Origin of the sequence: Sphingopyxis selenitireducens, assembly GCF_051550705.1 — a bacterium.
In the GTDB taxonomy this organism is placed as follows: domain Bacteria; phylum Pseudomonadota; class Alphaproteobacteria; order Sphingomonadales; family Sphingomonadaceae; genus Sphingopyxis.
In genome coordinates, this window is the sequence record NZ_JBPULG010000006.1 from 294,579 (window position 1) to 350,115 (window position 55,537).

The window sequence follows — 55,537 nt, forward strand, 5'->3', positions numbered from 1 at the left end:
GATTTCTTCGGCGATGCGCGGCAAGGGGATGTCTTCGGCGTGGAGGACGCCGTCGCGATAGTCAAAATGATCCATTGTGAAGTCCTAAGCTCAGCCCGGAGGCGGCAAGTCAAAATCGTCGGGTTGGCGTTGTTCGGACCGTTTGAGAAGTTCGTCGCTGCGCACAGGTCGGGCCTGTGCGTCAGGCGTCGTAAGCTCCTCCGTCGTCGGGGCGCGTTTTGCACCCACGGGAATGGCGGGCGCGGGCTCGTCCGCCGGCGCCTTGAGATCAGCCTTGCTACCGCATGCGGCCAAGAGGGCCAGCAGGACAGCGCTTGCGGCGAGGTGACGTTTTGCCATCGACCTATTCCTTCGATGCGGCACGCGCCGCGGCGACGGCCTGCCTTACCCGTTCGGGCGCCGTCCCGCCATAGCTGAGGCGGCTGGCGACCGAAGCTTCGACGGTCAGCGCCGCGAGCACCTCTGGCGTGACCGCCGCGTGGATCGCGGCGGCATCGGCGGCGGGCAGCGCCGACAGCTCGACGCCTAGCTCCTCGGCGCGCTTGACGCACGAGCCGACGACATGATGCGCCTCGCGGAACGGCAGTCCCGCTTCGCGGACCAGCCAGTCGGCGAGGTCGGTCGCGGTCGAATATCCCGACGCGGCAAGAGCGCGCATGCGGTCGGTGCGGAAGGTCAGCGTTTCGACCATGCCGGTCATAGCCGCGAGCGACAGCGCGAGCGCGTCGAAGGCGCCGAAGACGGTTTCCTTGTCGTCCTGCAAATCCTTGGAATAAGTGAGCGGCAGTCCCTTCACGATCACGCTGAGGCGCTGGAAGGCGCCGAGCAGCAGACCGGCGCGCCCGCGCACCAGTTCGGCAGCATCGGGATTGCGCTTTTGCGGCATGATCGAGCTGCCGGTCGACCAGGCGTCGGGCAGGCTGATGAAGCCGAAGGGCTGGCTCGCCCAGATCACGATTTCCTCGGCGAAGCGCGAAAGATGGATCGCCGAGATCGACGCGGCGGCACAAAATTCGAGCGCGAAGTCGCGGTCGGACACGGCATCGATGCTGTTCGCCATCGGCCGCTCGAAGCCAAGCGCTGCGGCGGTCGCGTGGCGATCGACCGGAAAGCCGGTGCCCGCGAGTGCTGCCGCGCCGAGCGGCGATTCGTTGAGCCGCGCGCGTGCGTCGCGGAACCGGCCGCGGTCGCGCGCCAGCATCTCGACATAGGCGAGCAGATGATGGCCAAGCGTCACCGGCTGCGCGACCTGAAGATGGGTGAAGCCGGGCATGATGCTGTCGGCATGTTCCTCGGCGCGCGCCAGCAACGCCGCCTGCATGGCGGCGAGCCCCGCGTCGATGCGCTCGCACGCGGTGCGCGTCCACAGGCGGAAATCGGTCGCGACCTGATCGTTGCGCGAGCGCGCGGTGTGGAGCCGCCCGGCGGCTTCGCCGACCAGTTCCTTCAGCCGCGATTCGACCGTCATGTGAATATCTTCGAGCGCGAGGTCGACCGGAACGCCGTTCGCGGCAAACTCGTCTGCGATCTGCGCGAGCCCGCGATCGATCACCGCCGCATCATCGGCAGCGATAATTCCCGCGGCGCCGAGCATGGCGGCATGCGCGCGGCTCGCGGCGATATCCTCTTCCCACAGGCGTTTGTCGACGGGGATGGAGGCATTTATCTCTTGCATGATCGCCGCCGGCCCGCCACCGAAGCGGCCGCCCCACATGCTGTTGCTGTCCGGAGTGTTCGTCATCCGCCGCGTTCCAAATCTCTATGCTACGATCCTCGCCATGCTCTTGGCCGGATCAATCGCGGGCTGCGATAGGGAAAAGCAGGCGGGCGGGCAAGCGGCAGGGGGCGAAGCAAATATTTCGCCGGGCCAAGCGAAGGCGAAGGGCGATCTCGGCCAGTTCGAATATCAGCTCGACCGCAGCCAAAAGAGCAAGCCGACGCCCACTGCGGTCTTTCGCGGCCCCGACGACGCAGCGGTGACGCTGGCCGATTTTCGCGGAAAACCGCTTCTCGTCAATCTCTGGGCCACATGGTGCGCGCCATGCGTCGCCGAAATGCCGACGCTCGATGCACTCGCGGGCGCCAGCGGCGAGCGCATGACGGTGATCGCGGTCGCGCAGGATCTGCAGGGCGCCGAAATCGTTGATCCCTGGTTCCAGAAGGCGGGGCTCAAAAATCTTCAGCCTTGGCTCGATCCGCAGAACGGCCTGCTCGACGCCTATAACAGCGCGCTGCCGACGAGCATTTATTACGACGCCGAAGGCCGGGAGATCTGGCGCATCATTGGCGCGATCGACTGGCAGGGTAACGAAGCGAAGGCGCTGCTCGCCGAAGCAAAATAAACCGGGAGAGATATAAAGTGCAGGATTACACCGCGATCCGCGAAGAGGTCGCCAAGCTGTGCGCCGCCTTCCCCGGCCCCTATTGGCAGGCGAAGGACCGCGCTAAAGAATATCCTTCCGAATTCGTCGCTGCACTGGGCGAGGCGGGCTATCTCGCGGCGTTGATCCCCGAGGAATATGGCGGCGCGGGCCTGCCGCTGTCGGCCGCCGCCGCGATCCTCGAGGAAATCCAGCGTCAGGGCTGCAACGGCGGCGCAGTACACGCGCAAATGTATGTCATGGGCACGGTGCTGCGCCACGGGTCGGAAGAACAGAAAGCGCGCTATTTGCCGAAGGTCGCGACCGGCGAACTCCGCCTGCAGGCCTTCGGGGTAACCGAGCCGACCAGCGGCACCGACACGCTCAGCCTCAAGACCACCGCCAAAAAGGACGGCGACCATTATATCGTCAACGGCCAGAAGCTCTGGACCAGCCGCGCCGAGCATAGCGACCTGATGATCCTGCTCGCGCGCACCACGCCGCGCGAGGAAGCCGCGAGCCGCACCGAGGGGCTTTCGGTCTTCCTCGTCGACATGAAGGAAGCGCTCGCGGCGGGGGCGCTCACGATCCGGCCGATCGACACGATGATGAACCACGCGACGACCGAGGTTTTCTTCGACAATATGCGCATCCCCGCCGCGAACCTGATCGGCGAGGAAGGCAAGGGCTTTCGCTATATCCTGTCGGGCATGAACGCCGAACGGCTGCTGATCGCCGCCGAATGCATCGGCGACGCCAAATGGTTCATCGAAAAGGCGTCAAGCTACGCCAAGGAGCGCGTGCTGTTCGGTCGCCCGATCGGACAGAATCAGGGTGTCCAGTTCCCGATTGCGCGCGCCTATGCCCAGATGCGCGCTGCCGAACTGCTCGTCCACGACGGTATCGCCAAATATGAGGCCGGTGAAAATGCCGGCGCCGAGGCCAATATGGCCAAGATGCTCGCCGCCGAAGCCAGCTGGGCCGCGGGCGAGGCGTGCATCCAGACCCACGGCGGCTTCGGCTTCGCCGCCGAATATGACATCGAACGCAAATTCCGCGAAACGCGCCTCTATCAGGTCGCGCCGATCAGCACGAACATGATCCTGTCCTATGTGGCTGAACATGTGCTGGGGATGCCGCGGAGCTACTGACGCGGCGACATGTGGGTGTGGCGAATTGGGGTGGAGAGGGATACGCAGGCTTGGTTGCGTAGCAACCTAGTCGAAGTTGGGTGAGGGGATCGCCGGCAGATTACGGAAACTGCCGGTTACGAACCTCACACACCCTCACCCAACCCTCTCCCAAAGGGAGAGGGCTTTAGCCGTGTCCCGACATACGCCTCATCCACACGCAGAAAGGGCGGGCGCCCATGACACCCGCCCTTCCCTTGCGACCCGGAGCAAGGTCCGGGCAAGCGCAAACAAGCCTATCCCCCGACGGTCACACGGCCGCTACGATAGCCTTTTTTGCGCATCTCCTTGGTGTAATCCTTGTCGGCATCGGTCACTTCGACCGTCCATTCATCCCACGCATCCCAACGATCTTCGCGGTCGGTGGCGTGACGCAAATCGCTCGTCAGCTCCTTTTCGGCCTCGAGAATATCGGCGCGATAATTATACCAGGCCTTGTTGACGACGCCCGCGATCGGGGCGGTGCGAATGTTCGGCGCGTCGAAGCCCGGCGGCATAGAGCCATAGGGAACTGCGGCGGTAACGCTGGCGGGGAGAGCCATTAAAATTGCGAGGGTGGCCCATTTTTTCATCGTCCATCTCCTGATTGAACACCCGTTGCGGGGCGTCGGAGAAGAAACGAAGCAAAGCGCCGATATATTCGCGGTTCATCGGTGAAAAAGCACGGACGATGGCGGAAATTCGGTCAGCATCTGCCAATACCGTCGTTGCGCGGAGTGAAAGCGACGCCGCAATGCCCATCCATCGCCCTTACGCGGAGCCGATGGCTGGAGAGTGTTTCGCTCCGTTCGCAATGACGATGAAAAATGGACTACCCCGGATGCGCCTCGTCCCCCACGGCCGAGCGCAGCAATCCCCGAAACACCTCCTGCGCGGTGCGTATGCCTTGGGTTACATCGAACACATCCTGCGCGATCGGCATCACGAGGCCATGTTTTTCGGCGAGCGCGATCACCGTCGGTGCGCTCTTCACCCCTTCGGCGACCATATTCATCCCCGCGATGATCTCGTCGATCTTGCGCCCCTTGCCGAGTTCGACCCCGACATGGCGGTTGCGCGACAAGGGGCTGGTGCAGGTCGCGATCAGATCGCCCATGCCCGTCAGCCCGGCAAAGGTTTCGGGCCGGCCGCCCATCGCGACCCCCAGCCGGGTGATTTCGGCGAGTCCCCGCGTCATCAGCGCCGACCTTGTATTGTCGCCCGCCCCCTGCCCGTCGCCCATACCGACCGCGATCGCGATGATATTTTTGAGCACCCCGCCCAGCTCGCAGCCCAGCCGGTCGGTGTTCGTGTAGACCCGGAACAGTCCCGAATGAAACACCGGCTGAAGCGCGCGGACGACAATCTCGTCCTCCATCGACAACACGCTCGCCGCCGCTTGGCCCGTCATGATCTCGCGCGCCAGATTGGGGCCGGTGAGGACGCCCACAGGATGGCCGGGCAGCACCTCTTCGATCAATTCGGTCATCCGCTTGCCCGACGACAGCTCGAGCCCCTTGGTCAGGCTGATCACCGGCACCCACGGCCGAAGATGTGCCCGCGCCTCCTCCAGCACGCCGCGAAAGCTGTGCGAGGGCACGCCCATGACCAGCACGTCGGCGCCCGCCACCACCTCCGCCATATCGTTCGTCGCCCGCAGCGCGGCGGGAAGCGTGATGCCGGGCAGATATTTGCGATTCTCGCGGTGCGTGTTGATATCCGAAACCGTCCCGGCATCGCGCGCCCACAATGTGATCGGCGCGTTGCGCGACACCACCGAGGCCACCGTCGTCCCCCAACTGCCCCCACCCAGCAGCCCGACCTTCAACCGCATCGCTTTCTCCCTGCCTTTTTTGGGAGACTGACGCCCGAATCGACGCTTGGCAAGAAGCCCCTTCCCTCTCTTCGTCATGCCGGACCTAATCCGGCATCCATTGCGGCGGAGGCAGGAATAAATGCGCGCAGAGGCGCAGAGGACGCAGAGATTTTGGTTCACGCGGAGCCGCGGAGACGCCAGGCAAGAGTGAAGAGATTATCGGCGGCTTCGCCGTTCTTCCCCTTCTCTGCGCCTCTGCGCGAATCTCATCCTTCTCCGCGCCTCCGCGTGAAGCTGTAATCTCTCGTCATGCCGGGCTTGACCCCACACCCGCCTTTTCCTTCAGGAAGGCAGGCCCCGGATCAAGTCCGGGGTGACGACGGACTTTGCGTCCCCAAAAAGCTCTTCATCACCGCCGCTGTCGCTTTCGGATCCTCGATCATCGGAACATGGCCGACATGTTCGAAGATATGCGATGTGCTGCCCGCAATCCCGGCTTCGAGTACCGGCACGCAGCTCACGTCGATCAGCCGGTCGTGGCGACCCCAGATGATCTGCGTCGGCGCTTTCACCTCGCCCAGCCGGCCGTTGAGCGGATGGTCGCGTCCCTCGGTCGCGATGACCCAGAAAATATGGTCTAGCTGGTCGCGATATTTGAGCGCGTCGGCATAGAAAACCGGCTTCAGCCGCGCCGGGATATGCGGCGGCTTATGGACGACCATCGCCACCAGCCGGTCGGCGTCGGCCAGATTGGCAATGACCAGCGGATTATAATCCTCATTCGCCGCCTGTTTCTGCAGGTCGCTTTCGTTGGCGCCGTTGACCCCGGCATTGTTGAGCAGGATCAGGCTGGAAAGCGCGTCCGGATAATCCATCGCATAGCGTAGCGCGATCCAGCCACCCATGCTGTTGCCGCCCAGATGCGGACGGTCGAGTCCCAGTGCATCGGCAAAGGCTTTCAGCCGCTGCGTCTGCGCCGCGATGTCATAGGCGAGCTCGGGGTTGCGCTCATTCTGGCCAAAGCCCGGCAGATCGGGGGCGATGACATGATAGTCGCGCGTCAAATAGGGCGCGATCATCGACCAATTGTCCTTATCGCCCGCAAAACCATGGACGAGCAGCAGCAATGGCTTCGCCGGATCGCCGCCTTCCAGATAGGGCCATACGCGTCCATCGACGGTGACGCTCTTCTGCACCATCCCGCCGCGCCGGCGCAGCAAGGCACGGCCCATGGCGACGAGCCGACCGGGGAAGAGGAAATAGAACAGGACCAGCGCGATCAGCGGCGCAAAGATCAGGACGAGCAGGATTTTCATATCGAACCAACTCCCATCACCTCACCCCAGCGACCCGAAATGATCGACAGAGGCATTTCTTCCACCAGTGTCCAATAGAAGAAGGTGCTTCGCCAAACTCAGCACGAACAGCATCGGAATTAAAGAGGCCGTCGACAATAATGTCTGGTGCTTGTCCGAAGGCGGACTCCAGTGGGCGAGACAAAAGGCGCTTTAGCCCGGAAGCAACAGACTGGCGTCGCCATAGCTGTAAAAGCGATACTCGCTTGCAATCGCATGGGCATAGGCCGCCTGCATCACGTCGAGCCCCATCAGCGCGCTGACCAGCATGAACAAGGTCGATTTGGGCAGGTGGAAATTGGTCATCAACCCGTCGATCGCGCGAAAACGATAGCCCGGCGTGATGAAGATCGCGGTGTCGCCCGCGAAGGGCGCGATCACGCCATCCTCGCCCGTCGCGCTCTCAAGCACACGCAGGCTGGTGGTGCCAACCGCGATCACCCGCCCGCCCTTGGCGCGCACCGCATTGAGCCGCGCGGCGGTGTCGGCGTCGATGCGGCCCCATTCGGCGTGCATCACATGATCTTCGGTATCGTCGGCCTTCACCGGCAGGAAGGTTCCCGCGCCGACGTGCAAGGTCAGCGTCTCGGTCGTGATACCTGCTTTGGCCAACGCATCGAGCAGTTCGGGGGTAAAATGCAGCGCTGCTGTCGGCGCCGCGACCGCTCCATCTTCGCGCGCGAAAATCGTCTGATAATCCGACCGGTCGTCGGCGTCGGTCGCGCGCTTGCCCGCAATATAGGGCGGCAGCGGCATCGTTCCGGCACGCTCGAGCAGTACTTCGACGGGCTCGTCGCCCGCAAAGGCGAGGATGAAGCTGCCGTCGGCGAGCCGATCCTCGGCAACCGCCGACACCCCCGCCCCGAAATCGACCGTCTCGCCGACGCGCAGCCGTTTGGCGTTGCGGATGAAAGCCTGCCAGCGGCGAAGGTCGATGCGCTTGTGGAGAGTGGCGCCGATACGGGCGTCGCCGCGTTTTCCTTCGAGCTGCGCGGGAATGACGCGGGTATCGTTGAAGACCAGACAGTCGCCGGGGCGCAGCCAGGACGGCAGGTCGCCGACCCCGGCATCGGTCATCGCGCCGCCGCCCACCACCAGCATCCGCGCACTGTCGCGCGGGCGGGCCGGGCGCAGCGCAATACGCTCGGGTGGCAGGTCAAAATCGAAGGCGTCGACGCGCATAAGGGTGCTTAACGGTTCCGGCGCGTCCCGGGCTCAGCGGATCGGCGCGTTGAGCTGATCGACCGAAATGTCGGCGGCAGGCGGTGCCGCCGGTGCTTCGGTCAGCATCGACGCAGGCGGCATCGGCTTGTTGTCGGCGGCGACCGAGACCTGCACCATGCGCGACATCACCGCGGGCGGTTCGCCCTTCTGGATCGCGTCGACATATTGCATTCCCGACACGACGCGGCCGAAGGCGGTGTAGCGATTGTCGAGCGCGAAACGCGGCTGGAGCATGATGAAGAACTGGCTGTTGGCGCTGTCCTCGCTTTCGGCACGCGCCATCGAAACCGTCCCGCGCAGATGCGGCACCGCGTTGAATTCGGCCTTGAGGTCGGGAAGCTGCGAGCCACCCTGCCCCGTCGCCGTCGGGTCGCCCGTCTGTGCCATGAAGCCGTCGATCACGCGGTGGAATTTCGCACCGTCGTAAAAGCCGGCACGCGCCAGCTGCTTGATCCGATCGACATGGTTCGGTGCGACATTCGGATAGAGCTGGATCACGACCCGGCCGCCCGTCGACAGGTCTATATTGAGCATATACTCGGGATTGTTCACAAACTGGTCGAAGGTCATCGCCGGCGGTGCAGCAGGCGTTTCCGCCGTCGCGGGCGCGGGTTGAGCCGGCGCCGACGCCGGAGCGTCAACGGGCACCGGCGGTGCTTCGGCCGGCGGCGCCGTGGTGGCTTCGGGATCGGGCGAGGGCGCGGGCGGCGCATCCTGCGCGGCGGCCGAAACCGCGAGACCGAACGCCATCGCCGTCAACATCAAGGGGCGGAAGGTGAATTTCATGCTGGATCGGCCTTTGCAATTAAATCTGGTTTGCGCCCCATTTGCCGCGACCTAGCGGGAAAAAGCTGAACGCTCAATGATTGGTGTCAACGTTCGCCCTGAAGCAGGCCGCGCTCGGCAATGCGGCCGACCACCGCGTCGCGCACGACCGGGGTCACGAATTTGCGGATATCGCCGCCGAAAATCGCGATTTCCTTGACCAGTCGCGACGCGATCGGCTGCAATCCGACATCGGCCATCAGAAAGACGGTTTCGATGCTGTCGTTGAGCTGCTGGTTCATCCCCGCCATCTGATACTCATATTCGAAATCGGCGACGGCGCGCAGCCCGCGGACGATGACGCTCGCGCCCTCGCGTGTCGCGAAATCCATCAGCAGCGAATTGAAACCGACGACGCGGATATCGCCGTCGATCGTCTCGACTTCGCTCCGCACCATCGCGATGCGTTCGTCATCGTCGAACATCGGCGATTTGGTGATGTTGGTGGTGACCCCGACGACCAGCCGGTCGACCAGCTTCGCGCCGCGGCGGATGATGTCCATATGCCCGAGCGTGATCGGATCGAACGTTCCGGGATAAACCCCAATGCGCATCAACGGTCCCTTTCCACCACATAATAAGCGATCGCGCGCAGCAGCGCCGCCTCTTCGCCATAGGCCGCCAGATGGGCGATCGCCTGATCGACCAGCATGCTCGCCTGTTCGCGCGCGCGTTCGAGCCCCATCAGGGTGACGAAGGTCGCCTTGCCCGCGGCCTCATCCTTGTGCAGCGCCTTGCCCGCCAGCGCCTCGTCGCCCTCGACGTCCATGATGTCGTCGGCGATCTGGAAGGCGAGGCCAATGTCGCGCGCATAGGCGCGCAGCGGCCGCCGGCCTTCGGCGGAAATCCGCCCGAGGATCGCGCCCGCCTCGACCGAAAAGGCGATCAGCGCCCCGGTCTTGAGCTGTTGCAGCCGCGTGACCGTCGGCAGGTCGAAATGCGATGTTTCAGCGGCAAGATCCATCATCTGGCCGCCCGCCATGCCCGCCGGTCCCGCCGCGCGTGCGAGTTCGAGCAGCAATTCGCCGCGCACAAAGGGATCGCCGTGGGTTACCGGATCGCACAGCCATTCGAACGCCAGCGCGTGGAGCGAATCGCCCGCGAGCACCGCCGTCGCCTCGCCATACGCCCGGTGCACCGTCGGCTTGCCGCGGCGCATATCGTCATCGTCCATGCACGGCAGATCGTCGTGGATCAGCGAATAAACGTGCATCGCCTCGACCGCCGCGCCGACCTGAAGCGACGAGTTGCGATCGACATGGAACAGGTCGCCCGCAGCGCGAACGAGCAGCGGGCGCAGCCGCTTTCCGCCGGCAATCGCCGCGTAGCGCATCGCTTCGTAAAGCGGTCCGCGCGGGTCGGCCGGAACCGTCAGATATTGTTCGAACAGGCGGTCGATCCCGTCCGCCACCTCAACCTGCGCAGCATCGATCAGATGCACCGACCCACTCCGATCACCATCGACGGACGCCGCCATCGGTTCAGCTCTCGCCGAAGGGCGTGGTTCCCGCCGGCCGGCCATCGGCGTTCAGGCTGACCTGTTCGATGCGTGCCTGCGCCGCGGCAAGACGCGCCTCGCAATGTGCGCGCAGCGCGTGGCCACGCTCATACAGCGTCACCGATTCCTCAAGGCTGACATCGCCGCTTTCCAGCCGCCGCACGATCGATTCGAGTTCGCCCATCGCGGCCTCGAACGACAGCGAGGCGATGGCAGGGGCGGCAGGCGTTTCGGCGGTGTCGGTCATCCCCCCGCTTTGGCCTTTTCGCCCCCTTGCGGTCAAGCTTGACGTCGCTTCGCGCCGCGATAGGCTCCGTCCATGTTCATCGGCCATTTCGCACCGGCACTGGTCGCTGCCGCGCGCCCACAAGCGGCGGGGCTCGGAACCCTGTTCGTCGCAGCCCAGCTTGTCGATATCGGCTTTGCCGCGCTGCTGATCCCGGAGGTGGAGGCGATGCGGATCGTCCCCGGCATCACCGCGATGAACCCGATGGACCTTTATCACATGCCCTATACGCACAGCCTCGCCGGGGCTTTGCTCTGGAGCCTGCTGTTCGGCGCGCTCGTCTGGGTCGCAACGCGGCGGCGCGCCGCTGCCATCGGCGCCGCACTCGTCGTCGCCTCGCACTGGTTCATCGACCTGCTCGTTCACATCCCCGACCTCACCCTGTTCGGGCCGCCGCCAAAACTGGGACTCGGGCTGTGGAATCACCCCGCGATCGCAATGCCGCTGGAAGCCGCACTCATCGGCGGCGCGCTTTTCTATTATAAAATGCGAACGCGAGCCCCTGCGGGCGACATCCGCTTCTGGATATTGGTCGCGCTGCTCGCCCTTGCTCAGGCCATCGACTGGTTCGGCCCGAAAGAGCCCGTCTATTCGCTCGCCATCCCCGCGACGATGCTCGGCGCCTATGCAGCGCTCGCACTGACGGCGGCATGGGCGGGCGCCAACCGCCAGATCATGACCGCCGCAGGCCATTGAGCGGCATCGCTTCGGCGCAATCGCGTTTCCATTTTTTGCAATTGTCGGCGCCCCATCGGCCAGTCATGTTGCACCGCACAATAACGAGAGGGCTTAAAGGCAAGTATTGTTCTCAAAACAAGGACTTGCATCATGAAAACCGCGCTTCTTCTTTCCGCAATCACCCTGTTCGCGGCCTCCCCCGCCATCGCCCAGACCGACGATACGGCGGCACGGCGCTTCGAACATGCCGGCAATATTTACAGCTACACCGTCACCCAGAGCGGAAATTCGCGCGTCATCAGCGGGATTGACGAACGCTCCGGCAAGCCGTTCCGGCTGCGCGTCGGCGAACGCCGCGTTCGCGGCACCGTGGGCACTCAACAGGTCGATTTCGCGCTGCGCGACGTCAAACCGCTCACCACCCCCGCGACGGTCCTCGCCGCACGCTGACGCCCAAAGCCGGATTCAGACCCCATATTGCCCAAAAAGGGCTTCATGGGGTCTGTTCCTATCGCGCGCACGCGGCTAAAGGCGCGCCATGACCCAAAACACATCCGCTATCACCCCCGAGATCGTCGCCGAGCACGGGCTGTCGCCCGAAGAGTATGAGCGTGTACTGCACGCCATCGGGCGCGAACCCAATCTCGTCGAACTCGGCATCTTCTCGGTGATGTGGTCGGAGCATTGCAGCTATAAAAGCTCGCGCCTCCATTTGAAGAAACTCCCCACCGAGGCGCCTTGGGTAATCTGCGGCCCCGGCGAAAATGCCGGTGTGATCGACATTGGCGAAGGCGCTGGCGGCAAGAAGCTCGCCGCGATCTTCAAGATGGAGAGCCACAACCACCCGTCGTATATCGAACCCTATCAGGGTGCAGCGACCGGGGTCGGCGGCATCTTGCGCGACGTGTTCACCATGGGCGCGCGCCCGGTCGCCAACCTCAACGCCCTGCGTTTCGGCCGCCCCGATCATCCCAAGATGAAGCATCTCATCTCGGGCGTCGTCCACGGCATCGGCGGCTATGGCAATTGCGTCGGCGTTCCGACCGTCGGCGGCGAGGTCAATTTCCACAAGGCCTATGACGGCAATATCCTCGTCAACGCGATGACCGTCGGCGTCGCCGAACAGGACAAGATTTTCTATTCGGCCGCATCGGGCATCGGCAATCCGATTGTCTATGTCGGGTCGAAGACCGGCCGCGACGGCATTCACGGCGCGACCATGGCCTCCGCGGACTTTGGCGAGGATGCCGAGGAAAAGCGCCCGACCGTGCAGGTCGGCGATCCGTTCACCGAAAAATTGCTGATCGAGGCGTGCCTCGAACTGATGGCGTCGGACGCGATCGTCGCGATCCAGGACATGGGCGCTGCGGGCCTCACCTCCTCGTCGGTCGAAATGGCGTCGAAGGGCGGCGTCGGCCTCCATCTCAAGATGGACGATGTGCCGCAGCGCGAAGCCAATATGACCACCTATGAAATGATGCTGTCCGAATCGCAGGAACGCATGCTGATGGTGCTCAAGCCCGGCAAGGAAGAGTTCGCGAAAGCGATCTTCGAGAAATGGGAACTCGACTTCGCGGTCATCGGCACCGTCACTGACACCGGCCGCATGGTGCTGGAACATCATGGCGAGATCGTCTGCGACATTCCGCTCGCTCCGCTCGCCGACGATGCGCCGCTCTATGATCGCCCGCATGTTCCGACCCCGAAGCAGCCCGAACTGACCAATGTCCCGGAGACCAGGGACGTTGCGGCGGACCTAAAGACATTGATGGGCACCCCCGATATCGCCAGCCGCCGCTGGATCTGGGAACAATATGACAGCCAGGTCGGCGGCGACACGGTGCAGATCGGCGGCGACGCCGCGCTCGTCCGCATCCACGGCACCAACCGCGCGCTCGCCATGTCGACCGACTGCACCCCGCGCTATTGCTACGCCGACCCCGTCGAGGGCGGCAAGCAGGCGGTCGCCGAAACCTGGCGCAACATCAGCGCGGTCGGCGCGACGCCGCTCGCGATCACCAACTGCCTGAACTTCGCCAATCCGCAGCGCCCGGAAATCATGGGCCAGATCACCGGTTGCCTCGACGGCATGGCGCAGGCGTGCATCGCACTCGACTATCCGATCGTGTCGGGCAACGTCAGCCTCTACAATGAATCCAAGGCGACCGGCGGCGGCAGCGCCATCCTGCCGACCCCCGCGATCGGCGGCGTCGGCGTGATCGAGGATCTGAACAAGGCGGTCGGCATCGGCTTCAAACGCACCGGCGACATCGTCCTTGCGGTCGGCGAACGCGCCGGCCATCTTGGCCAGTCGGTGTGGCTGCGCGAAATCCTCGGCCGCGAGGAAGGCCCGCCGCCGCCCGTCGACCTGAAGGCCGAACGCCGCACCGGCGATTTCATCCGCCACGCAATCAACGCGGGCTGGATCACCGCCTGTCACGACGTCTCCGACGGCGGCATCGCGGTGACCCTCGCCGAAATGGCGCTGAAGTCCGATATCGGAGTGATGGTCAGCGAAGAACAGCCCTTCGGCATCGCCGAAAGCTTCTTCGGCGAAGATCAGGGCCTGTATCTGGTCACCGTCTGCGACACCTGCCTTGCCGACTTCCTCGATGCCGCAGGCCGCGCCGACGTGCCGGTCGATCCGATTGGCCGCACGATCAAGGACCGCATCGTCTTTGAACTGCCCGAGAGCGACCATAGCGTGACGCTGGCGGAACTTCGCAGCGCGCACGAAGGCTTCTTCCCGACCCTGATGGGCGCCGACGCCGCGCTGGCTTAACGACAACCGTCATTGCGAGGAGCCGAAGGCGACGCGGCAATCCCCAGCTCTCGACCTTGGGTAAGGCCGATAGCTGGAGATTGCTTCGCTCCGCTCGCAATGACGATATTTATCCACCGCGTTCCGATCTAGAGTGCCCAGACTGACAGCAATCGTCGGGTGACACTGAAGGAGAAGAACCGATGAGCATCCATGTCGGAATCGGCGGCTGGACCTATGAGCCTTGGCGCGGCGCCTTCTACCCCGCCGGTCTCGCGCAAAAACGCGAGCTGGAATATGCCGGCCAGCATCTGACGGGCATCGAAATCAACGGCACCTATTATGGCAGCCAGAAACCCGAAACCTTCGCCAATTGGGCCGATTCCGTGCCCGACGGCTTCCAGTTCAGCGTCAAAGCTTCCCGCTTCACGACCAACCGCAAGGTGTTGAAAGAGGGCGCGGGGTCGATCGAGAAATTCCTGACGCAAGGCCTGACCCGGCTCGGCGACCGGCTCGGTCCGATCCACTGGCAATTCATGGCGACGAAGAAGTTCGATCGTGACGATTTCGCGGGCTTCCTCGACCTGCTGCCCGAGACGCAGGACGGTTTGCCGCTCCGTCATGCGATCGAGGTCCGCGATGAAAGCTTCCGCGATCACGCCTTTGTCGACATGTTGCGCGAGCGGAACATGGCAATCGTCTATGCCGACAGCGACGAATTCCCGTGCATCGACGAACAGACCGCCGATTTCACCTATGCGCGCCTGCAACGCAGTCAGGAAGATGTCGAAACCGGCTATGATGAGAAGGCGCTGGACGGCTGGGCAAAACAAGTCCGCGACTGGGCAGCGGGCGACCGCGACGCCTATATCTTCTTCATATCCGGCGCGAAGGTCCGCAATCCCGCAGCGGCGCAGGCGCTGATCGCAAAGCTGAGCTGATAAATCCTCCCCATCGCTGCGCGACGGGAAGGATCAACAATCAAGCCGCTGCGGCCTGCGAGGCGAGGAAGTTGTACGGATCGATGCCGCGGCCCCGATATGCGCGGTGCGCTTCTTCATAGAGCGTGGGCTTTGCAATCCCGAGCCGGGCGCGTGCGGCTTCGAGCGGTTCAGCGAGCAGCGAGCGAATATCCTGCTCGATGATTGCCTTCGCTGCCTTGCCGTTGCGCTGACCCTGGCGAATCGCGCCCATTACCGGCGCATCGCTCTTGATGCTGCGCTTGACCTCATAACCGCCCGCATAGGCGATGAAGAAATTGCCGTAATTGCCGGTCTGGCCATAGGTGAAGCCCAGCACGCATTGTTCGCCCAGCGCGTCGCGGCCATAGCCGGTCAGAATGTGGAACAGGTCGTGCGTGTCGCGCAGGCGATTGCCATACCATTGCAGTTGATCGTCGAACTGCGGACGGCCCATCTTGTCGCTCTCGGCGACGAGGCCCGCCGCCGACAGGCCTTCGCGGCGCATGAAGGTGACATAAGCGTGGCCGACGCTGCCCTCGGGCAGCGCGTCGATCCATGCATGATCGTCGAGCAGGTCGGGCAGATAGGGCTCGCTGGCCATCAACCGCTGGCCCATTTCGCTTTCAACAAACGCACGCGCGTCATCGAAGAAGCCCTTGCGCGGCAAATTCTCGAAGATGTGGAAGACCTGTTCGGTATCTTCCTTATCCTTGATGAGCTTGCGAAAATGCGCGATCGCCTTGAACGGGCGAAATTTCGCGGGCTTGCGATCGGGATGCGAGAAAATGGTGGGGGTCATTGGGGGGCTCCGGCGAATCACGTAATGATGACGATCTAGCATTACTGACAAAGATGTCAATAATGCTTTAATGGGCTGGACCGCATCATGCCTTCACTGTTATACCTTCACAACACAGCAAGGGACGATATGCGCGAAGATAGAGAAGTTGCGGCGCCCCGGCTCATCGCCCTCGACGCTCTGCGGGGCTTTGCCGTGATGGGCATTGTCGCGATGAACATCGTCGCCTTTGCCATGCCCGAAATGGCCTATGTCACGCCCCGGGCCTATGGCGGCGAAACGGCATCGGACATGACCGCATGGGCGCTGGGCTTCATCCTGTTCGACGGGAAGATGCGCGGGCTGTTCTCGATTCTCTTCGGGGCGAGCATGTTGCTGATCGTCGACCGCGCCCAAGCATCGGGCAAGGACCCCGCCTCGGTCCATCATCGCCGCATGGCGTGGCTCGCGATTTTTGGCCTCAGCCATTATTTCTTCATCTGGTGGGGCGACATATTGTTCCTCTATGCCGCCGTCGGCTGCGTTGCCTTTCGTTTTCGCGATTGGGAAGCGCGCCGCCTGATCCAATGGGCGATCTGCCTGTTCACGCTCGGCGTCGCCATCATGTCGCTGATCTTCGGGGCGCAACTCGCCGCAGCGCGCGCGGCCGACTCAGCATCGTCACCGACCGAGCTGGCCGAGGCCGGCCGCACGATCCGCGCCGAATATGCCAGCATGGACGAGGATGTCGCCGAGGAACTCAGCCTCTATCGCGGCGACTATCTCCCGATACTGGCCGAGCGCCTCGACCATGCGGGCAGCCCGCTCATCATGCTGGTGATGAATTTCCTCGAAACCCTGCCGCTCATGATGATCGGCATGGCGCTGTTCCGGAACGGTTTCCTAACCGGAGCCTGGGCGAGCGCCGATTATCGCCGCGCCGCGCTCCGCTGGCTGCCGCCGGGGCTGTTGCTCACGCTGTTGGTGACATGGATCCAGTGGCGTTCGGGCTTCGACAGCCTTGTCTCGATCAACGCGTTTCTCGCCTGGGCAGGACCGGGGCGGTTGATGATGACGATCGGCTATGCCGCGCTGTTCGTGCTGCTGATCCAGCGCTGCGCCAGCAGCGCATGGATGGCGCGCGTTGCAGCGGCGGGCCGTATGGCCTTTTCCAACTATATCGGCACCAGCATCGTGATGACGAGCATCTTCTACGGCTATGGCCTGGGATTGTTCGGATCGGTCGACCGGATGACGCTCTATCTGTTCGTCATCGGCGGCGCGGCGGCAATGCTGATCTGGTCGAAACCCTGGCTCGACCGCTTCCTCTATGGCCCGCTGGAATGGTTATGGCGCAGCCTCGCGCGCGGGGCGCTGCAGCCGATGCGGCGCGCGGCAGCCTAGCTGATTACGGCGCGTCCAAAACCCGTCGCGCGCCGCTGGACCAGCGGGTTCGCCTCGCGCTCCAGCGCGCCCAGTGTTTCTTCGAACAGCGGGCGCAGCGTCACGACACGCGGCAGATATTCCTCCGGGCTGGTCTGGCTTTCGATGCAATGGCGCGCAAACACCTCGATATCTTCGGCGAGCGCACCCAGCCGTTCGGCACCGAACTGGCGCGCTTCGCTTTTCAGCGTGTGCGCGGGCATGACGAGCCCGCGCGCATCACGGGCGCGCATGGCGTCCTCGATCGCGGCGACCGACTTGGTCCCGTCTTCGCGAAAATAGCCCAATATCCGCACAAATGCCGCACCCAATTGGGTGCGCGTTGCGCGAAACTCATCCCAATCGACCAGGATTTCGTCCAATGTTCCGTCCCTTGGTGTGCAATTTGGTCAGTGGTCCCCGACCACCCCTGCCCCAAAGGCGGTAAAAAAGACGTTACGCCGCTCAGCCATAGCAGCAAAATAATGCGTCATTTCGGGTCAGGCGCGGCGGACGTCCCACCGCTCCGCGCCATCGGTCACAGGCCCGGCCTCGACCCGCCAGCCATGCTCGCTTGCCAGCGCGGAAACCTCGCGCACGGCCTGGGGATCGTCGGCGATCAGCAGGACGTGCGGCGCATCGCGCATCGCGCGCGCCAGCCGAAGCGCCGGCCACGGACAGCGCATCCCGCGCGCGTCGACGACCAGAGCGCCTTCGGCCTCAGGCGTCGTCATTCGTCATAGGGGTTGCGCGAGTTGCGGAAGTTCATCCGGATCGGCACGCCCTGAAACCCCATTTCCTTGCGCAGGCCGTTGACCAGATAGCGCGTATAGCTGCCGGGCAGCGCATCGGTGCGGGTGCCGAATACGACGAAGGTCGGCGGCCGCGTGCGCGCCTGCGTGACATAGCGCAGCTTGATCCGTTTGCCGCCGGGGGCCGGCGGCGGGTTGGTTTCGACGGCATTTTCGAACCAGCGGTTGAGCCGGGCGGTCGAAACGCGGTTGTTCCAGATTTCGCGCTGTTCGAAGGCGACGCGGATCAGCGTATCGATCCCCTTCCCCGTCGCACCCGAAATGCTGAGCACCGGCACGCCCTTGACCTGGCTGAGCCCGTCTTCGAGCGCGGCGCGCACGCCGTTGAACAACGACGACGGGTCCTCCGCGATATCCCATTTGTTGAGCGCGACGATCAGCGCGCGGCCTTCCTGCAGCACGCGGTCGGCAATGTGCAGATCCTGTGCTTCAAGACCTTTGGTGGCGTCGAGCAGCAACACCACGACCTCGGCGAAATCGACCGCATGGAGCGCGTCCATCACCGACAGCTTCTCCAGCTTGTCCTGCACCTTGGCGCGCTTGCGCATCCCGGCGGTGTCGAACAGCTGGATCGGATGGATTTCGCCATCCTTTTCCCACTGCCATTCGACGCGGATCGAATCGCGGGTAATCCCCGCCTCGGGTCCGGTGATCAGCCGGTCTTCGCCGATCATGCGGTTGATCAGCGTCGATTTGCCGGCATTCGGACGGCCCACAATCGCGAGCTTCATCGGGCCGAGATTTTCCTCGTCGTCTTCGCCGCCGACGTCCTCATCCTCGACCTGGCCATCGGGTTCGACGATCGGGCGCAGGGCGTCGAACAGTTCGACCATCCCGCCGCCATGTTCGGCGCTGATCGCCACCGGATTGTCGAAACCCAGCGAGTAGGACTCCATCAGCCCGTCTTCGCCCTGCCTGCCCTCGGCCTTGTTGACGACAAGAATGATCGGCGTGTTCTCACTGCGCAGCCAGCGCGCGATTTCCTCGTCGAGCGGTGTCACGCCAGCGCGGCCGTCGATCATGAACAGCGCGGCATCGGCCTCGCGCACGGCCTTTTCCGTCTGCACGCGCATCCGGCCGGGAAGCGTCGCCGCATCCTGATCCTCGAACCCTGCGGTGTCGACGATACCAAAGGTCAGGCCGAGCAATTGCCCGTCACCTTCGCGCCGGTCGCGCGTTACGCCCGGCTGGTCGTCGACCAACGCCAGACGTTTGCCGACAAGCCGGTTGAACAAAGTCGATTTGCCGACATTCGGCCGACCGACAATGGCGATCGTCGTGGATCGCGCCATGATATTATCCCTGTGTTGCGCCGGGCCCGCCCCGGCCCGAGCGCCTTAGCGCCAGGCCGTGATGCGTCCGTCGTCTGCCAAAATATACAAAATATTGTTCGCGACCACCGGTGCCTGCGACAGCGGCGTCTTGAATTCGGTCGACCCCAACAGCGAACCATCGGTCGGCGAATATTCGGCCAGCGTACCTTCGCTATTGACCGCGATCAACCGCCCGCCAGCCAGAACGGGCCCGGTCCAGCGGATCGGATCCTTCTTTTTCTTGTCGGTTTCGATACGGAAGCGCGCAAGCTGCTGCAGCCAGCGCACCTTGCCCGAACCGCGGGCGACGCAAAGCAATTTGCCGTCGTCGGTCATCGCATAGACCCACTCACCCACCACATAGGGGGTCGAGATGCCCGCGATCGAAATTTCCCAGCTGCGCTGGCCGGTGACGAGCTCATAGCTCGCCATGCGGCCGCCCTGACCGAGCGCAAAAACGTGGCCGCGGTCGATCACCGGATCGGCATCGACGTCGGTCAGTGTCGACACCGACAGCGCCATCGAGGTGCGCGCCAGTGCATCTTCCCACAGGTCGCGGCCATTTTCATAGCGATAGGCCTGAACCTCACCCGACGAGAAACCGGCGACGATCGTTCCCTGCCCCGCGGCAGGCGACCCGGCGCCGAAGATGCTTCCGGCTTCGAGCGACGCCGTCGCCTGCCACAGCACCGCGCCATTTGCGCTGTTGAGCGCGATGATCTGATTGTCCTGGCTGACGACATAGACGCCACCAAAGGCAATCGTCGGCGCGCCGCGCAGCGGGCCCGCGGGCTTCACCTTCCAGATCACCGATCCATCGGCAACGTTCAGCGCCGCAACATCGCCCGCGCCGCTCGTTGCATAAACGACCGACCCGTCGACCCCGGCGCCGCCGCCGAACAGCGAGTCCTTATAATCCTTGCCAGTGCTGCCGATCGGCGTCCGCCACAGCGGGGCGCCGGTATCGGCGGCAAGCGCGGTCACGACGGCATCGGTGCCGACGACGAACAGACGATTGTCAGCAATCACCGGCGATGCGGCGAGCCGCTGCTTGTTGGTGCCGCCGGCGATATCCGCCTGCCATATCTGGCTGCGTGTCGCTCCGAGCGCCAAATGACCCATGGATTTCGAGGCGTTGCCGCCCGACTGCGTCCAATTGGCATTCACAACCGGTTCGGGCAGCACGACCGCAACCGATTCGGTTGCCGGGTCGACCTTGATGCTGTTGTCGTTGGACAGGATCGACACGCGTTCGCCCACCGTCGGGGTCTTGGGTCCGCCATCGCCCTTGATCACACCACAACCCGCGAGCGGCAGCGCCAGCAGCGCCGCATAAAGTCCGTAACGCGTCTTCCGCATATTAATTGGCTTCCTCAGCTTTACCGGCTGCCGCTACCTTCGGCGCAGCATTGCCCTTTTTATCCATCGCAGCGCTTTCCGACGCGCGGTCGGCAACGGCATCGACGCCCAGCATCCCCGCCATCTGCACTGTCCGCGACTGCAACGACTTCGGCACATCGGGCAATTTGGCGATACGGCCGTAAAGCGCGCCCGCCTTGTCGAACTGGCCGAGCTGATAATGTGCGATCGCCGTCAATTCGGCGGCACTGGGGAACAGGCTCGACACCGGATCCTTGGCATCGACCATCGGCTTCATGCGTGCGATGACCGTTTCGGGTTTCAGCGTGTCGAACTCCAGCGCCGTTTGGCGGATCAGCGCCAGGTCGCGCATCGCGGGGTCGAGCTTGGTGTCGGCGGCAACCCTGGCCATGATCGCGGCGGCGCCCTTCAAGTCGCCCGAAGCGGCCTTCATATTGCCTTGCTGGATCAGCGCGGAGGCGCGGTAGGTCGCATCATTGCCTGCTTCGAGTGCCTTGAGCTCGCTCGCCGCAGCGGTCGGCTGGTTCGTGGCGGCCTTTTCAAAGGCTGCCAGCAGTTCCTCCGCCTTTTCGCCCCGCACGCTTTCCTGATGGTGGCTCCAATAAAGATAGCCGCCGAACGCCAGCAACGCCGCGATGGCGGCGGCGATGATCCAGCGGCCATAGCGCTGCATGATCGTCTCGAGCCGATCCTTGCGAACCGCCTCATCGACTTCCTGCAACAACGCTGCATCGTTGGTCGGGCTCAGGGCCAATCAAACCTCCATAACTCGTTCGTGGCTCCGGGGCCGGTCGCTTCCTTAGCGACGGCGCCGAAAAAGACCAAGCGATTCACTCGATCCCCGGCGCCGACACCGCGGGCAACCGTCACCCGGCGTAGATTTGATCGACGGTCGGGAATGAACGGGACCTGACTTCGTCGGCATAGTCCTTGACCGCACCGTCCACGACGCCGGCCATGTCCTGATAGCGTTTGACGAACTTGGGAACGCGTTCGAACATGCCCAGCATATCGTCGGTCACCAGCACTTGTCCGTCGCATTGCACCGACGCGCCGATCCCGATTGTCGGGCACTCGACCTTGTTGGTGATCTCGATCGCGATCGATTCGAGCACGCCTTCGATCACGATCGAAAAGGCACCCGCCTGCGCCACCGCGACGGCATCCTCGACGATCGAACGCGCTTCGGCATCGCTTTTGCCGCGCACGCCATAGCCGCCCAATATATTGACCGCCTGCGGCGTCAAACCGACATGACCCATCACCGGGATGCCGCGCTGGGTCAGAAATTCGATCGTCGGGGCAAGGACCTTGCCGCCCTCGACCTTCACCGCCGCAGCGCCGGTTTCCTTGAGCAGGCGCGCCGCATTGTTGAACGCCTGTTCGGGGCTCATTTCATAGCTGCCGAACGGCATGTCGACGATGACCGCGGCGTGATAGCTGCCGCGCACCACCGCCGCACCGTGCAGCGCCATCATCTCCATCGTCACGCCGACCGTATGCGGCAGGCCATAGATGACCTGCGCCAGCGAATCGCCGACCAGCAGCATGTCGCAATGCGGGTCGAGCAGCTGCGCCATGCGGACGGTATAGGCCGTCAGCATCACCAGCGGTTCGCCACCTTTGCTCTGGCGGATGCGGGGCACCGTCAGGCGTTTCATCGGCTGCGGGGTCGGGTTGGCGCGGCTCGTCGACGTATCGAAGGTGAGCGTTTTGGGGAGCGTAGACATGGGGCGGGGTTTAGCCGCTAAAATGACGGGGCGAAACCGCTATTGTTGCAGCGCAGCGATTGCAGCGCAGCGATTGCGGCGCGGCGGATCAGGCCGCGCTCAAGGCCGCGAGCTGGTCGGCGCTCAGCTCCAGCGTCATGCTCCCCAGCAATTCGTCGAGCTGGGTCACCGTCGTCGCGCTGGCGATCGGCGCGGTCACGCCGGGCTGCTGCGCGACCCATGCAAGCGCGATTTGCGACAGGGTGGCGCCGGTTTCCGCCGCGATACGATCCATCACGGCAAGGACCGCAGGGCCGCGCCCTTGCATATAGGATTTCGCCTTAAAACCGCGCGGACTTTTGCCGATATCCTCGATGCTGCGATATTTGCCGGACAAATAGCCGGAGGCGAGGCTGTAATAGGGCACGACACCGATATTCTCGGCGACGCACAATTGCTGAAGCGCGCCCTCATATTGATCGCGGTCGAGCAAATTGAGTTCGGGCTGCATCGCGGTGAAGCGCGGCAACCCTTCGTCATCGGCGACACGCAGCGCTTCGCCCAGCCGTCCGGCGCCATAGTTGGATGCGCCGATCGCGCGAACCTGTCCCGCGTCGATCAGTTCGGCAAATGCACCCAGCACTTCATCGAACGGCACATCGGGATCGTCCTGATGCGCAAAATATAAATCTATCGTATCGACGCCCAGCCGGTCGCGCGATGCCTCCGCCGCAGCACGGATGCGATCGGGTTGCAGCCCGCCCGACATCATCCCGACCTTGGTCGCGATCAGCACGCGGTCGCGCGCGCCGCTGACCTTCAGCCATTCGCCGATCATATGTTCGGATTCGCCGCCCTTGTGCCCATCAGCCCATGCCGAATAGACGTCGGCGGTATCGATCATGGTCCCGCCGCCTTCGACGAAGCGGTCGAGGACGGCGAAGCTTGCCGCGCGGTCGGCGGTCCAGCCAAAGACATTGCCGCCAAGCACCAATGGCGGGATCGCGAAGCCGCTCCGGCCCAGGGCTTTGCCGGTCATTGCGATTGCCCTTTCTTTGCCGCCACGACCGCTTCGCGCGGATTGTCGCTGAACAGACCGTCGATCCCCGTTTTCAGATAGGCGGCGATTTCGGAACCAAGGTCGCCGTGCCCGGCAGGGTCGACCCCACTCTTGTCACCGAGCGGCAGGAAGAAATTTTCGCGACGAAAGGTCCAGGGATGCACTTTCAGCCCCGCCGCATGTGCATCGCGCACAAGATTCGTCGGATCGCCCAGTGCCCCCAGCGCACCGCGCGGAATGACCATCGCCTTATCGGGGCCGATGCCGTCGGCATAGGCGGCAATGGCCTTGAGCCCCGCAGGCGACGCCATGGCGGCATAGCTGGTTTCAGGCATATCCGGGGGGCCACCCACGCCCGCCATCAACTGAATCAGCGGCAGCTCGCTCTTCATACGCAGCGCCTTGAGGTTTCCGACTTCGAAGCTCTGGATGAAAACCGGTGCCGTGCGACCGCGATAGCCGAAGCGGTCGAGCAGCGTCAGCAACGACGCTTCGTGCGGCAGACCGATCGACGTGAAATAGCCGGGATGCTTGGTTTCGGGATAGACGCCGACGGGCTTGTCGCGGCCTTTGTTGGCGCGAACCAACAGGGTCAATATTTCCTCGAACGTAGGAATATCATATTGCCCGTCATGGTCGGTGCTACGCAATTTCGGTAGCCGTTCGCGCGCGCGCAGCATCTTCAACTCAGCCAGCGTAAAATCTTCGGTGAACCAGCCGGTCACCTTGACTCCATCGATCGTCTTGGTCGCTTTCCGCGTCGCGAATTCGGGACGAGCGGAGACGTCGGTCGTACCGGAAATTTCGTTCTCGTGCCGCGCCACCAGCACAGCATCCTTGGTCAGCACCAGATCCGGTTCGATGAAATCGGCGCCCTGCTCGATCGCGAGTTCATAGCTTGCCAGCGTATGTTCGGGCCGCTCGCCCGACGCGCCGCGATGCGCAATGATGATCGGCGGCTGACCGCCAAGAGTGGACTGTGCCGTCACCTCGTCAACCGCGCAGCCGGCAAGCATCAGCACCGCAAGCGGAGCAGCCAGCCAGCGGATCATGCCGCAAAACGTGCCTGCCAGTCGGCAGCCGAGAAACCGACGCTGATCCCGTCCGCCGATTCGACGACGGGGCGCCGGATCATCGCGGGTTGGTCGAGCATCAATGCGATCGCCGATGCGGCGTCGAGCCCCTGCTTCTCAGCCTCGGGCAGCTTGCGAAAGGTCGTTCCGCTTTTGTTGAGCAGCTTTTCCCAGCCAAGCGCTTCGACCCAGCTTTTAAGCCGGTCGGAGTCGAGCCCATCCTTGCGCACGTCGTGAAAATGATGCGCGACGCCTTGCTCACCGAGCCATGCGCGCGCTTTCTTCACCGTGTCGCAGTTCGAAATTCCATAGAGTGTCAGTGCCATGCGATCACAATAGCGGCGCGCGATCCGCAATGCGAGCGTTTGCGTTCGCCAATTTTCCGCGGAGCGCCCGTGCAAAGCCTTCGTGCAATGCGCCGGCAATTTCGGGGTTCGCCGCCAGATAGGCGCGCAGGCCCGCCGCAGGCACGAACCACAGCCGTGCATTGCCGACAAGCGTCACGGTTCCGGTGGCGTGTGCGCCGTCGAGCACCGTTGCCTCACCGATCAGCGCTCCGCCCGTGACCATTCCAACCTCCGCGCCGTCGCGCAGAATGACCGCCTCCCCCTCCGCCAGATAGAAAAGGCTGGGCGCCGCCTGATTCTCGCGGATCAGAACATCGCCGCGCCGCGCCGAAATCCAGTTCCCCTGATCGATCAATTGCCGCGCGGCGATGGTGCTCAAACCATCGAAGTGCTGACGGCGCAATTCCTGCTCCTCGGCCGTGAAAGCGATCTTTGCATCGCGCAGCCAGAGCCGCGCCGACAGCGCGACATTGGCGAGCAATATCGCCACGAGCAAAATCGTAAGACCGATGCTGTCCCAGTGGAAGATCGCGGCCGGCAACGCCAGCAGCGCAGCGGCTGCCAAGGCCAGCCGGACATGGTCGAGACGCGCCGCGAAGCTCGCCGCCAGCAACAGCAGCAAGGCCCCGTATCCGAACCAATGAGGATCGAAATTCGCCATAACCAGATCGTTCCGCGTCGCATGACCCCTTAGATCACTATGTGTATCTAGGCCGAGAACGTTACCGATTGCCGAACGCCTTGGACGCACACTGACGGGGCATTCCGAAAACCGTAAGAAACTAACAGTTTTCTGCCATCAAGAAAAGCATAGGTGCGCAAAACCGGCGATAATGCTAATTTTCGCGCCTTCGAACCCCGCACACATTGCTTCCACGGCGCATTCACGCCATGGCAGCGCTCGATTCGCATGAAAAGCATAGAAGACGGACAATGACGCAACCATGGCAACCGCATAGCTGGCGCTCGCACGAGGCCCGCCAGCTTCCCACCTACGCCGACGAAGCCGCGCTGGCCGCAGCCGAACGCGAGCTCGCGGGCTATCCGCCGCTGGTGTTTGCAGGCGAAGCGCGCGACCTGACGGCCGAACTCGGCCGGGTCGCCGACGGAAAGGCGTTCCTGCTTCAGGGCGGCGACTGCGCCGAAAGCTTTGCGGAATTTCATCCGAACAATATCCGCGACACCTTCCGCGTGCTGCTCCAGATGGCGGTGGTACTGACCTTCGCGTCGAAAATGCCGGTCGTGAAGCTCGGCCGCATGGCCGGCCAGTTCGCCAAGCCGCGTTCGGCCGATATGGAAGATGTCGATGGCGTGTCGCTGCCCAGCTATCGCGGCGACATCATCAACGACATCGGTTTCGAAGCCGTGGGCCGCGAGCCCGATCCCCAGCGCATGGTCAAGGCGTATAACCAGTCGGCGGCGACGCTGAACCTGCTGCGCGCTTTCGCGAACGGCGGTTATGCGAACCTGCATCAGGTCAACGCCTGGACGCACGACTTCATGGATCGCAGCCCGTGGGCGAAAAAGTATCAGGAAACCGCCGAGCGGATTTCCGAAGCGCTCGCCTTCATGGAAGCCTGCGGCGTCACCCCCGAAACGGTGCCGCAGATCAAAGGCACCAGCTTCTACACCAGCCACGAGGCGCTGCTCCTCCCCTATGAGCAGGCGCTGACGCGTCAGGACAGCCTGACCGGCGGCTGGTACGACACGTCGGGCCACATGCTGTGGGTCGGCGATCGCACCCGCTTCGAAGGCTCGGCGCACATCGAATATCTGCGCGGTATCGGCAATCCGGTGGGCATGAAGTGCGGCCCCAGCCTTGAGCCCGACGTGCTGCTGCGCCTGCTCGACACGCTGAACCCCAATCATGTCGCGGGGCGGATGACGCTGATCACCCGTTACGGCCATGACAAGATCGAGGCGCACCTGCCCAAGCTCGTCCGCGCGGTGAAGGAATCGGGCCATCCCGTCGTCTGGTCGTGCGATCCGATGCACGGCAACGTCATCAAGACCGGCAACGGCTACAAGACCCGCCCGTTCGAGCGCATCCTCGCCGAAGTGCGCGGCTTCTTCGCCGTCCACCGCGCCGAGGGCACGCATGGCGGCGGCATCCATATCGAGATGACGGGCCAGAATGTCACCGAATGCACCGGCGGCGCGATGGACGTGACCCAGATGGACCTCGCCGACCGCTATCACACCCACTGCGACCCGCGCCTGAACGCGGGTCAGTCGCTGGAACTGGCGTTCCTCCTGGCAGAAATGCTCAATCAGGAAATGACCGAGCGGGCGAAGCAGGCGGCCTGATTGGCGCCCCCCTGACCAATGTCGTCGCCCCCCGCGAAGGCGGGGGCGACGTGCATTATTTACCCGGCCATGCCTGGGTATCGGCAAACGCCCGGCCCAGCGCGACGTGCAAATCGGCATCTTCAGCCGCGCCGCCGAGCGGGATTTTGTCGGAGAAATTGTCGCCCGGCCCGTGATAGTCGCCGCCGAGAAATGCCTCCAGCAGCGGCATGTCCGAGAAACTGCCGCCGACCATCAGCGAGGTCACGCCCTTCGCGCCCAGCGCCCAGCCATCCTGCCGCTGGACAAAGGCATCAGCCTCGCCATCCTCATCCAGCTTGCGGCCGAGTTTCGTCGCAACACCGCGCACCACCGCATCATAGGCAGGTTTGCCGCGCCCGATCGTTGCGACCGGCGTACCGCGCGGCGAAATCGCGATCGTGTCGATGTTAAGCGCTACGGTGATGTCGCCCAGCGGCACGACCGGATGATCGGCGAAGTAATGCGCGCCGAGCAGCCCTTTTTCTTCCGCCGTCGTGGCGAGGAAATACATGTCGCGGTCGGGCCGCGTGCCCGTCCCCAGTCGCTTCGCCACTTCGATGAGCACCGCAATGCCGCTCGCATTATCGACCGCGCCGTTGCAGATGCGATCGGTCGCACTGTCGGGGGCGCAAATGCCCAGATGATCCCAGTGACCAAGGAACAGCACAGCCTTGCCGTCGGGCTTCGCACCCGGAAGCTTGGCGAGAATATTGTTGCTGGTGAACGCGCGGATGCTCGATGTCGTTGAGACGTCGGCCGTCAACGGAAGCGCGATACCGCGATAATTGCGCGACTTTGCCGCCTTGCGCAGCGCACCGCCATCCTGCCCCGCCTGGGCCAGCAGTGCGTTGGCCGCCTCGGCCGACAGAAAGCCGCTGACCGGCGCGCCGACAGAGGCGCTTGCCAGCCGGACGGCCTTGCTGCCCACTGCTTCGCGCAGTTGCGCCCAGGGCACGGCATCGGTCGCAATCACCAGCACGCCCGCCGCGCCCGCATCGGCCAGCATCTGTCGCCGCTCGCGATAGCCCGGCAATTTCTCGCCAAAGGGCGCATTGTCGAACAACATGATCGCCAGCTTGCCCTTGACGTCGGCATTGACCTTGCCCGCGCCATCAACGCCATAGCCGACGAAGACCGCTGGGACTTTTTCGAACCCCACCGTCGCATCGCGCCCGGTCAGAATAATGCCGTCATCGCCCAGCGCGACATCGCGCCCGTTGACCTGGAACTTCGCGGTCCCGGTCAGCGCCTGCGTCTCGACGAACGGCACCGGCTGCAGCCATGGCGTAGTACTGCCCGGTACAGCCTGAAGCCCGGCCTTTGCCCATTCGCCGACGACATAGGCAATCGTCCGATCCTCGCCGTCGCTTCCCGGCGCGCGGCCTTCAAAGGCATCGCCCGCCAATATCCTGATATGTTCGGCAAGCTGCGCCTCGGTGACCGGCGCATCGCCGTCCCTGGCAAAGGTGGCGGGGGCCGCAAAGGCCAGGGCGACGGCCGCGATCGCGGCGTGAAACTTGATCGTCTGCATGGTGCCGCCGAATGGCATGGACCTTCCAGACAGGCAAGGCGCGTTCGTCGAACGACCAACGTCGGCGGGGAAAGGACCCGGACCTAGCGTCCGGCACGCTCCAGCAATGCGCGCGCGGCGGCAACATGCATATCCTCGACCATCCGCCCCTCGTGGCGCTGCGCCCCGCCCGTCGCCGCCGCAACCAGCGCTTCGGCGGCGGCAATCTCCCGCGCCGACGGCGCGAAAGCGCGATTGCACGGATCGACTTGCGAGGGATGGATCAACGTCTTGCCATCGAACCCCAGCCGCCGCCCCTCGCCCGCTTCGGCAGCGAAGCCGGCCGCATCGTCGATCGCATTATAGACCCCGTCGAAGCACCAGACACCGCCCGCACGCGCGGCAAGGACGATCGCCTGGATCGCGTGGTTCATCGCGCCGCGATCCATCCCGTCGGGCAGCTTCAGTTCATGCGCCAGATCGTTGAGCCCTGCGATCAGTCCATGCGTCGCGGGATCGGCCGCAATGTCGCGCGCGGCATAGATGGCGACCGGGGTCTCGATCATCGCGAACAACGGCACGCCAAGGCCGCGCAACGGGTCCAGGTCGGCGGGCGCATCGACCTTGGGCAACACGATGGCATCCAGCATCAACCCCGACAGCGCGAGAATGTCGGCCGCCTGCCCGGCGCTGCCAGTGCCGTTGATCCGCACCGCGACACGCTTACCCGGGAAACCCGCCGTCACCGCCGCGCGCATCGCCGCGCGCGCATCATCCTTGCGGTCGGCAGGAACCGCATCCTCCAGATCGATGATCAACATGTCGGCCGACAAACCCTGCGCCTTTTCGAGCGCGCGCGCATTGGAACCGGGAACATAAAGCAGCGAGCGGGGGGCGAATAAGGTCATGCGCTTTTCTGTGGCGCAGCCAAACCATTGCCGCAATAAGGAAGGCGGGCTCGCGACCTGAAATTTGCGCAAGGGGATGATTGATGGAATTCGCACTCGCACTGGTGGTTTTGGCGCTGGTGTTCCTCGTCTGGGCGCTGACGCCCGTGCGGCAGGGCTTTGCTTATACGATCGAGCGTTTCGGCCGCTACACGCACACCGCGCAGCCCGGCCTCAACTTCATCATGCCGATCTTCGACCGTGTCGGGCGCAAGGTGAATATGATGGAACAGGTTCTCGATATCCCGGGGCAGGAAATCATCACCAAGGACAATGCGATGGTCGCGGTCGATGGCGTCGTCTTCTTTCAGGTGCTCGACGCCGCGCGCGCCGCCTATGAGGTCAGCGACCTGTATCTCGCGATCATGAACCTGACGACGACGAACCTGCGGACCGTGATGGGGTCGATGGACCTCGACGAGACGCTGTCGAAGCGCGATCATATCAACGCCCGCCTGCTTGTCGTCGTCGACGAGGCGACCTCGCCCTGGGGGGTCAAGATCACCCGCGTCGAGATCAAGGACATCCGCCCGCCCGCGGACATTTCGAACGCGATGGCACGGCAGATGAAGGCCGAGCGTGAAAAGCGCGCCAACATCCTCGAAGCCGAAGGCATGCGGGCATCCGAAATCCTGCGCGCCGAAGGCGAGAAGCAGGGCCAGATTTTGCAAGCCGAAGGCCGCCGCGAAGCCGCCTTCCGCGATGCTGAAGCCCGCGAGCGCGAAGCCGAAGCCGAAGCCAAGGCGACGCAGATGGTGTCCGACGCGATTGCAGGCGGCAACGCACAGGCGATCAATTATTTCATCGCGCAGAAATATGTCGAGGCGGTCGGCCAGTTCGCGACCAGCCCGAACGCCAAGACCATTCTCTTCCCGGTCGAGGCGACCCAGTTGATCGGCACATTGGGCGGGATCGGCGAACTCGCGCGCGACGCGATCGAACGCAAGGGAAGCTGACATGCCCGACTGGCTGGCCAACATGGAACCGCATTGGGCATGGCTGTCGCTCGGCGTTCTGCTCGCCGCGGCCGAAATCGTCATGCCGGGCTTTTTTCTCATCTGGCTCGGCACCGCGGCGATCGTCACCGGGGTCATCGCCTGGGTCGTCCCGCTCGCCGTCCCGGCCCAGCTCGGCATTTTCGCCGTTCTGTCCTTCATCGCGCTCTATGCGGCGCGGCGTTGGCTCCGGGCCAATCCGATCACCACCGCCGACCCGCATCTCAACCAGCGCGCCGGCCGGCTGGTCGGCGAAGTGCTGACAGTAACCCGGGCGATCGAGGATGGACGCGGCCGTGCGAAGGTCGGCGACGGCGAATGGCCGGTGCGCGGCCCCGACGTGGCCGAAGGCGCCAAGGTCCGCGTCGTCAGCGCCGACGGCGGCGTGCTGATGGTCGAGCGGGCTTAACCGCCCTTGGGCCGCGAATAGATGGCGACGACATGCCCCAGCGCATTGCTGTCGCCAATACGCCGGAAACCCAGCTTGGCCGCGACCTTCTCAGACGCCACATGGCCGGGATCGATGATGCAGCGCACCTCCGGCGCGTCGAGATTTTCGTCGGCCCAGCCGAGCGCCGCACCCATCGCCTCGGTCGCGAGGCCCGATCCCCAATGATCGGCGTCGAACGCCCAGCCCGCCTCGGGCAAGTTTTCCAGCTCGAGGATGCCGCGGCAAAAATAGGACAGGCCGCCCTGCCCGATCAGCCGGTCGGTCACCTTGTCGCCGAACACCCAATAGCCAAAACCCATCACCGGCCATAACCCGGCCGAGCTTAGAAACTTGCCCCAGCTCACATCAGGCGCACGGGGTTCGCCGCCGATAAAGCGCGTGACGCGCTCGTCGGCCCACATCGCAATATGGACCTCCTTGTCCGAAAGGAGGTGGGGCCTCAGGCGGAGCCGTTCGGTTTCGAGAATCGGGGGCGCGGTAAACATGGTTTCGACATGCCCCAGCCCCGGATGAGCGGTCAATTAGGGATCCGAAACATGCCGCGCACAAATGCCCCCGCGAAGGCGAGACCGGGGAACGGGGAGAGGGAGAGAGCCGCTCCGCGCCCCGCCTTCACGGGAACAAGGGGGTCAGGCCGCAGTGGCGGCGAGTTCGGGTTTCGACGCATAGGCGGGCATGATCGCGTCGGCATAGTCGCTTTCATATTTCTTGATCAGCGCGCGGTCGTCATGGTTCCACGGGTGGAAACCGGGCATGAAATAGCTGAGCCAGGGCAGGAAGCTTTTGCGCAACACGCCGGGCGTGCCGAGCAGATACCACCAGATGCGCGCGGTAATGCGCCAGCCGGTCAGGCCATCCTGCCGAAGTAGCGCTTTCATCCCCTTCACCCGCCGCGGCCAGAAGCGCATCGTGACGAGCATCATCATCGCCGACTTGGTCCACCAGCGTTTCCAGCGGCTCCAATCCTTCGTAGCGTGCAGCCAGGTGTCATAGGCGACGCCCTTATGCTCGATTTCCTCGATCGCGTGCCATTTCCACAGCGCCGCCCATTCGGACTCGCCGCCTTCGTACATCTTGTCGTCGCGCAGCATCACCGATGCCATCATCGCGGTATAATGTTCGAGCGCGATCGTCGCCATCAGGTTGACGATCGGCGGACGCGACTTGATGATTTCCATCACCCGGTCGATGTCGCCTTCCAGTTCCGACAAGTCATAACCCGCCTCCATCGCCTTTTTGTTGAAGACGACATGCTCGCGGCTATGGATCACCTCCTGTTGGGTGAAGGCACGGATTTCGCGGGCAAGTTTTTCATCGACCCCGTCGCGGTGCGCCTTCACCGCCTCGATGAACATCGCCTCCCCCTTCGGGAAGGTCACCGACAGGGCGGTGTGGAAAACCGATGCGATCGGATCGCCGTTCAGCCACCAGCGACCCTGTTTATCGTCGCGTCCGAAGCGCCGGTCGCGCGGGGTGATCGACAGATCCTTGGGGGTCGGGGTGTGGGAAAGGCTGGACATATGTTTCTCACCGTCGGAAAGCGGAGTTGGCGCGGGGGCGCCGTGGGGCAAGATTTAAAGGTTACTTACAGTGGTGTCAATTGCAAAGAAGCGCCTGAGCCCGGAGGAGAGCCGTGCCGTCGCGCTGGAAGCTGCGCGGCTGATTCTGATCGAGGCGGGGCCGCAGGCGGTCACGCTGAAAGCTGTCGCGGGGCGGGTCGACCGCACCCATGCCAATCTGTTGCATCATTTCGGCAGCGCCGCAGGACTGCAAAAGGCGCTCGCCGCCTATCTGGCTGAAACGGTCTGCGCGACGATCGGCAAGAAAATGACCGAATCGCCGCCGGGCGAGCGCAATGTGCGCGAAATCGTCGACCTGACCTTCGACGCCTTCAACAGCGGCGGCGCCGGTGCGCTCGCGACGTGGATGGCGGCGACGGGCAATGACGATGCGCTCGACCCGATCGTCGATGCGATCCACCGCCTGATCGACGGCATGGCGCCCGACGCGCATGAAAAGCGCCTGATGCACGAAGATACGCTGGCTCTGGTGCTGATGGCGCTCGGCGATGCCCAGCTCGGCGGACCGATGGCCGAAGCGCTCGACCTGCCGCGCGACACGTCGCGGGTGCTGGCAACCGAGCTCATCACGGGGCGGATCGCCCATTTCTGGGCCGAGCAGGGCGGGAAACCGGGGTAAGCACTGGTAATTTTGTTACGCACGGGCTAAGGGCGCCCATCCCCTCTTCCCCGTTCGTGTCGAGCGAAGTCGAGATACCCGGCGGGAGCAAGACCGATGGGCATCTCGACTTCGCTCAGTGCGAATGGAAACGGATGAGCATTCCCGAGTTTCCCCCTTCCAAGGCCCCACCATGCATTTTCTCGATCAAGCCAAGGTTTTCATCAAGTCCGGCGACGGCGGCCCCGGTGCCGTCAGTTTCCGGCGCGAGAAATATGTCGAATATGGCGGCCCCGACGGCGGCAATGGCGGCAAGGGCGGCGACATCATCTTCAAGGCGGTCGCGGGCCTCAACACGCTGATCGACTTTCGCTACACCCAGCATTTCAAGGCAAAGCGCGGCACCCCCGGCGCGGGCCGCGACCGCACCGGCGCCGGCGGGCCCGACCTTGTCATCCAGGTGCCGATCGGCACCCAGGTCCTCGCCGACGACGAAGACCGCAGCCTGCTGGCCGACCTGACCAAGGAAGGCGAAAGCTTCGTCTTCCTGCGCGGCGGAGACGGTGGTCGAGGCAATGCCAGCTACAAAACCAGCACCAACCGCGCTCCACGCCAGCACGGTCCGGGCTGGCCGGGTGAGGAAATGTGGGTGTGGTTGCGGCTGAAGCTGCTCGCGGATGCGGGCCTCGTCGGCTTGCCCAATGCCGGCAAATCGACCTTCATCAATGCGGTGAGCAATGCGCAGGCCAAGGTCGGCGCCTATGCCTTTACCACGCTGCGCCCGCAGCTCGGCGTCGTCAGCCACAAAGGGAATGAATTTGTCGTCGCCGACATCCCGGGTCTGATTGCGGGTGCCGCCGAAGGCGCCGGGGTCGGCGACCGCTTCCTCGGTCATATCGAACGTTGCCGCGTTCTGCTCCACCTCGTCGATGCGAATGACGAAGATGTCGCAACCAGCTATCGCATCGTCCGCGACGAACTCGAAGCCTATGGTGCCGATCTGGTCGACAAACAGGTGATCATCGCGCTCAACAAGGTCGACACGCTCGACGACGAGCTGATCGCAGCCCTGTCGGCCGAACTCGCCGAAGAGAGCGGTCATCCGGTGATGGCACTATCGGGTGCGAGCGGCGCCGGGGTCGAAGCCGTGCTCGACAGATTGCTCGAGGCCATCGGCATGCCCGAACCGGGCGCCGATGCCGAGGACGACGACGAAGCGTCGAGCGACTGGTCGCCGATCTGATCGCCTATCCGCGCGCTTCAAGCACCATGTTGAACGGCCCTTCGGCTGCCCGCCGCACGGTTCCGAAACCGCCCTCACGAACGATCTGCGCCAACCGGTCCTCACCCGCCTGCGCGCCCAAGGCTTCGCCAACCTCCTGATCGAGCGAGGTCGGGACGCAGATCATCGTCGACGCGTTATAATAGAGCCGGCCGACCGGGTTCATATTGTCGGCGGGTTCATCGCCCGCGATCGGCTCGACGATCATCCAGACGCCGTCCTCTGCCAATATCCGCCGCATATGCGCCGCACAGCCGCGCGGGTCGCCCATGTCGTGCAGGCAGTCATACATGGTGATGAGGTTGAATTCATCTTCGCCAATATCCTTGGCCGCCGCGACCTCGAAGCGGACGCGGTCACCATAGCCATGATCCGCCGCATGGCGCCGCGCCTCCTCGATCGACGGCGCGTGAAAGTCAAAGCCCACGAACAGGCTTTCGGGATAGGCGTCGGCCATCAGCAAGGTTGAAAAGCCGAGCCCGCAACCGACGTCGGCGACTTTCGCCCCGCTGCGCAACCTCTCCTCCACGCCGCCCAGCGCCGGAATCCAAGTTTGCACGATGTTGTTGACATAGCCGGGACGGAAAAACGCCCCCGTCGCGCAAAACAGGCAGCCGGCATGATCGCCCCAGCGCACCCCGGTGCCGCGGCGAAAACATTCCTCGACCTTGGGCTCCGCCTCGATCATCGCGGCGACCAGCTCAAATGCACCGGCGAGATAGACGGGGCTGTCGGGGTTTACGAAAACCATCGCCTGTTCGGGCGACAGGCTGAACCGGTCGGTGGCCGGATCATAGTCGACATATCCCCCCGCAGTCTGGGCCAGCGCCCATTCACGGACATAGCGCTCATGCAAATGGCCTGCCCTTGCGGCGAGTTCCGTGGCGGTTGCGGGCGCTTCGGCCAGCGCGTCGAACAGCCCCAGCCGAAACCCCAGACGCACGGTCGGAACGCTCATCGCGCCGCCCAGATCGCCCAGCATCTTTCCTACGAACGCATGCAACTTTGCTTCATCGATTACGGACGCCATCATTTTTCTCCCTGAAACAAGGTGATGTGGTCGCGACTCTCCAGAAGGCTCGATGTGGGATAATCATAGCATATTCGGCGCCCATCCGCACGAACGGCAGGCCCGACATTCGGATTGGCACCCCCGCCTGCACGCGCTATCGGCAACGCCATGACATTGTTCGCGCCCTCCGCCTGCTCGCGCCTGATCGTCAAGATCGGATCGGCGTTGCTCGTCGATCCCGACGGCGCGGTGCGACGCGACTGGCTTAAGGGTATCGCCGCCGACATTGCGGCGCGCACACGCGCGGGCCAGCAGGTCGCCGTCGTTTCTTCGGGCGCGATCGCACTCGGCGCGCGGCGGCTGGGGCTCGCCAAGGGCGGGCGCGGAAGCCTTGAGGACGCGCAGGCGGCCGCTGCAACCGGTCAGATCGCGCTGAGTCAGGTCTGGGCCGAGGTGCTGGGCGCCGAAGGACTGACGGCCGCACAGATGCTCGTCACATTGGATGATCTCGAGCACCGTCGCCGTTACCTCAACGCTGCGGCGACGCTCGACCGGCTGTTGTCGCTGGGCGTCGTGCCGGTAATCAACGAGAATGACAGCGTCGCGACAGAGGAAATCCGCTTCGGCGACAATGACCGGCTCGCCGCGCGTGTCGCGCAGGCGGCGGGCGCGGGCGGCGTCATTCTGCTGAGCGACATCGACGGGCTGTACGACCGCAATCCCGCGCAGCCGGGTGCAGTGCATATCGCGCGGGTCGAGCGGATCGATGCCGCGATCGAGGCGATGGCCGACACCGGATCGGCGTCGGGCATGGGATCGGGCGGCATGGTGTCGAAAATCGCCGCCGCGCGCATCGCCAACGCCGCGGGAGCGCATCTAGCGATCGCGTCGGGCCACATCGCGCATCCGCTGTCGACCGCAGCGCGGCACACCTTGTTTGCCGCCGAAAAGGGCGCGAGCGCGCGCAAGGCGTGGCTCGCGGGCGGGCTCACCGCCAAAGGACGGCTGAGCATCGACGCGGGCGCGGCCAAGGCGCTGCAAGGCGGCGCAAGCCTGCTCGCGGCCGGTGTCACCGCCGCAACCGGCGACTTCGCACGCGGCGACATTCTCGACATTGCAGGACCCGACGGGCGCGTCGTCGCGCGTGGGCTGGCCGAATATCCCGCCCCTGACGCCCATGCAATCCTCGGCCTCGGCCGCGATGCGCAGGAAGCGACGCTCGGCTATGCCCCGCGCGCCGCGATGGTCCACCGCGACCATATGGTGCTGCTATAACCACCCCCGTCCTCGCGATGACCGGCGCGACCGGATTCGTCGGCGGCGCGACGATGCGCGACGCGATCGCGGCGGGCTGGCACGTCCGCGCCCTCACCCGCCGCCCCCAGCCTGAGCGCGAGGGCGTGACGTGGATCGCGGGCGCGCTCGACAAGCCCGACAGCCTTGCCAAGATGGTCGCGGGCAGCCACGCCGTCATGCATATCGCGGGGGTGGTCAACGTCCCCACCCGCGCCGCATTCGAGGCAGGAAACGCCACCGCGACCAGCCATGTCGTCGACGCCGCGCGGGGCGCAGGCGTCGGCCGCTTCATCCATGTCTCGTCGCTCACCGCGCGCGAGCCCCAGGTTTCCAACTATGGCTGGTCGAAAGCCCGTGCCGAGGCCATCGTCCAGGCCAGCGGGCTCGACTGGACGATCGTGCGCCCCCCCGCGGTGTTCGGCCCCGGCGATACCGAGATGCTCGACCTGTTCCGCATGGCGCAGCGCGGCATCGCGCTGGTGCCGTCGGGGCGTTTGTCGGCGATCTATGTCGACGAACTCGCACGCCTGCTCGTGGCGCTTGCCGCCGATCGCGAGCTCAGCATCGGCGCGATCTACGAACCCGACGATGGCCGCGAGACCGGCTGGTCGCATCGCAGCTTCGCCCGCGCGGTCGGCCGGGCGGTCGGCCGCAACAGAGTCTCGGCGCTGCGCATTCCGGCGACGATACTCAAAGCGACCGGACAACTCGACAAGCTGGTGCGCCGCAACCGTGCGAAGCTGACCCCCGACCGCGCGCGCTATATCGCGCATCCCGACTGGGTGGCCACCAAAGGGGCCTGCCCGCCCCCCGGCCTCTGGCACCCCGAAATAGACACCGTCGACGCACTGGCGGAAACCGTCCGCTGGTATCGCCGTGAAAACTGGCTCTGACGTTGCCGATAGAGCGCAACCGCCCGCCCGTCGAAGCCTGCATTGCCAACGGCGGGGCGCATCCCTAGGTTTGCCACCATGACCGAAACCACCGCCGACACCCCGAACAATCCCGCCGGCCCCTGGGCGATCCCTGTACGCCGCGCGCTGCCCGGCGACGACCAGCCGAAAAACAGCACGAGCTTTCCCCGCAAGGTGTGGAACCTGCTCGTCGCAATCAAGGACGGGCTGGCGCTGATCTTCCTGCTGCTCTTCTTCGTCGCGCTGTTCGCGCTGCTTTCGGGCCGCCCCAATGCGGGCCTTCCGGTCAGCAAGGGCGCGCTGGTGATCGACCTCAACGGCGTGCTGACCGAACAGCCGGCCGAAGTCGATACGGTTTCGGCGCTGTCAGGCGGCAACCAGCTCAAGGAAATCCGTGTCCGCGACGTCGTCCATGCGCTGGAGACCGCGGCGGAGGATGACCGGGTTACGTCGGTCGTCGTCGACGTCGATCGCTTCCTCGGCGGCGGACAGGTCTCGCTCGCTGAAATCGGCACCGCGATGGACAAGGTACGCGCAAAGAAGAAGCCTGTGCTCGCCTTTGCCACCGCTTACACCACCGACAGCTATCAGATTGCCGCACATGCGAGCGAAGTCTGGGCCGACAGCATCGGCGGGGTCGCCATTGCCGGTCCCGGCGGATCGCGGCTCTATTACAAGGGGCTGATCGACCGTCTGGGCGTCACCGCAAACATCTATCGCGTCGGCACCTTCAAAAGTGCGGTCGAACCTTTCCTGCGCAGCGACCAGTCGCCCGAGGCGAAAGAAGCCAATCTCGCCTATGCCGGAGTTCTGTGGGACAATTGGCTGACCGACGTCAAAAAAGCGCGCCCGCAAGCCAAAATCGACAGCTTTATCGCCGATACTGCGGGCGCGGTGCGCGCGGCGGGCAACGACCTGTCGAAGGCATCGCTCGACGCCGGACTGGTCGACAAGCTGGGCGGCCGCATGGCGTTCAACAGCCGGGTGACCGAGATCAGCGGTGCGCTGGATGATAGCCAGCCGTGGAATTTCAACGCGATCCCGCTCGAAAACTGGGTTGCAGCCAACCCGCCGCACACAAATGGCAGCACGATTGCGGTCGTCCCTGTGGTGGGCGAAATCGTTGACGGCGAAGCGTCGACCGGGACCGCGGGCGGCGAGACCATCGCACAGCATATTCTTGATGCCACCACCGACAGCAGCGTCAAGGCGATCGTGCTGCGCGTCGACTCGCCGGGTGGATCGGTGCTCGCGTCCGAACAGATCCGCCAGGCCCTGCTCGCCGCCAAGGCGAAAAAGCTGCCGATCGTCGTTTCGATGGCCAATGTCGCGGCATCGGGTGGTTATTGGGTATCGACGCCTGCCGACCGCATCTTTGCCGAGCCCGAGACGATCACGGGGTCGATAGGCGTATTCGGTATCTTGCCCAGCTTCGACCAGGCGCTTGCCAAGGTCGGCGTCACCGCCGACGGGATCAGCACCACGCCATTGTCGGGTCAGCCCGACATTCTGGGCGGCGTGAACGCCGAATTCAACGAACTGGCGCAGGCCAGCGTCGAGGACATCTACGGCCGTTTCACAGGGCTGGTTGCCAAGAGCCGCAAACAGCCGCTCGAGAAGATTGAGCAAATCGCCGAAGGACGCGTCTGGGCCGGGGGCACTGCGCGCCAGATCGGGCTGGTCGACCAGTTCGGCGGCCTGCCCGAGGCGATGGCAGATGCCGCGAAGCGCGCGAAGATCGAGGGTGACTTCCACGCCAAATATTTCGAGGATGAGCCGAGCGAGTTTTCCAAATTGCTCGCCACGCTGACGGGCGCCGAGCAAGAGACGGCGGCGGCACCGCGCGGCTGGTTCGGGATCGCGGCGATGAACCGCCAACTCGCCGAACGGCGGCTCGCGCAGGATCTGACGCTGCTGACCCAGGCGGGGTCGGTGCAGGCGGCATGCCTCGACTGCCGTGCCTATCTGCCCGCCGTGCCGCGACCGGGAGCGGCCGAGGCGAAAGGCTTCTTCGGGGCGCTCGCGCTGTTGCTGCGCTAAGCCCACTCCCGCTTGCGGGAAGGGAGAGACGGGGAGAGACTATGCCGGGACGGCGACGTCTTTCGCATGTCCGGCGATCGCATCGGCCATCGTCTCGACCAGCGCCAGCGGCAGATCGTGGCCCATGCCCGGGATCGTCATCAGCCGCGCGCCCGAGATGTTGTCGGCGGTATCACGCCCGCCAGCAAGCGGCACCAGCGGATCATCCTCGCCGTGGATTACGAGCGTCGGCGCCCTGATGCCCTTCAGCATCGCACGCCGGTCGCCGTCGGCGACGATCGCCGCCATCTGCCGCGCAACGCCTTGCGGATACCAGCCGCGTTCGAAATCGGCGCGCACGCGGCGCTGCAGCCGGTCCTCGTCGGCGGGATAGGCGGGGCTGCCGATCACCCGCGCGGCGCGAACCGAAAAAGCGATCATATCCTCCGGCGCCCCGCTCATAGGCCGGCTGGTCAGCACCCGCATCGCCTCCTTGTCGGAGCGCGGCAGGCGCCGATTGCCAGTGGTCGACATGACCGAGGTCAGCGACAGCACCCGTTCGGGATAGCGCGCCGCGATATGCTGCGAAATCATCCCGCCCATCGACACGCCGACAATATGCGCGCGCTCGACCCCAAGATGGTCGAGCAGTGCCATGCCATCGGCGGCCATGTCGGCGAGCGTATAAGCGGACCGCACCGGCAGGCCGAGTAGCGATTTCACCACCATCCATTTGATATTCGGTACCCCCGCCGCGTCGAAGCGCGTCGACAGGCCTACATCGCGATTGTCGTAGCGAATGGTGCGAAAGCCGCGCTCGTTCAGCGCATCGACGAACTCGTCGGGCCACAGCGTCAATTGTCCGCCCAGCCCCATCACCAGCAAGATCGCCGGCGCATCGCGCGGCCCCTTGTCCTCGAAAGTGATGTCGATGCCGTTGATGGTCGCTTGCTTCGTGATCATGCTGCGGAAATCCTTTGCCGGAATCGCTGCATCATGCCCCGGCGGACGCCGACGTCAAGCAATCAAGCCTATCCGCTTTTGGTGTCGCGATAGGATGGCAGCGCCAGCGACCATCGGATCGCCGCGCCGCGCAGAAGGAAGCCGGCGGTGGCCCCGACAACCGCCGCAACGGCCGTGCCAACCCCGATCCAGAGCAGCAGCAGGAACAGCGCCGACGCGAGCGCGGCGGCGGTGACATAGATTTCGGGTCGGACGATGATCGAAGGGACGCCCGCAAGAATGTCGCGGATCGTGCCGCCGACGCAGCCGGTGATCACCCCCATCAGAAGCGCCGGCGCGGGCGGAACGCCCCAGGCCAACGCCTTGGCGGTGCCGAACACGGCATAAGCCGCGAGCCCGACCGCATCGGCCCATTCGAGCAACTGCCCCTGCCACCAGCGTTCGGGGGTCAACCAGACGATCAGCGCGATCGCAAGGCACGCCGCGGCGATCGCGCCATCCTGTACCCAGAAGACCGGGGCCCCGATCAACAGATCGCGCACGCTGCCGCCGCCGACCCCGGTCACCAGCGCAAAAAAGGCAGCCGTCACCAGCGTCTGCCTGAGCCGCACCGCCATCAATGCGCCCGACAGCGCGAACACGCTGATCCCCGCCAGGTCGAGCAGGCGGATCAACAGCGCATTGTCGATGTCGGGCATCGTCTGCGGCTATTTCGCGGCGGGACGCACGCCGCCGATGATCGACAGGGTGATCGCCGTCACCGCGTTGCGGATCGCCGGCTCAGCCTGCGGCGCAAAGAACGGAGAATGATTGGTCGGTGCGGGCTGCCCCTTCGCCTTCAGTTCGGCAAGCAATGCCGGATCATAGCCACCGATGCCGAAGAAGATCGAGGGAACACCCGCTTCGACGAATTCGGAGAAATCCTCGCTGCCCGACATCGGCGCCACGCTGGCGGGGGTAAAGACCAGATTGTCGCCAAAGACCGGCTTCAATGCTGCAGCCCCGGCGGCCGCCATCGACTCGTCGTTGAACAGGGCGCCGGTTCCGGTGAGATAGGTGATCGTCGGTTCGGGCGCATTGCCCATGAGCGCCGCCGCCTTGGCCGAACGCGCGGTGCCGGTCTTCAGCAACTCGCGCACCTCGGGGGCGTGCGAGCGCAGATTGACTTTCACCTCGGCACTGTCGGGGATGATGTTCGGCGCGCTGCCGGCATGGATCGCACCGATCGTCAGCACGCCAAAGGTCCCCGCTTCCTTTTCGCGGCTGATCACCGTCTGGACGTCGGTGACGAAGCGCGCCGCGATAGGGATCGGATCGATCGTCGCCGACGGCATCGAGCCGTGCCCGCCGCGACCATGGAAGACGATCGAATAGCTGTCGGACGCCGCCGACGACGGCCCCGCCTTGATGGCCACCTGCCCCGACGGCAAGTTGGACACATGCGCGGCAAAGCCGAAATCGGGACGCGGAAAGCGGGTCAGCAAGCCATCGGCCAGCATCGCGCGCGCGCCCTGCAATGTTTCTTCGGCGGGCTGGCCGATCAGCACGATCGTCCCCGACCAGCTGTCGCGCATCGCCGACAGCGCCTGCGCGACGCCGACCAGATAGGCGACATGGGTGTCGTGCCCGCACGCATGCATTGTGGGCACGTCCTTGCCCTCATAGGTGGCGCGCGCCTTGCTGGCCCAGGGAAGCCCGGTCTTTTCCTCCATCGGCAGCGCGTCCATGTCGGCGCGCACGAGGACCGTCGGCCCCTCGCCATTTTTCATCACGCCGACGACGCCGGTCCCGCCGACCTTTTCGGTCACGGTGAAGCCCGCCTTGCGCAGATGCTGCGCCAATATGCCCGCGGTGCGGACCTCTTGCATCCCCAGCTCGGGGTTCTGATGCAGATCCTTGTAGAGCGCATCGAGCGCCGGGTAATTTTTGTCGAGCAGCGCGGTCAGCCGGGCATTCGCCGCCGACAGGTCTGGGGCGGCCTGCGCCGCCCCTGCCGAAAAAAATGTGGCGAACGAAGCCGCCGCCAAGAGCCAGTGCTTCGTCGCCATATTTTTTCCCCCGTATTTTTCGTCAGATGTGAATCGGCTTGCCCGTCACCGCCATCGCCGCTTCCTTGATCGCTTCGCTGTGCGTAGGATGCGCGTGGCAGGTGTAGGCGATGTCTTCCGACGTCGCGCCAAATTCCATCGCCTGTGCGGCCTGCGCGATCATCGTGCCCGCGACGCTGGCGATGCACCACACACCCAGCACGCGGTCGGTCTTGGCGTCGGCGATGACCTTCACAAAGCCGTCGGGCTCGTGATTGGTCTTCGCGCGGCTGTTCGCCATCATCGGGAATTTGCCGACCTTGATCTCGCCGCGTTCTTTCGCCTGCTCTTCGGTCAGGCCGACACCCGCGATTTCGGGCATGGTATAGACGACCGACGGGATGACATCGTGGTTCACGATGCCGGTCTGACCCGCGATATTCTCGGCGCAGGCGATGCCTTCATCCTCGGCCTTGTGCGCGAGCATCGGGCCGGGAACGACGTCGCCGATCGCCCAGATTCCGGGAATCTTGGTGCGAAAATCATGGTCGGTTTCGATCTGGCCGCGCGCATTGACCGCAAGCCCTGCCTTGTCGAGACCAAGACCGTCGGTGTTCGGACGGCGCCCGATCGACACCAGCACGACATCGGCCTCCAGCGTTTCGGCGGTGCCGCCGGCTGCGGGTTCGAGCGTCAGTACGGCCTTCTTGCCCTTGACCTCGGCCGCCGTGACCTTGGTCTTCAGCTTGAATTCGACGCCCTGTTTCTTGAAAATCTTGTTCGCTTCCTTACGAACATCGCCGTCCATGCCGGGCAGGATCTGGTCGAGATATTCGACGCAAGTGACCTTGGCGCCGAGACGGCGCCATACGCTGCCAAGTTCGAGCCCGATCACGCCGCCGCCGATGACGACCATATGCCCCGGAACCTTGGCGAGTTCGAGCGCGCCGGTCGAATCGACGATAATCTGCTTGTCATTGTCGACCTCGACGCCGGGAAGCGGAGTCACCGACGATCCGGTCGCGATGATGATATTCTTCGCGCGCACGGCCTTGCCAGCGACCTCGACCGTGTCAGCCGACGTGAACTGCGCATAGCCCTTCAGCCAGTCGATCTTGTTCTTCTTGAACAGGAACTCGATCCCGCCGGTCAGGCCCTGGACCGCATCCTTGCGCTGGCCCTGCATGGTAGGCAGGTCGAGTTCGGGCTTCACCTTGATGCCCATCGCCGCCATCGCACCGCCGGCGGCGGCTTCGTAAAACTCCGATGCGTGCAGCAGCGCCTTCGACGGGATGCAGCCGACGTTGAGGCAAGTGCCGCCCAGCGTCTCGCGCCCTTCGGCGCACGCGGTCTTGAGGCCCAGCTGCGCCGCGCGGATCGCCGCGACATAGCCGCCGGGGCCTGCACCGATGACAAGGACGTCGTAGTCGTATTCAGCCATTTGTCGTTCCTTTACCCCTCGGGGGACGGGGAGAATTTCTTAGAGGTCGATCAGCAGACGCGTCGGATCCTCGATCGCTTCCTTGATGGTCTTGAGGAAGGTCACCGCCTCGCGGCCGTCGATCAGGCGGTGATCATAGCTCATCGCGATGTACATCATCGGACGGATCACGATTTCGCCGTTCCGGACGACGGGACGATCCTCGATGCGGTGGAGGCCGAGCACCGCCGACTGGGGCGGGTTGATGATCGGGGTCGACATCAGGCCGCCGAACACGCCGCCGTTCGAGATAGTGAAGGTGCCGCCGGTCATGTCGTCCATGGTCAGCGTGCCTTCCTTGGCGCGCTTGCCAAGGTCGGCGATCGCCTTTTCGATATCGGCGAAGCTCATGCTGTCGGCGTTGCGCACGACGGGCACGACCAGACCATTGGGTGCGCTGACCGCCACCGACACGTCCAGATAATCGTGATAGACGATTTCGTCGCCGTCGATCCGCGCGTTCACTGCCGGGATGTCATGCGCGGCGAGCGCGACCGCCTTGGTGAAGAAGCTCATGAAGCCGAGGCGCACACCGTGCTTCTTCTCGAAGCTTTCGCGATATTTGTCGCGCGTCGCCATCACCGCCGACATGTCGACGTCGTTGAAGGTGGTGAGCATCGCCGCAGTGTCCTGCGCCGACTTCAGCCGCTTGGCGATCGTCTGGCGCATGCGCGTCATCTTGACGCGCTCTTCGCGGCGGCCCGGAGCACCAGCGGCAACCGGAGCGGCAGCAGTGGCGGGCGCAGAAGCCGGTGCAGCGGCATCGGGCGCGGCACTCGCGGCGGCGAGCACATCTTCCTTGGTCAGGCGGCCGTCCTTGCCGCTGCCCTTGATCTTCGTCGGGTCGACGCCATGCTCGAGCACCAGACGGCGCACGGCGGGAGAGAGCGTCGTGACGCCATCGCCATTTTCTTCGGCCGTTGCGGCGGGAGCGGCAGCCGCAGCTTCGGCCTTTGCGGCGGGGGCCGCTGCCTTGCCGGCGCCAGCCTCGATCACCGCGATCACCGCGCCGACATTGACGGTATCGCCGACGGCCACGACCTGCTGGCCCATCACGCCCGCAACCGGGGAAGGAACCTCGACCGCGACCTTGTCGGTTTCGAGGCTGGCAATCGGTTCATCGACGGCAACAGCATCGCCCGGCTGCTTCAACCATTCGCCGATCGTCGCTTCGGTCACGCTTTCGCCCAGCGTAGGGACTTTGACTTCGGTGCTCATAGTTTCTTCTCTTCGTTGTTCCCCCGCGAAGGCGGGGGTCCATCATCTGACCCTGGGTGATGGCCCCCCGCCTGCGCGGGAACCATCGGTGTACACAATCCTACTTGCTCTTTGCCCGGCGGATTTCAGCGCGGACATTCAGACCCAGCGCGTCGGCGACCAGCGCCGACTGTTCGGTCTGGTGCCGGCTCATCAACCCGGTGGCGGGCGAGGCCGCCGCCGCGCGACCGGCATAGCGCGGACGCATGCCCGTCTTGCCGGCGTTGGTCAGCGCCTCCTCGATCAGCTCGTTGACGAAGAACCAGCTGCCGTTGTTGCGCGGCTCTTCCTGCGCCCAGACGACTTCCTCCAGCTTCGGCATGCGCTTGAGGCGCACGGCAAGCGGATCACCCGGGAAGGGATAGATCTGCTCGATGCGGATCACCGTCGTATCGGTCAGTTCAGCCGCATCGCGTGCTTCCATCAGATCATAGCCGACCTTGCCCGAGCAGAGGACGACGCGCTTGATGTCGCCATCGGCCGGCGGAGTGCGATCCGACATGATGCGGCGGAAATGCGCATCGCCGATGAAGTCCGAGCGCTGCGACACCGCCAGCTTGTGGCGAAGCAGCGACTTGGGCGTCATGATGATCAGCGGCTTGCGGAACGACCGCAGCATCTGGCGGCGCAGGACGTGGAAATAGTTCGACGGGGTCGAAATATTACACACCTGGATATTGTCGCCCGCGCAGAGCTGCAGGAAGCGTTCGAGACGCGCCGAGCTATGTTCGGGGCCCTGGCCTTCATAACCGTGCGGCAACAGCATCACGAGCCCGTTGGCGCGCAGCCATTTGGCTTCGCCCGATGCGATGAACTGGTCGATCATGATCTGCGCGCCGTTGGCGAAATCGCCGAACTGCGCTTCCCAGAGGACCAGCGACTTCGGATCGGCCATGGCATAGCCATATTCGAAACCAAGCACGCCATATTCGGAGAGCGGGCTGTCGAGCACCTCGAACCGGCCGTGCGGCACGGTGGTCAGCGGCACATATTTGGCTTCGGTCTTCTGGTCGACCCAGACGGCGTGACGCTGGCTGAACGTGCCGCGTCCCGAATCCTGACCCGACAGGCGAACCTGATAGCCTTCGCTCAGCAACGTCCCGAAGGCGAGGCTTTCGGCGGTCGCCCAGTCGAAGACTTCGCCGTCGCTCTTGTCGGCGAACATCGCACCGCGCGCGTCGATCACGCGGCGCAGCGTCTTGTGAACCTCGACGTCATCCGGGATCGTCGTCAGCGTGCGACCGATCGCGTCGAACAATTTGTCCGATACCCCGGTCGAGATATTGCGGCGCGAATTCTCAGGGTCCGCGGGGGCGTGAAGCCCCGACCAGCGGCCCGCAAACCAGTCGGCCTTGTTCGGCTTATAGCTTTTCGCTGCTTCAAAATCGCCTTCGAGCTGTGCGACGAACTCGGCGCGGTGGGCATCGGCCCAACCGGCATCGATCACGCCTTCCGCCTCAAGCTTCGTGGCGCACAGCTGCGACACCGGCGGATGCTGGCGAATGACACCGTACATCAACGGCTGGGTGAACGAAGGCTCGTCACCCTCATTGTGGCCAAAGCGGCGATAGCACCACATGTCGATCACCACGTCGCGCTTGAACTGCTGGCGGAAGTCGATCGCGAGCTTGCAGGCGAAGGTTACCGCTTCGGGATCGTCGCCATTGACGTGCAGGATCGGCGCCATCACGCCCTTTGCGACGTCCGACGGATAGGGCGACGAGCGCGCGAATTGCGGGCTGGTCGTAAAGCCGATCTGGTTGTTGACGATGAAATGGATGCAGCCGCCGGTATTATAGCCGCGGATGCCCGAGAAGCCGAGGCATTCCCAGACGATGCCCTGCCCCGCGAACGCCGCGTCGCCGTGGATCAGCACGGGTAGCACCTGCTCGTGCTTGGTCAGATCGTCGCGCACGACCTGCTGCGCGCGCACCTTGCCGAGCACGACCGGATCGGCCGCTTCAAGGTGCGACGGGTTGGGGACCAGCGACATATGCACCGATGCGCCGCCGAATTCACGGTCGGTCGAGGTGCCGAGGTGATATTTGACGTCGCCCGACCCGCCGACATCGTCGGGGTTCGCCGAACCGCCGGCAAATTCGTGGAAGATCACCTTGTACGGCTTTGCCATGACGTTCGCGAGCATGTTGAGGCGCCCGCGGTGCGCCATGCCATAGACGATTTCCTTGACCCCGTACTGGCCGCCATATTTGATGATGGCTTCCATCGCCGGGATCATCGATTCGCCGCCGTCGAGACCGAAACGCTTGGTCCCGACATATTTGCGGGCGAGGAATTTTTCCCACTCCTCGGCCTCGATCACCTTGTTCAGGATGGCGCGTTTGCCCTCGACCGAAAATTCGATGATCTTGTCGGCGCCTTCCATCCGCTCCTGAAGGAACTGGCGCTCCTTCAGGTCTGCGATATGCATATATTCAAGGCCGACATTGCCGCAATAATTGGCGCGCAGGATCGCAACGATTTCGCGAATGGTCGCCTTTTCCAGACCAAGCGTGCCGCCGATATAGACGGGCCGATCCTGATCGGCGCCGACGAAGCCGTGATATTCCGGCGTCAGGTCTGCGGGCAGTTCGCGCTGGTTGAGCCCGAGCGGGTCGAGATTCGCGGCCAGATGACCACGCACCCGATAGGTGCGGATCAGCATCATCGCACGGATCGAATCGTCCGCGGCGCGTTCGACTTCGGCGTTCGACAGCGGCGCGCCCGCCTTCGCAGCGGCGGCCTTTACTGCGACCTGCATCTGCTGCGGATCGAGCGCGGCGGTCAGATCGTCATTGTCGATCTGCGGCCAGTTTTTCGGCGCCCAGCTGGGGCCAGCCTGCGGTTCGTCGATGTCAAAGCTTTGTCGTTCGAGGTTCATTGTCTCTTCCATTCTCTCAAGAGAAATGGCTTCCGGGGAGGATGATCGGGAAAGGAACGCCCGCCGGCAAAACGCGTTGCCGGCGGGCAATCGCTCAGACGCGTTCCTTCAGCACTTCGGCGAGGGTCGAGCCGAGTTCCGACGGGCTCGCCGACACCTTGATGCCTGCGGCTTCCATCGCGGCGATCTTGCTTTCGGCGTCGCCCTTGCCGCCCGATACGATCGCACCGGCATGGCCCATGCGGCGTCCCGGAGGCGCGGTGCGGCCCGCGATGAAGCCGGCCATCGGCTTTTTGCGGCCGCGCTTGGCTTCGTCGATCAGGAACTGGGCGGCCTGCTCTTCTGCGTCGCCGCCGATTTCGCCGATCATGATGATCGACTTGGTCGCTTCATCAGCGAGGAAGAGCTCGAGCACATCGATGAAGTTGGTGCCGTTGACAGGGTCGCCGCCGATGCCGACTGCGGTCGTCTGGCCGAGGCCGACGTTCGTCGTCTGGAACACCGCTTCATAGGTCAGCGTACCCGAACGCGACACGACGCCGACGCTGCCCTTCGAGAAGATGCTGCCGGGCATGATGCCGATCTTGCATTCGCCGGGGGTCAGAACGCCGGGGCAGTTCGGGCCGATCAGGCGCGACTTCGAACCCGACAGCGCGCGCTTCACCTTGACCATGTCGAGCACCGGAATGCCTTCGGTGATGCACACGATCAGTTCCATCTCGGCATCGATCGCCTCGAGGATCGAATCGGCGGCGAACGGCGGCGGCACGTAAATGCAGCTTGCGGTTGCGCCGGTCACGGCACGGGCTTCGGCAACGGTGTTGAAGTTCGGCAGGCCGATGTGGGTCGTGCCGCCCTTGCCCGGCGTCACGCCGCCGACCATCTGCGTGCCATAGGCCAGCGCCTGTTCGGTGTGGAAGGTGCCGGTCGCGCCGGTCATCCCCTGCGTGATGACCTTGGTATTCTTGTCGATCAGGATGGACATATTCAAATCTCCTGGGGAGGGTCAGAAAGCTCTTTGGCTCGAACCTGACACGCTAATACGGGATTGCAACCCGCCCGGCATGGCGCCGGACGGGTGGCTGTCATCAAGCCAGGCTGGGATCCAGCGTCTTGCAAGCGTCCAGCAGTTCCTTGACCGCATCGACCGAGACCTGCAGGCCCGCCTTGTCGTCGGCATCGAGTTCGATCTCGACGACCTTTTCGACGCCGCCGGCACCGATCAGCACCGGAACGCCGACGTACAGGCCGTCGAGGCCGTACTGGCCATCGACATAGGCGGCGCAGGGCAGGATGCGCTTCTGGTCACCCAGATAGGCTTCGGCCATCGCGATACCCGACGCGGCCGGGGCATAGAAAGCCGAGCCGGTGCCGAGCAGCGCGACGATTTCGCCGCCACCGCCGCGGGTGCGCTTGACGATCGCGTCGATCTTTTCCTGGCTCGACAGGCCCATTTTGACGAGATCGGGAACGGGGATGCCGTTGACGGTCGAATAACGCGTCACGGGGACCATCGTGTCGCCGTGGCCGCCGAGGACGAAGGTGTTCACATCCTTGACCGACACATCGAATTCGTCGGCGATGAAGTGGCTGAAGCGCGCCGAGTCGAGTACACCGGCCATGCCGACGACCTTGTTGTGCGGGAGCCCTGAGAATTCGCGCAGCGCCCAGACCATGGCGTCGAGCGGATTGGTGATGCAGATGACGAAGGCGTCGGGAGCGTTGGCCTTGATGCCTTCGCCGACGGCCTTCATGACCTTCAGGTTGATGCCGAGCAGGTCGTCGCGGCTCATGCCCGGCTTGCGGGCGACACCGGCGGTGACGATGATGACGTCGGCGCCCGCAATATCGGCATAATCGTTCGTGCCGGTGATCTTCGCGTCAAAGCCCTGAACCGGACCCACCTGCGACAGATCGAGCGCCTTGCCCTGCGGCACGCCTTCGACCACGTCGAACAGGACGACGTCGCCGAGTTCCTTCTGCGCGGCAAGGAGCGCCAGCGTTCCGCCGATATTCCCGGCTCCGATCAAAGCGATTTTCTTGCGTCCCATAGCGCGCGGCACTCCCTTCCTGGCAAGCCCGGCAATGCTTCACAGACCGACGGGGGCACGGGCTTAAACCCCTTGCCGGTCCCAATGATGGGCTCGCCCCTACGCCGATTCCGTTAAGGAAACAACAGCGAAAAGGTAGGAAAACTGCCTTTTTTTGATAATAGTTCGCAATAACAATAAGTGGCAATTGCGAGTCCATCAGATGGGCGCGGCGATCGGCGTCGGCAAGGGTAAGAAACTCCGATCGCCACAGCGGAAAGTTAACCCGCCCTTATCCCAGGACGGCTAGAGTAGCGAGGATGACGCGCGCGATCATAAGCTTTGATACGGAATTGTCGGCCGGCCTGTATCAACGGGGCGCCGATGCGCGCGCCAATTTCGAAAGCTCGATTCTCGGCCGCTGCCGCGACGGCGACTATGGCATCCATTTCCAGATGGATATGCTCGAACGCTTTGGGCTCAGCGGCGTGTTCTTCGTCGATCCGATGCCGGCGCTCGTCTATGGGCCGGCTGTCATCGACATGATCGTTCAACCGATCGTCGCGCGCGGACACGAAGTGCAATTACACATCCACACCGAATGGCTTGCTTTCGCGCGGTTCAATCCGGCCGGCCGCCTGACCGGGCGCAATATCGGCGATTTTCCATTGCCCAAGCAAAAGAAGCTGCTCGCGCTTGCGCGCGACATATTGGTCGGGGCCGGCGCGCCGACACCGACCGCATTTCGCGCCGGCAATTTCGGCGCTAATGACGACACGCTACGCGCCCTCGCAGCCCTCGACTTTCGTTTCGACAGCAGCTTCAACGCCGCGTATCTCGGCCACGGCTGCGCGATCTCGCTCGATCCCGACGACCTTGGTATGCGGCAACATCAGGGCATATGCGAAGTGCCTGTCAGCGGGGTAATGGACCGCGCCGACCGCTTTCGCCCCGCCCAGCTGTGCGCGATGTCGGAGGAAGAAATGCGCGACGCGCTGAGTCACAGCGCCGCGAGCGGCGCGATCCAGTTTTCGGCTTTCAGTCACAGTTTCGAACTGCTCAGCCGCGACCGCGAGGTTCCGAACCATCTCGCCATCGGGCGGATGGAAGCATTGTGCCGCGCCATCGCCGACGATCCGCGCATCGAGTGCGGCGGCTTCGTCACCCTTCCCGCTCCGCCTGCGCAGCCACGACGAATCGCTGCTGCCGCTCCGCGCCCGCTGCGCACCCTGCGGCGCACGATAGAACAGGGGATCGGCCATCTTGCGCATGAGGTGCGTTACGTCCGCGATCTCATCGCCGTGGCGGTCCATTCATCGCGCTGGGGAAAGATCGCTAGCGGCCTCCTGCTTGTGGTGGCTTAGGCTACCGGCACCCCGTCAGCGGGGCCGTGCCCCAGCGCCAGATAATCGTCCGACTGCATCTCGGCGAGGCGACTCGCGGTCCGCTCGAACTCGAACGCTCCGTCACCCGCGACATACAGCGCGTCGGGCATCGCCGCCGCGCTTGCCAGCAGCTTGACCCGATATTCGTAAAGTGCGTCGATCAGCGTCACAAAGCGCGCCGCCTCGTTGCGATTGTCGGGGCCCATTTTCGGGATGCCGACGATGATCACCGTGTGGAAATGGCGCGCGATCGCGAGATAATCCGACGCGCCGCGCGCTTCGGCACACAGCCGCTTGAACGAGAATACCGCAACGCCCTTCAGCGCCTTGGGAACATGCAGCATGCGCCCGCCCCCGACGTCGAGCTCAAGCGTCGGAACATGCGCGCGATCCTCGGGCGGGTAGTCGGTCAGGCGAAAGAAGGCGGCTGAGAGCGCCGCGCTCGCCGCATCGTCGGCGGGCACGAACCAGCGCGCACCATCGCCAAGCCGGTCACGGCGATAATCGGTCGGACCATTGAGCCCCATCACGTCGAGCTTTTGCTCGACCAGCGCGATGAAGGGCAGGAAATGCTCACGATTGAGCCCGTCCTTATAAAGATCCTTGGGCGGCCGGTTCGACGTCGCGACCACCGTCACCCCGCGCTCGATCAGCGCGGTGAACAGCCGCGAGAGGATCATCGCGTCGGCGCTGTTGTTTACCACCATCTCGTCGAAAGCGAGACAGCGGACATCGGCGACCAGCGCGTCGGCGACCAACGGGATCGGGTCGCCGCTCTCGCTTTTACGCACCTCGCGCATGCGCGCATGAACGTCGAGCATGAAGGCGTGGAAATGGACGCGCCGTTTGCGCTGGATGTGCAGCGCATCGTAAAACAGGTCCATCAGCATCGACTTGCCGCGCCCGACCGCGCCCCACAGATAGACGCCGCGCGGCGCTTCGGGTTTGCGGCCGGTGATCCGCCACAGCAGGCTGCCGCGCGGCGGTGCCGCTTCCAGTTCCGCCTGCAGGCGACTCAACCGCTCGGCGGCGGCGCGCTGTTCGGGATCGGGGCGCAGCTCGCCGCCGGCCACCAACGCATCATAAGCGACAAGCACCGACATCAGCCGCGATCCTTGCTCGCCTTGCGAATCGTTCCGGCGAAGGTGAGGACGATATGCTCGTCATCCGGACCCTGGACGACAAGGCCGCGCAGGAAAATCAGCCGGCCGGTTTCGCGCACCAGTTCAACCACGGCGTCGAGCGGCTCGCCGACGCGCCCGGCCCCCACAAATTGTGTCGAAAGATCAAGCGTCACCGAATGACCGGCGTTGAGCGAACCGAACTGATGCGATGCCGCGAACAATGCGATGTCGACCAGCGCCAGCGTCACCGCGCCATGGACATTGTCGCCCAGATTGCTGTGCTTGCGCGTCGGAAGCATACGGACCCGCGCGCACGGCCGGCCGTCGGAGGTCGCAGGCTCGGCGCGTACCGACAGTGGCTCGATGAAGCTGTTGAAACGGCTGGGATCCCTGAGGTTCCAGCTGAGCCAGCCGTCTTCCAGCGTTTCGGCGCTGAAATGGTCGCGGCGCTTCGGTTCCTCGATCCCGTCGTTCACACCTGCCGCTCGGCCACCAGTTTCTTGACTTCGGCAATGGCGCGCGCCGGGTTGAGCCCCTTGGGGCAGGCATTGGCGCAGTTCATGATCGTGTGGCAGCGATAGAGGCGGAAGGGATCTTCCAGCTCATCGAGCCGCTCGCCGGTCATTTCATCGCGGCTGTCGGCGAGCCAGCGATAAGCCTGCAGCAGGATTGCGGGGCCGAGGAACTTGTCGCTGTTCCACCAATAGCTGGGGCAGCTGGTCGAGCAGCAGGCGCACAGGATGCACTCGTACAACCCGTCGAGCTTTTCGCGTTCGGCGGGCGACTGCAGCCGCTCCTTGCCGCTCGGCGTCGTCGTCTTGGTCTTCAGCCAGGGCTCGATCGAGCTGTACTGCGCATAAAAATGGGTAAAATCGGGTACGAGGTCCTTGATCACGTCCATCGCCGGCAGCGGGGTGATCGTGATGTCGCCCTTCAGATCTTCGATCGCGGTGGTGCAGGCGAGGCCGTTCTTGCCGTTCATGTTCATCGAACAGCTGCCGCAAATACCCTCGCGGCACGAGCGGCGGAACGTCAGCGAGCTGTCCTGCTCGCTCTTCATCTTGATCAGCGCGTCGAGCACCATCGGGCCGCATTTTTCGGTGTCGATCTCGAACGTGTCGAACCGGGGATTCTCGCCGCTGTCGGGGTCGTAACGATAGACTTTGAATTTCTTGACCGCAGCCGCGCCCTCCGCCTTGTGGACTTTTCCGCTCTTTTGCGGACGGCTGTTCTTGGGCAGGCGAAATTCGGCCATATGAAGGGCTCCCTGATGCAATTGCGGGTCGGACTAGACCCGATTAACCGCAACGACAAGGGGGTGAAGGACGCAAAAGCGCGAAAGCCGCTGGCGGGGCCGCGGGCAAGCGGCTAGGTGCGCAGGGAATGAGCGAAGACGCCGCCGCCCAACCCGCCGTAACGAGCCGCAGCGTCGCGCGCGGGCTGGGCACGACCGTGCTCGCCCGGTTGGGCGCGGTGGTCGAGATTGTCGCGCAGCCGCTGTACGTGCTGATGTTCGGGCTTGCAGGCTATGGCCTCTACGCCGTGCTGTGGGCCGCGATCAATCTGCTCGAAAATATCTTCAACTGCGGCATGACCAGCGCGATGCAGCGCACCGTGCCGCAATCGGCAAGCGACGCCGAGGCGGCCGCCGCGCTGCGCACCGCGATCATCTTTGGCGTCGGGCCGTGCATCGTCGTCGCGATACTGGTTGCGATATTCGCCGCCGATCTCGCGCCGCTGCTCAACGTCGCGGACAAGGATATACCGCTCGTCGCGCCGGCGATCCGGCTGTTCATCTGGGCGCTTCCGCTCTGGGCCTTTGTCGAGATCGCGACCTCTGCGATGCGCGCGCGCATGGTGTTTGGCGCAGAAATTCGCCTGCGCATTATATGGGAACAGATTTTGCGGCTGGTGTTCGCCGGATTATTCTTCGCCGGAGGCTGGGGCCTCAAGGGCCTGTTCATCGCGCATAGCTGCTCGCTCGCCGTGACCGCTATCCTCAGCCTCCGCCTGCTCGCGCGCTATTACAGCTTTGCCGATCTGTGGCGCGGCGCGTGGGTAACCACGACGGCGCGCAGCACCTTTTGGGCCGGGCTCTCGATGCTGCCCTCGAATATCATCGGCCGCCTGTTCGGCGATGCTCCCGCGCTGATCCTCAACCTGCTGCTTCCCGGCGCCGCAGGCGCAGCCGCGGCGGGGCTGTTCACCATCGCGCGCAAGCTGTCGAGCGTCGTCCAGTTGGTCCGGGTCGCCTTCGTCTATGTGATGGCGCCGCTCGCCGCCAGCGCCGAGCGGTCTGACCGGGCACAGGTCGCCGACATATATGCCTATGCGACGCGCCTGATCCTGGCGATCGCGCTCCCACTCGCTGCCGTGCTCGCAGCGGGCAGCTCGTCGCTGCTCAGCCTGTTCGGCGATCAGGCGCAGGTCGCTCAGGCCGCACTCATTATCCTGCTCTTTGCCCGCGCGGCGGAGGCGATCTTCGGCATCTCGCAGCCGGTGCTGCAGGTCGTCGCGGCCTTTCGCGACCAGTTGACCGCGAGTGTGGTCGGGATGATCGTGTCCGTCGGCGCCGGCTGGCTGATCGTCGGCCATATGGGTGCGCTGACCGGGGTCACGCTCGCCATGTC

General features: G+C 64.2%; 55 protein-coding genes (2 of these 55 only partly in view). 17 read left to right on the forward strand and 38 right to left on the reverse strand.

Annotated elements, in window-relative coordinates:
- The 3 genes in view from lysA to argH are tightly spaced (at most 15 nt apart) and all read right to left on the reverse strand, a layout consistent with a single transcriptional unit that may run on beyond the window.
- On the reverse strand, positions 1-75 hold the 5' end (the start) of the coding sequence (lysA, locus tag ACSYDV_RS19960) for a diaminopimelate decarboxylase (RefSeq protein ID WP_438325716.1). It extends 1,185 nt beyond the left edge of the window; 75 of the gene's 1,260 nt are visible here — the first part of the coding sequence; it begins with the start codon at positions 73-75; the stop codon falls past the left edge of the window.
- 15 nt (positions 76-90) lie between these two features.
- Positions 91-339, reverse strand: coding sequence for a hypothetical protein (locus ACSYDV_RS19965; RefSeq protein ID WP_438325718.1), 249 nt, complete (start codon positions 337-339; stop codon positions 91-93).
- Positions 340-343: 4 nt separating this feature from the next.
- Positions 344-1,714 (reverse strand): argininosuccinate lyase, encoded by a 1,371-nt coding sequence (gene argH / locus ACSYDV_RS19970; protein WP_438326004.1) that lies wholly within the window; start codon positions 1,712-1,714, stop codon positions 344-346.
- Here argH and ACSYDV_RS19975 point away from each other — a divergent pair.
- Both ACSYDV_RS19975 and ACSYDV_RS19980 read left to right on the forward strand, forming a co-directional pair.
- The gene (locus tag ACSYDV_RS19975) at positions 1,713-2,342 is read left to right on the forward strand and encodes a TlpA family protein disulfide reductase (RefSeq protein WP_438325720.1); all 630 of its coding nucleotides are present in this window, start codon (positions 1,713-1,715) and stop codon (positions 2,340-2,342) included. The genes argH and ACSYDV_RS19975 overlap by 2 nt on opposite strands.
- Before the next feature lie 17 nt (positions 2,343-2,359).
- Entirely contained in the window at positions 2,360-3,511 is a 1,152-nt protein-coding gene (locus ACSYDV_RS19980; protein ID WP_438325721.1) for an acyl-CoA dehydrogenase family protein, read from the forward strand.
- A gap of 275 nt (positions 3,512-3,786) precedes the next feature.
- Here the strand turns inward: ACSYDV_RS19980 and ACSYDV_RS19985 are convergent, their stop codons facing one another.
- The 8 genes from ACSYDV_RS19985 to ACSYDV_RS20020 form a co-directional block, all read right to left on the reverse strand.
- A complete protein-coding gene (locus ACSYDV_RS19985) occupies positions 3,787-4,122 on the reverse strand; it encodes a hypothetical protein (protein WP_438325722.1) in 336 nt (111 codons plus the stop codon).
- 239 nt (positions 4,123-4,361) lie between these two features.
- A complete protein-coding gene (locus tag ACSYDV_RS19990) occupies positions 4,362-5,363 on the reverse strand; it encodes an NAD(P)H-dependent glycerol-3-phosphate dehydrogenase (RefSeq protein WP_438325723.1) in 1,002 nt (333 codons plus the stop codon).
- Between the two features lie 344 nt (positions 5,364-5,707).
- Positions 5,708-6,661: an alpha/beta fold hydrolase gene (locus ACSYDV_RS19995; RefSeq protein ID WP_438325724.1), complete on the reverse strand. Its 954-nt coding sequence runs from the start codon at positions 6,659-6,661 to the stop codon at positions 5,708-5,710.
- A 192-nt stretch (positions 6,662-6,853) separates the two neighbouring features.
- Positions 6,854-7,882: a tRNA preQ1(34) S-adenosylmethionine ribosyltransferase-isomerase QueA gene (queA, locus tag ACSYDV_RS20000; RefSeq protein WP_438325725.1), complete on the reverse strand. Its 1,029-nt coding sequence runs from the start codon at positions 7,880-7,882 to the stop codon at positions 6,854-6,856.
- A gap of 33 nt (positions 7,883-7,915) precedes the next feature.
- The gene (locus ACSYDV_RS20005; protein ID WP_438325727.1) at positions 7,916-8,710 is read right to left on the reverse strand and encodes a peptidylprolyl isomerase; all 795 of its coding nucleotides are present in this window, start codon (positions 8,708-8,710) and stop codon (positions 7,916-7,918) included.
- A gap of 86 nt (positions 8,711-8,796) precedes the next feature.
- Positions 8,797-9,303 (reverse strand): pantetheine-phosphate adenylyltransferase, encoded by a 507-nt coding sequence (coaD, locus tag ACSYDV_RS20010; RefSeq protein WP_438325729.1) that lies wholly within the window; start codon positions 9,301-9,303, stop codon positions 8,797-8,799.
- Entirely contained in the window at positions 9,303-10,226 is a 924-nt protein-coding gene (locus tag ACSYDV_RS20015) for a polyprenyl synthetase family protein (protein ID WP_438325730.1), read from the reverse strand. Before ACSYDV_RS20015 ends, coaD begins: the two co-directional genes overlap by 1 nt.
- A gap of 4 nt (positions 10,227-10,230) precedes the next feature.
- The gene (locus ACSYDV_RS20020) at positions 10,231-10,494 is read right to left on the reverse strand and encodes an exodeoxyribonuclease VII small subunit (RefSeq protein ID WP_438325732.1); all 264 of its coding nucleotides are present in this window, start codon (positions 10,492-10,494) and stop codon (positions 10,231-10,233) included.
- Positions 10,495-10,566: 72 nt separating this feature from the next.
- On the opposite strand from ACSYDV_RS20020, the gene ACSYDV_RS20025 reads away from it, so the two are divergent.
- From ACSYDV_RS20025 to ACSYDV_RS20040, 4 genes are all read left to right on the forward strand, one after another.
- Positions 10,567-11,229, forward strand: a complete 663-nt coding sequence (locus ACSYDV_RS20025) for a hypothetical protein (protein WP_438325733.1) — start codon at positions 10,567-10,569, stop codon at positions 11,227-11,229.
- Between the two features lie 132 nt (positions 11,230-11,361).
- Complete coding sequence (locus ACSYDV_RS20030; RefSeq protein ID WP_438325735.1) at positions 11,362-11,661, forward strand: hypothetical protein; 300 nt, start codon at positions 11,362-11,364, stop codon at positions 11,659-11,661.
- Positions 11,662-11,749: 88 nt separating this feature from the next.
- The gene (gene purL / locus ACSYDV_RS20035) at positions 11,750-13,993 is read left to right on the forward strand and encodes a phosphoribosylformylglycinamidine synthase subunit PurL (protein ID WP_438325737.1); all 2,244 of its coding nucleotides are present in this window, start codon (positions 11,750-11,752) and stop codon (positions 13,991-13,993) included.
- Positions 13,994-14,175: 182 nt separating this feature from the next.
- Positions 14,176-14,913 carry a DUF72 domain-containing protein gene (locus tag ACSYDV_RS20040; RefSeq protein WP_438325739.1) on the forward strand — a complete coding sequence of 246 codons (738 nt, stop codon included), beginning with the start codon at positions 14,176-14,178 and terminating at the stop codon, positions 14,911-14,913.
- A gap of 40 nt (positions 14,914-14,953) precedes the next feature.
- On the opposite strand, the gene ACSYDV_RS20045 is transcribed toward ACSYDV_RS20040, so the two are convergent.
- On the reverse strand, positions 14,954-15,733 hold the full coding sequence (locus ACSYDV_RS20045; RefSeq protein ID WP_438325741.1) for a Coq4 family protein: 780 nt from the start codon (positions 15,731-15,733) through the stop codon (positions 14,954-14,956).
- A gap of 129 nt (positions 15,734-15,862) precedes the next feature.
- On the opposite strand from ACSYDV_RS20045, the gene ACSYDV_RS20050 reads away from it, so the two are divergent.
- Positions 15,863-17,116: a DUF418 domain-containing protein gene (locus tag ACSYDV_RS20050; protein ID WP_438325743.1), complete on the forward strand. Its 1,254-nt coding sequence runs from the start codon at positions 15,863-15,865 to the stop codon at positions 17,114-17,116.
- Here the strand turns inward: ACSYDV_RS20050 and ACSYDV_RS20055 are convergent.
- From ACSYDV_RS20055 to ACSYDV_RS20100, 10 genes are all read right to left on the reverse strand, one after another.
- Positions 17,113-17,517 (reverse strand): Hpt domain-containing protein, encoded by a 405-nt coding sequence (locus tag ACSYDV_RS20055; protein WP_438325744.1) that lies wholly within the window; start codon positions 17,515-17,517, stop codon positions 17,113-17,115. The two genes, ACSYDV_RS20050 and ACSYDV_RS20055, sit on opposite strands and share 4 nt — an antisense overlap.
- Positions 17,518-17,634: 117 nt before the next feature.
- On the reverse strand, positions 17,635-17,868 hold the full coding sequence (locus ACSYDV_RS20060; protein WP_438325746.1) for a sulfurtransferase TusA family protein: 234 nt from the start codon (positions 17,866-17,868) through the stop codon (positions 17,635-17,637).
- Positions 17,865-19,238: a ribosome biogenesis GTPase Der gene (gene der / locus ACSYDV_RS20065; RefSeq protein ID WP_438325748.1), complete on the reverse strand. Its 1,374-nt coding sequence runs from the start codon at positions 19,236-19,238 to the stop codon at positions 17,865-17,867. The genes ACSYDV_RS20060 and der overlap by 4 nt, the downstream gene beginning before the upstream one ends.
- Before the next feature lie 45 nt (positions 19,239-19,283).
- Positions 19,284-20,618, reverse strand: coding sequence for an outer membrane protein assembly factor BamB family protein (locus ACSYDV_RS20070; RefSeq protein WP_438325749.1), 1,335 nt, complete (start codon positions 20,616-20,618; stop codon positions 19,284-19,286).
- A gap of 1 nt (position 20,619) precedes the next feature.
- Positions 20,620-21,393, reverse strand: a complete 774-nt coding sequence (locus ACSYDV_RS20075; protein WP_438325751.1) for a tetratricopeptide repeat protein — start codon at positions 21,391-21,393, stop codon at positions 20,620-20,622.
- 112 nt (positions 21,394-21,505) lie between these two features.
- Complete coding sequence (panB, locus tag ACSYDV_RS20080) at positions 21,506-22,369, reverse strand: 3-methyl-2-oxobutanoate hydroxymethyltransferase (protein WP_438325752.1); 864 nt, start codon at positions 22,367-22,369, stop codon at positions 21,506-21,508.
- Positions 22,370-22,457: 88 nt separating this feature from the next.
- The gene (locus tag ACSYDV_RS20085; protein WP_438325754.1) at positions 22,458-23,387 is read right to left on the reverse strand and encodes an aldo/keto reductase; all 930 of its coding nucleotides are present in this window, start codon (positions 23,385-23,387) and stop codon (positions 22,458-22,460) included.
- Entirely contained in the window at positions 23,384-24,460 is a 1,077-nt protein-coding gene (locus ACSYDV_RS20090) for a glycerophosphodiester phosphodiesterase (RefSeq protein WP_438325755.1), read from the reverse strand. Before ACSYDV_RS20090 ends, ACSYDV_RS20085 begins: the two co-directional genes overlap by 4 nt.
- Positions 24,457-24,807 carry an ArsC family reductase gene (locus ACSYDV_RS20095; RefSeq protein WP_438325756.1) on the reverse strand — a complete coding sequence of 117 codons (351 nt, stop codon included), beginning with the start codon at positions 24,805-24,807 and terminating at the stop codon, positions 24,457-24,459. The genes ACSYDV_RS20090 and ACSYDV_RS20095 overlap by 4 nt, the downstream gene beginning before the upstream one ends.
- Positions 24,808-24,811: 4 nt before the next feature.
- Positions 24,812-25,489, reverse strand: a complete 678-nt coding sequence (locus ACSYDV_RS20100) for a Crp/Fnr family transcriptional regulator (protein ID WP_438325758.1) — start codon at positions 25,487-25,489, stop codon at positions 24,812-24,814.
- A gap of 272 nt (positions 25,490-25,761) precedes the next feature.
- Between ACSYDV_RS20100 and ACSYDV_RS20105 the strand changes: the two genes are divergently transcribed.
- Positions 25,762-27,135 carry a class II 3-deoxy-7-phosphoheptulonate synthase gene (locus ACSYDV_RS20105; protein WP_438325760.1) on the forward strand — a complete coding sequence of 458 codons (1,374 nt, stop codon included), beginning with the start codon at positions 25,762-25,764 and terminating at the stop codon, positions 27,133-27,135.
- 55 nt (positions 27,136-27,190) lie between these two features.
- On the opposite strand, the gene ACSYDV_RS20110 is transcribed toward ACSYDV_RS20105, so the two are convergent.
- Both ACSYDV_RS20110 and ACSYDV_RS20115 read right to left on the reverse strand, forming a co-directional pair.
- Complete coding sequence (locus ACSYDV_RS20110; protein ID WP_438325762.1) at positions 27,191-28,705, reverse strand: M28 family peptidase; 1,515 nt, start codon at positions 28,703-28,705, stop codon at positions 27,191-27,193.
- 65 nt (positions 28,706-28,770) lie between these two features.
- On the reverse strand, positions 28,771-29,574 hold the full coding sequence (locus ACSYDV_RS20115; protein WP_438325763.1) for an HpcH/HpaI aldolase/citrate lyase family protein: 804 nt from the start codon (positions 29,572-29,574) through the stop codon (positions 28,771-28,773).
- Positions 29,575-29,657: 83 nt separating this feature from the next.
- Here ACSYDV_RS20115 and ACSYDV_RS20120 point away from each other — a divergent pair, with 83 nt between their 5' ends.
- Together ACSYDV_RS20120 and ACSYDV_RS20125 are read left to right on the forward strand one after the other, a co-directional pair.
- Complete coding sequence (locus tag ACSYDV_RS20120; protein WP_438325764.1) at positions 29,658-30,569, forward strand: SPFH domain-containing protein; 912 nt, start codon at positions 29,658-29,660, stop codon at positions 30,567-30,569.
- Between the two features lies 1 nt (position 30,570).
- Positions 30,571-31,017 carry an NfeD family protein gene (locus tag ACSYDV_RS20125; RefSeq protein WP_438325766.1) on the forward strand — a complete coding sequence of 149 codons (447 nt, stop codon included), beginning with the start codon at positions 30,571-30,573 and terminating at the stop codon, positions 31,015-31,017.
- On the opposite strand, the gene ACSYDV_RS20130 is transcribed toward ACSYDV_RS20125, so the two are convergent.
- Both ACSYDV_RS20130 and ACSYDV_RS20135 read right to left on the reverse strand, forming a co-directional pair.
- Complete coding sequence (locus ACSYDV_RS20130) at positions 31,014-31,580, reverse strand: GNAT family N-acetyltransferase (protein WP_438325768.1); 567 nt, start codon at positions 31,578-31,580, stop codon at positions 31,014-31,016. The genes ACSYDV_RS20125 and ACSYDV_RS20130 overlap by 4 nt on opposite strands.
- A gap of 108 nt (positions 31,581-31,688) precedes the next feature.
- Positions 31,689-32,579 carry a metal-dependent hydrolase gene (locus tag ACSYDV_RS20135; protein WP_438325769.1) on the reverse strand — a complete coding sequence of 297 codons (891 nt, stop codon included), beginning with the start codon at positions 32,577-32,579 and terminating at the stop codon, positions 31,689-31,691.
- Between the two features lie 73 nt (positions 32,580-32,652).
- Between ACSYDV_RS20135 and ACSYDV_RS20140 the strand changes: the two genes are divergently transcribed.
- Together ACSYDV_RS20140 and obgE are read left to right on the forward strand one after the other, a co-directional pair.
- On the forward strand, positions 32,653-33,258 hold the full coding sequence (locus ACSYDV_RS20140) for a TetR/AcrR family transcriptional regulator (RefSeq protein ID WP_438326006.1): 606 nt from the start codon (positions 32,653-32,655) through the stop codon (positions 33,256-33,258).
- 172 nt (positions 33,259-33,430) lie between these two features.
- Entirely contained in the window at positions 33,431-34,480 is a 1,050-nt protein-coding gene (gene obgE / locus ACSYDV_RS20145) for a GTPase ObgE (protein WP_438325771.1), read from the forward strand.
- 4 nt (positions 34,481-34,484) lie between these two features.
- Here the strand turns inward: obgE and ACSYDV_RS20150 are convergent, their stop codons facing one another.
- Positions 34,485-35,549 carry a class I SAM-dependent methyltransferase gene (locus ACSYDV_RS20150; protein WP_438325773.1) on the reverse strand — a complete coding sequence of 355 codons (1,065 nt, stop codon included), beginning with the start codon at positions 35,547-35,549 and terminating at the stop codon, positions 34,485-34,487.
- A gap of 150 nt (positions 35,550-35,699) precedes the next feature.
- On the opposite strand from ACSYDV_RS20150, the gene proB reads away from it, so the two are divergent.
- From proB to sppA, 3 genes are all read left to right on the forward strand, one after another.
- Positions 35,700-36,806: a glutamate 5-kinase gene (gene proB / locus ACSYDV_RS20155; protein ID WP_438325774.1), complete on the forward strand. Its 1,107-nt coding sequence runs from the start codon at positions 35,700-35,702 to the stop codon at positions 36,804-36,806.
- Between the two features lie 17 nt (positions 36,807-36,823).
- A complete protein-coding gene (locus tag ACSYDV_RS20160; RefSeq protein WP_438325775.1) occupies positions 36,824-37,720 on the forward strand; it encodes an NAD-dependent epimerase/dehydratase family protein in 897 nt (298 codons plus the stop codon).
- Positions 37,721-37,798: 78 nt separating this feature from the next.
- The gene (gene sppA / locus ACSYDV_RS20165; protein ID WP_438325777.1) at positions 37,799-39,781 is read left to right on the forward strand and encodes a signal peptide peptidase SppA; all 1,983 of its coding nucleotides are present in this window, start codon (positions 37,799-37,801) and stop codon (positions 39,779-39,781) included.
- 39 nt (positions 39,782-39,820) lie between these two features.
- Here sppA and ACSYDV_RS20170 read toward each other — a convergent pair whose 3' ends face one another.
- The 8 genes from ACSYDV_RS20170 to mdh form a co-directional block, all read right to left on the reverse strand.
- Positions 39,821-40,723, reverse strand: a complete 903-nt coding sequence (locus tag ACSYDV_RS20170; protein ID WP_438325779.1) for an alpha/beta fold hydrolase — start codon at positions 40,721-40,723, stop codon at positions 39,821-39,823.
- Between the two features lie 68 nt (positions 40,724-40,791).
- Complete coding sequence (locus ACSYDV_RS20175; protein WP_438325781.1) at positions 40,792-41,421, reverse strand: trimeric intracellular cation channel family protein; 630 nt, start codon at positions 41,419-41,421, stop codon at positions 40,792-40,794.
- A gap of 9 nt (positions 41,422-41,430) precedes the next feature.
- On the reverse strand, positions 41,431-42,771 hold the full coding sequence (locus tag ACSYDV_RS20180; RefSeq protein WP_438325782.1) for an amidohydrolase: 1,341 nt from the start codon (positions 42,769-42,771) through the stop codon (positions 41,431-41,433).
- Positions 42,772-42,793: 22 nt separating this feature from the next.
- Positions 42,794-44,191, reverse strand: a complete 1,398-nt coding sequence (lpdA, locus tag ACSYDV_RS20185; RefSeq protein ID WP_438325784.1) for a dihydrolipoyl dehydrogenase — start codon at positions 44,189-44,191, stop codon at positions 42,794-42,796.
- 39 nt (positions 44,192-44,230) lie between these two features.
- Positions 44,231-45,448, reverse strand: coding sequence for a 2-oxoglutarate dehydrogenase complex dihydrolipoyllysine-residue succinyltransferase (odhB, locus tag ACSYDV_RS20190; RefSeq protein ID WP_438325785.1), 1,218 nt, complete (start codon positions 45,446-45,448; stop codon positions 44,231-44,233).
- Positions 45,449-45,548: 100 nt separating this feature from the next.
- A complete protein-coding gene (locus ACSYDV_RS20195) occupies positions 45,549-48,368 on the reverse strand; it encodes a 2-oxoglutarate dehydrogenase E1 component (protein ID WP_438325786.1) in 2,820 nt (939 codons plus the stop codon).
- Positions 48,369-48,462: 94 nt separating this feature from the next.
- Complete coding sequence (gene sucD, locus ACSYDV_RS20200; RefSeq protein ID WP_438325787.1) at positions 48,463-49,353, reverse strand: succinate--CoA ligase subunit alpha; 891 nt, start codon at positions 49,351-49,353, stop codon at positions 48,463-48,465.
- 103 nt (positions 49,354-49,456) lie between these two features.
- Positions 49,457-50,419 carry a malate dehydrogenase gene (mdh, locus tag ACSYDV_RS20205; RefSeq protein ID WP_438325789.1) on the reverse strand — a complete coding sequence of 321 codons (963 nt, stop codon included), beginning with the start codon at positions 50,417-50,419 and terminating at the stop codon, positions 49,457-49,459.
- A gap of 299 nt (positions 50,420-50,718) precedes the next feature.
- Here mdh and ACSYDV_RS20210 point away from each other — a divergent pair, with 299 nt between their 5' ends.
- Positions 50,719-51,762 (forward strand): polysaccharide deacetylase family protein, encoded by a 1,044-nt coding sequence (locus ACSYDV_RS20210; RefSeq protein WP_438325791.1) that lies wholly within the window; start codon positions 50,719-50,721, stop codon positions 51,760-51,762.
- Here ACSYDV_RS20210 and zapE read toward each other — a convergent pair.
- The 3 genes from zapE to ACSYDV_RS20225 are packed head-to-tail and all read right to left on the reverse strand — an operon-like array spanning position 51,759 to position 54,162.
- Complete coding sequence (gene zapE / locus ACSYDV_RS20215; protein ID WP_438325792.1) at positions 51,759-52,886, reverse strand: cell division protein ZapE; 1,128 nt, start codon at positions 52,884-52,886, stop codon at positions 51,759-51,761. The two genes, ACSYDV_RS20210 and zapE, sit on opposite strands and share 4 nt — an antisense overlap.
- The gene (locus ACSYDV_RS20220; protein ID WP_438325793.1) at positions 52,886-53,383 is read right to left on the reverse strand and encodes a PaaI family thioesterase; all 498 of its coding nucleotides are present in this window, start codon (positions 53,381-53,383) and stop codon (positions 52,886-52,888) included. The genes zapE and ACSYDV_RS20220 overlap by 1 nt, the downstream gene beginning before the upstream one ends.
- Positions 53,380-54,162 (reverse strand): succinate dehydrogenase iron-sulfur subunit, encoded by a 783-nt coding sequence (locus tag ACSYDV_RS20225; protein WP_438325795.1) that lies wholly within the window; start codon positions 54,160-54,162, stop codon positions 53,380-53,382. Before ACSYDV_RS20225 ends, ACSYDV_RS20220 begins: the two co-directional genes overlap by 4 nt.
- Positions 54,163-54,290: 128 nt before the next feature.
- On the opposite strand from ACSYDV_RS20225, the gene ACSYDV_RS20230 reads away from it, so the two are divergent.
- On the forward strand, positions 54,291-55,537 hold the 5' portion of the coding sequence (locus tag ACSYDV_RS20230; protein ID WP_438325796.1) for a lipopolysaccharide biosynthesis protein. The gene runs 286 nt beyond the window's last position; the window shows 1,247 of its 1,533 coding nt (coding positions 1-1,247); the start codon lies at positions 54,291-54,293; the stop codon falls past the right edge of the window.

Excerpts from the sequence above, each read along its gene's own strand:
- ACSYDV_RS19965 (WP_438325718.1), bottom strand. The coding sequence starts at position 339 with ATGGCAAAACGTCACCTCGCCGCAAGCGCTGTCCTGCTGGCCCTCTTG.
- ACSYDV_RS19975 (WP_438325720.1), top strand. The coding sequence starts at position 1,713 with ATGCTGTTGCTGTCCGGAGTGTTCGTCATCCGCCGCGTTCCAAATCTC.
- argH (WP_438326004.1), bottom strand. The coding sequence starts at position 1,714 with ATGTGGGGCGGCCGCTTCGGTGGCGGGCCGGCGGCGATCATGCAAGAG.
- ACSYDV_RS19985 (WP_438325722.1), bottom strand. The coding sequence starts at position 4,122 with ATGAAAAAATGGGCCACCCTCGCAATTTTAATGGCTCTCCCCGCCAGC.
- ACSYDV_RS19990 (WP_438325723.1), bottom strand. The coding sequence starts at position 5,363 with ATGCGGTTGAAGGTCGGGCTGCTGGGTGGGGGCAGTTGGGGGACGACG.
- ACSYDV_RS19995 (WP_438325724.1), bottom strand. The coding sequence starts at position 6,661 with ATGAAAATCCTGCTCGTCCTGATCTTTGCGCCGCTGATCGCGCTGGTC.
- queA (WP_438325725.1), bottom strand. The coding sequence starts at position 7,882 with ATGCGCGTCGACGCCTTCGATTTTGACCTGCCACCCGAGCGTATTGCG.
- ACSYDV_RS20005 (WP_438325727.1), bottom strand. The coding sequence starts at position 8,710 with ATGAAATTCACCTTCCGCCCCTTGATGTTGACGGCGATGGCGTTCGGT.
- coaD (WP_438325729.1), bottom strand. The coding sequence starts at position 9,303 with ATGCGCATTGGGGTTTATCCCGGAACGTTCGATCCGATCACGCTCGGG.
- ACSYDV_RS20015 (WP_438325730.1), bottom strand. The coding sequence starts at position 10,226 with ATGGCGGCGTCCGTCGATGGTGATCGGAGTGGGTCGGTGCATCTGATC.
- ACSYDV_RS20020 (WP_438325732.1), bottom strand. The coding sequence starts at position 10,494 with ATGACCGACACCGCCGAAACGCCTGCCGCCCCTGCCATCGCCTCGCTG.
- ACSYDV_RS20025 (WP_438325733.1), top strand. The coding sequence starts at position 10,567 with ATGTTCATCGGCCATTTCGCACCGGCACTGGTCGCTGCCGCGCGCCCA.
- ACSYDV_RS20030 (WP_438325735.1), top strand. The coding sequence starts at position 11,362 with ATGAAAACCGCGCTTCTTCTTTCCGCAATCACCCTGTTCGCGGCCTCC.
- purL (WP_438325737.1), top strand. The coding sequence starts at position 11,750 with ATGACCCAAAACACATCCGCTATCACCCCCGAGATCGTCGCCGAGCAC.
- ACSYDV_RS20040 (WP_438325739.1), top strand. The coding sequence starts at position 14,176 with ATGAGCATCCATGTCGGAATCGGCGGCTGGACCTATGAGCCTTGGCGC.
- ACSYDV_RS20045 (WP_438325741.1), bottom strand. The coding sequence starts at position 15,733 with ATGACCCCCACCATTTTCTCGCATCCCGATCGCAAGCCCGCGAAATTT.
- ACSYDV_RS20050 (WP_438325743.1), top strand. The coding sequence starts at position 15,863 with ATGCGCGAAGATAGAGAAGTTGCGGCGCCCCGGCTCATCGCCCTCGAC.
- ACSYDV_RS20060 (WP_438325746.1), bottom strand. The coding sequence starts at position 17,868 with ATGACGACGCCTGAGGCCGAAGGCGCTCTGGTCGTCGACGCGCGCGGG.
- der (WP_438325748.1), bottom strand. The coding sequence starts at position 19,238 with ATGGCGCGATCCACGACGATCGCCATTGTCGGTCGGCCGAATGTCGGC.
- ACSYDV_RS20070 (WP_438325749.1), bottom strand. The coding sequence starts at position 20,618 with ATGCGGAAGACGCGTTACGGACTTTATGCGGCGCTGCTGGCGCTGCCG.
- panB (WP_438325752.1), bottom strand. The coding sequence starts at position 22,369 with ATGTCTACGCTCCCCAAAACGCTCACCTTCGATACGTCGACGAGCCGC.
- ACSYDV_RS20085 (WP_438325754.1), bottom strand. The coding sequence starts at position 23,387 with ATGACCGGCAAAGCCCTGGGCCGGAGCGGCTTCGCGATCCCGCCATTG.
- ACSYDV_RS20090 (WP_438325755.1), bottom strand. The coding sequence starts at position 24,460 with ATGATCCGCTGGCTGGCTGCTCCGCTTGCGGTGCTGATGCTTGCCGGC.
- ACSYDV_RS20095 (WP_438325756.1), bottom strand. The coding sequence starts at position 24,807 with ATGGCACTGACACTCTATGGAATTTCGAACTGCGACACGGTGAAGAAA.
- ACSYDV_RS20100 (WP_438325758.1), bottom strand. The coding sequence starts at position 25,489 with ATGGCGAATTTCGATCCTCATTGGTTCGGATACGGGGCCTTGCTGCTG.
- ACSYDV_RS20105 (WP_438325760.1), top strand. The coding sequence starts at position 25,762 with ATGACGCAACCATGGCAACCGCATAGCTGGCGCTCGCACGAGGCCCGC.
- ACSYDV_RS20110 (WP_438325762.1), bottom strand. The coding sequence starts at position 28,705 with ATGCCATTCGGCGGCACCATGCAGACGATCAAGTTTCACGCCGCGATC.
- ACSYDV_RS20115 (WP_438325763.1), bottom strand. The coding sequence starts at position 29,574 with ATGACCTTATTCGCCCCCCGCTCGCTGCTTTATGTTCCCGGTTCCAAT.
- ACSYDV_RS20120 (WP_438325764.1), top strand. The coding sequence starts at position 29,658 with ATGGAATTCGCACTCGCACTGGTGGTTTTGGCGCTGGTGTTCCTCGTC.
- ACSYDV_RS20125 (WP_438325766.1), top strand. The coding sequence starts at position 30,571 with ATGCCCGACTGGCTGGCCAACATGGAACCGCATTGGGCATGGCTGTCG.
- ACSYDV_RS20135 (WP_438325769.1), bottom strand. The coding sequence starts at position 32,579 with ATGTCCAGCCTTTCCCACACCCCGACCCCCAAGGATCTGTCGATCACC.
- obgE (WP_438325771.1), top strand. The coding sequence starts at position 33,431 with ATGCATTTTCTCGATCAAGCCAAGGTTTTCATCAAGTCCGGCGACGGC.
- ACSYDV_RS20150 (WP_438325773.1), bottom strand. The coding sequence starts at position 35,549 with ATGGCGTCCGTAATCGATGAAGCAAAGTTGCATGCGTTCGTAGGAAAG.
- proB (WP_438325774.1), top strand. The coding sequence starts at position 35,700 with ATGACATTGTTCGCGCCCTCCGCCTGCTCGCGCCTGATCGTCAAGATC.
- ACSYDV_RS20160 (WP_438325775.1), top strand. The coding sequence starts at position 36,824 with ATGACCGGCGCGACCGGATTCGTCGGCGGCGCGACGATGCGCGACGCG.
- sppA (WP_438325777.1), top strand. The coding sequence starts at position 37,799 with ATGACCGAAACCACCGCCGACACCCCGAACAATCCCGCCGGCCCCTGG.
- ACSYDV_RS20170 (WP_438325779.1), bottom strand. The coding sequence starts at position 40,723 with ATGATCACGAAGCAAGCGACCATCAACGGCATCGACATCACTTTCGAG.
- ACSYDV_RS20175 (WP_438325781.1), bottom strand. The coding sequence starts at position 41,421 with ATGCCCGACATCGACAATGCGCTGTTGATCCGCCTGCTCGACCTGGCG.
- ACSYDV_RS20180 (WP_438325782.1), bottom strand. The coding sequence starts at position 42,771 with ATGGCGACGAAGCACTGGCTCTTGGCGGCGGCTTCGTTCGCCACATTT.
- lpdA (WP_438325784.1), bottom strand. The coding sequence starts at position 44,191 with ATGGCTGAATACGACTACGACGTCCTTGTCATCGGTGCAGGCCCCGGC.
- odhB (WP_438325785.1), bottom strand. The coding sequence starts at position 45,448 with ATGAGCACCGAAGTCAAAGTCCCTACGCTGGGCGAAAGCGTGACCGAA.
- ACSYDV_RS20195 (WP_438325786.1), bottom strand. The coding sequence starts at position 48,368 with ATGAACCTCGAACGACAAAGCTTTGACATCGACGAACCGCAGGCTGGC.
- sucD (WP_438325787.1), bottom strand. The coding sequence starts at position 49,353 with ATGTCCATCCTGATCGACAAGAATACCAAGGTCATCACGCAGGGGATG.
- mdh (WP_438325789.1), bottom strand. The coding sequence starts at position 50,419 with ATGGGACGCAAGAAAATCGCTTTGATCGGAGCCGGGAATATCGGCGGA.
- ACSYDV_RS20210 (WP_438325791.1), top strand. The coding sequence starts at position 50,719 with ATGACGCGCGCGATCATAAGCTTTGATACGGAATTGTCGGCCGGCCTG.
- zapE (WP_438325792.1), bottom strand. The coding sequence starts at position 52,886 with ATGTCGGTGCTTGTCGCTTATGATGCGTTGGTGGCCGGCGGCGAGCTG.
- ACSYDV_RS20225 (WP_438325795.1), bottom strand. The coding sequence starts at position 54,162 with ATGGCCGAATTTCGCCTGCCCAAGAACAGCCGTCCGCAAAAGAGCGGA.